The following is a 55,464-nucleotide window of genomic DNA, read 5'->3' on the forward strand; positions in this document are numbered from 1 at the left end:
GCACCGCTCATCGAAAAGACCTCGGCCTGCGAAAGGATGGCGGCGTCCTTGCTGAACACGTTGATCAGCGGCATGTCGTGACGCTTGCCGACGGCGTAGTCGTTGAAGTCATGAGCGGGCGTGATCTTGACGCAGCCCGAGCCCTTGTCCATTTCGGCGTGCTCATCGGCGACCACCGGAATGCGGCGGCCAACCAGCGGCAGCTCAATGAATGCACCCACAAGCGATGCGTAGCGCTCATCGGCGGGGTTGACCGCCACACAGGTATCCCCCAGCAGGGTTTCCGGGCGCGTGGTGGCCACCACCAGGTGGTCGGCGCCGTCTGCAGTGGTCACGCCGTCGGCGAGCGGGTAGCGGAAGTGCCAAAACTGGCCCTGCTGCTCCTTGTTCTCGACTTCCAGGTCGGAAATCGCGGTATGAAGGGTGGGGTCCCAGTTGACCAGGCGCTTGCCACGGTAGATCAGGTCGTCGTTGTAAAGCCGGATGAAGACTTCCTGCACTGCCTTGTAGAAGCCATCGTCCATGGTGAAGCGTTCGCGGGTCCAGTCGACGCTTGCGCCCATGCGACGAAGCTGGCGCGTGATGTGGCCACCGGACTCCTGCTTCCACTCCCAGATCTTGTCAGTGAACGCCTCGCGGCCCAGATCGTGTCGGCTCTGGCCGGTTTCGTGTTGAAGCTTGCGCTCCACCAGCATCTGGGTGGCGATGCCCGCGTGGTCGGTGCCTACCTGCCACAGGGTGTTGTTGCCCTGCATCCGCTTGAATCGAATCAGGGTGTCCATCAGGGTGTCCTGAAACGCATGACCCATGTGGAGGCTGCCGGTCACGTTGGGCGGCGGAATCATGATGGAGTACGGCGCACCGTGGCCGGCGGGAGAGAATCGCTGATCCGCTTCCCAGCGGTCGTACCAGCGGCGTTCGATCGATTCGGGTTGGTAGGTCTTGTCCATGTACTGACTCGGTAAACTGTATGGGTCGTGGGCGTGCCGCGAGGCGTGGGGCCTGAAAACGAGGCGAGAGTATAGCGCTTGAAGGGGGCAGGCGTCATGAGCCTGCCCACGCGGGGCCTTGCTTTTGATCTAGCCCTTGAGCTGATGGGCCTTGACCGGGTAGCCCCGCTCCTTGTAGGTCGACCAGCACGCGCGCTTGGCCACCAGCACCTCCTGGTGCTGGTTGATGATCTCGGCCACGCGCTCGAGGTGGGAAAACCAGTTCGGGATCTCCGGGTGCAGGTTCAAAAGCGCCTCGACCCCGGGTTCCGGCTCATGGTCCCAGCCGATGGTGACCGGCGTCTTGGGCGTAAGCGGCTCGGTCACCAGCGTGTGAGGGATGTAGCTTTCGGGCTTGAAGGTCCAGAGCCGCTCATCCATTTGCCGCGCCATGGCTTCATCTTCACAGTGCACGTGCAGCCGATACCCCTTCGAGAAGATGGTTTCGGCCAGGCGACAGGCGAAGTCGAAGCGCGCCTCGAGAGTGGTCTGCGGCAGAATGTAGAAGTCGATCTGGGTCATGGGTGCCTCAGACGCCGCCGTCGATGTCGAGTTTCGCACCGGTGGTGAATGAGGCGCCCTCGCTTGCAAGCCATAAAATGCCGCTGGCGATTTCACGCGCGTTGCCGGCGCGCCCGAGCGGGATGTTGGCCGAGGATGTTTCCGGCTTGTCCGGATTGCCACCGCTTGCGTGAATCTCGGTGTCGATCACGCCGGGGCGAACCGCGTTGACCCGGATGCCATCGCCGGCAAGCTCCTTGGCAAGCCCTTCGGTGAAGGTGTCGATGGCGCCCTTGGACGCGGCGTAATCGACGTACTCACCGCTGCCCCCTCGATGCGCGGCCGCCGAAGACACATTGATGATCGAGCCGCCGTTTCCGCCGTGTCGGGTCGACATGCGTTTGATCGCCTCGCGGGCACAGAGAAACGGCCCGGTCACGTTGATGCGCATCATTCGCTCGATGCGCTCGGCGCTCATGGCCTCGACGCGTGATACCTGATCGACAATGCCTGCGTTGTTGACCAGCACGTCCAGCCGCCCGAAGCGCTCATCGACCGCCTCGAACAGCCGTACGATGTCGGCTTCCGAAGCCATATCGGCCTGCACGGCGATGGCCTCGCCGCCCTTGGCTTCGATGGCCTCGACCACCGCGGAAGCGGCGTCGCGGTCGGTTCGGTAACTCAGCGCGACGGCGTAGCCGGCCTCAAAGGCAAGCTGTGCGGTGGCCGCACCGATGCCGCGACTGCCGCCGGTGATCAACATGACGTTATTCATGGTGCCCTCGTCTTTATTCAGGCCAGCTTGACCAGCCAGCCGTGAGTGTCTTCGGCCCGGCCATATTGAATGTCGAGCAGTTTCTTGCGAAGGGTCGAGGCGATGCGTGTCTCTTCGCCGCCCTTGATGCGCTCTTCCGGCGTGACCAGTTCTGCAATCGGGGTAATGACGGCGGCGGTACCGCAGGCGAAAACTTCAGCGATCTCGCCGCTTTTCACGCCCTCGCGCCACTCATCGATGCTGATGCGGCGCTCTTCCGGCGACAGGCCTTCTTCCCGGGCAAGCTCAAGGATGCTGTCGCGGGTCACGCCTTCCAAAATGGTACCGGTCAGTTCGGGGGTGACGATGCGGCCATCCTTGTAAACAAAGAACAGGTTCATGCCGCCGAGTTCTTCGATCCACTTGTTTTCGACCGCATCCAGAAACGCGACTTGAGCACAGCCATTGGCTTCGGCTTCCTGCTGGGCAACCAGCGAGGAGGCGTAGTTGCCGCCGCACTTGGCCGCACCGGTGCCACCTGGTGCCGCGCGATTGTAGTGCTGGGACAGCCATATGGAGACGGCGTTAAGGTCACCCTTGAAATACGACCCGGCCGGCGAGGCGATGACGTAGTAGTCCACCAGCTTGGCCGGTTTGACGCCGAGAAACTTCTCGCTTGCGATCATGAACGGGCGAATGTAAAGGCTGCATTCCTCGGTGTCGTCCTTGGGCGTGGGGACCCAGGCCTTGTCCTGCTCGACCAGGGCTTTAACCGAGCCAAGGAAGGTTTCGTCATCGAGCTCGGGCAGCGCGAGACGGCGCGCGGAGCGACGAAAGCGCTCGGCGTTCTTTTCAGGACGAAAGGTCCAGACGCTGCCGTCGGCGTGGCGGTAGGCCTTAATGCCTTCAAAGATTTCCTGGGCGTAGTGAAGCACGGATGCCGCCGGGTCAAGCGACAGCGGCCCATAGGGAATGACTTCGCCGCGCTCCCAGCCGGTGGCCTTGGTCCAGCGGACATGTGCCATGTGATCGGTAAAGTACGTGCCAAAACCGGGGTTGGCCAGAATGCCGTCACGAAGAGAGTCGGCGGTTGGGGTCGTGGTCGGGCGAACGTAAAAGCCGTCGGTGCTCACTGGGCATTCTCCATCTAGACGCATCGCGATAAACCTAAGGGTAAGGCCAGCCGTCAGGCTGTGCCGTTAAGCATGACATAAGCGCGCCTCGCCCGGAAAGGGCGGGCGCGCGGGGCCGGTCGGGCCTGGATCAATCGTTGCTGATCTGGACGATTTCGTCGGCGCGGTTGAACAGGTACTGGCTCAAAAGGCCAACCGGACGGCCTGTGGCGCCTTTCTTGCCATCCCAGGCGACGCCTGCGATGTCCAGGTGTGCCCACGGGTAGTTCTCTGCAAACCGGGACAGATAGCACGCCGCGGTAATGGTGCCGGCCTTTTTGCCGCCGATATTGGCAAGGTCTGCGTAGTTGGAATCGAGCTGGCTCTGGTACTCGTCCCACAGCGGCAGATGCCAGGCGCGGTCCCAGGCCTGTTCGCCGGCGTCGAGCAGATCAAGCGCGACGTCGTCATCGTTGGACAAAAGCCCGGCGGCGTGGTCGCCAAGTGCCACGATGCAGGCGCCGGTAAGTGTTGCGATGTCGATGACGGTTGCCGGGTTGTAGCGCTCGGCGTAGGCCAGGGCGTCACACATGACCAGACGGCCTTCGGCGTCGGTGTTGAGGATTTCGACGGTCAGGCCCTTCAGGGTCTTGATGATGTCGCCGGGCTTGAGCGCACGGCCATCGGGCATGTTCTCGGCGGCTGCAACGATGGCAACGACGTTGATGGCCGGTCGGGTTTCAAGCAGCGTCTTCATGGTACCGAACACGCTTGCCGCGCCGCCCATGTCGAATTTCATCTCGTCCATGTCGGCGCCGGGCTTGATCGAGATACCACCGGAATCGAAGGTGATGCCCTTGCCGACAAGGACGTAGGGCGCTTCGTTGTCGGCCGCCCCCTTGTATTCCATTACGATCATGCGCGGCGGCTCGGCGCTGCCCTTGCCAACGGCGAGCAGCGCGCCGGCACCGAGCTCCTCGAGCTGATGCTCATCGAAAATGGTGACCTCGAGCGCCGAGTCGCGGCCAAGCGCTTCGGCCTGTTCGGCCAGATAGCGCGGCGTGCAGACGTTGGCCGGCAGGTTGGCAAGCTGGCGGGTCAGGTTGATGCCACGGCCCACGGCCTGGCCCCGGGCAACGCCTGCTTCAGCCTCACTCTTGGCATTGGTGTCGCTCAGTAGAATGTTGAGCGTTTCAAGCGTATACGCGGCCTTCTTGGTGGTCTTGTAGTCGTCGAAGCGATAAAGGGCACGGATGCCGGCCTCGGCGATCATGCGGGCTTTCCAGGCGGTATCCACGTCCGGCACGTCGATGTCGGTAAACGCGATGGCGGCGTTGTCGACCTTGAGCGTGAGCAGATGCATAAGTGCGGCGTCGAGGGCCTTGCGGTAGTTTCCCTGGTTCATCTTGTCCGATGCGCCGCATCCCACCAGCAGCAGACGGTCCGTGCTCAGCCCGGGTGCGAAGGGAAGCAGCTGGGTCTTGCCAAGGCTTGGCTCGAAATCGCCGCGCTCGATCAACTGGTTGATCAGCCGCTCGCTTGCGTCATCGAGCTTCTCGGTGGCCGTCAGGAGTGGCGCGTCCGCCAGCACCGGAACGACGATACAATCCGTTTCCGTTTTGGCGGGGTTGATGGTGAGAACGGGAAATTCCATGGGGTCTCCACAAGACAAGGGTAAGGTGATTCGCGATAATGCAGGCCCATGATGCGTCTGAATGTGATCGCATGGCGCCAGACAGTGTCCATGTCAGTGTACGCAAAGGCCATCGCTATTGCATGGGCACAAATGCACCGAGCTGACCTGACTCATCGTCAAGGGTCATGCCCTGAAGGCTAGGGAGTCAACGTTTGATCGTTTTCCGATATTTGATCCGGCAGATTCTGGTGACCATGTCTGCCGTGGCGGGTGTGCTGCTGCTGGTCATCATGGGCAGCCGGTTCATTCGCTATTTTACCGATGCGGCTAATGGTGATATTCCAGCGCGGCTTCTGGGGTCGCTGATGCTCTTTCACATGCCGAGCTTTCTGGAACTGGTGCTGCCGCTGGCGCTGTTTCTCGGGGTGCTCCTGGCCTATGGGCAGCTTTACCTCAACAGTGAAATGACTGTGCTGACCGCCTGTGGCGTCAGTCGCAAGCGTCTTCTAAGAGTCACGCTCTGGCCTGGCGCACTGGTTGCGATGATGGTGGCGGCCTGCTCGTTGTGGCTAACGCCGATGGGCCTTGCCCAGAACGAGCGCCTGATTACCGCCCAACAGCAGCAGGCCGATTTCAGCGCGCTGACGCCGGGGCGGTTCCAGGAGATCGGTGATCGCACCATCTATACCGAGCGCGTCACTCGCAACAGCTCAAAGCTCGAGCACGTGTTCGTTGCTGAAACCCAAAAGCGCAATGGACAGGCGCCGGAGCAGATCGTCACGCGCGCCGACAGCGGCTATCAGACCAACGACCCCGACACCGGCAGCCGCTTTCTAGTGCTCTCAAATGGGGAGCGTTACGTTGTGACGCCCGGGCAGGCGGTCGGTGACCGGCTTCAGTTTGACACCTACGCCGTGCGACAGGAGCGTACGTCGGTTACCGGCGACATCGACGATGAGGAGATGCTGTCGACGCTTGCGCTCTGGCGCGATGGGTCGGACAAGGCGATGTCGGCACTTCAATGGCGCATCAGTCTGGTGGTGATGGTGCCGATCCTGATTCTGATGGCGCTGCCGCTGTCTCGGGTCAACCCCCGCAGCGGGCGCTTTGCCAAACTGGTTCCGGCGATCATCCTGCACATGAGCTATCTGAGCCTGTTGCTTGCGGCCCAGAACGCGCTGGCCAAGGGGCAGTTGCCGGCGTGGATTGGCATGTGGCCGATCCACGCGCTGTATCTTGTCATCGGAATTTTCCTGTTCAATCGCGGCCGGCCGAGGAGACGTCGTCATGTTTGATCGTCTGGATCGCTACATTGCCCGAAATGTGCTGAGCGCCATGCTGGTCGTTCAGCTACTGATTCTCGGGCTCGATTTCATCATTACCTACATCAATGACCTGGGCGACGTTCGAGGCGACTACGGCGCGTTTCAGGTGCTTTTGTATCTGTTGATTCGCCTGCCGTACCGGTTTTACGAGTACGCCCCGGTGGGCGTGCTGCTCGGGGCACTTTTGGGGCTTGGCACGATGGCCTCGAGCAACGAGTTGACCATCATGCGCTCGGCCGGTCGCTCGCTGGTGCGCATCATCTGGGGAGTAATGAAGCCACTTGGGCTGGTGATTCTGATCACCATGGCAATGGGCGAGCTGGTGGCGCCCCAGACCGAACAGTTCGCCTCGAGCTGGCGTGACCAGCTCAGGCAGGGCTCGGGCCACGTGGTCAGTGAGGACGGGGGCTGGCAGCGTGAAGGCGACAGCTTCTACAACTTCGGCTCGATCCGAGGGGACAACACTCTGATCAACGTCAACCGCTATCAGTTCGATGACAATCGGCTGGTGCTGGCCTCGCACGCCGATCGCGCCGTCTATGACGGCGACGCCTGGCGGCTTGAAAACCTGCGCGTGACGCACTTCACGGATAACCGCACCGAGGTCAGCACTAAGGCGAGCGCCGAATGGGACACGGATCTTCGGCCCGAGCTCTTAAAGCTGATCATTAATGACAAGGAAAGCCAGTCGATCGCGGATCTGTGGCGCTACGGGCGCTATCTGAACGATCAAGGGCTCGACGCGACCACAAGCTGGCTCTACTTCTGGCAAAAAGTACTGCAGCCCGTAGTGCTGGCAGGGCTTGTGCTGGTGGCGGCCTCATTCGTGTTCGGACCGCTTCGGACGGTGGCGGCGGGCACACGGGTTTTTTACGGCATCATCACGGGACTGGTGTTCAAGTACATGCAGGATCTATTGGCACCGGCCTCGACGCTCTTTGGGTTCTCTCCCATCTGGGCGGTGCTTCTGCCCTCGCTTTTATGTTTTGCCATCGGGTTTTTGATGCTTCGGCGAACGGGCTGAGCACGGTCCCATCGTCACGTGACATAGCGGCACGACAAGAGCACGGCGCAGGAAACGCGCCGTGCTCTTTTTTATCCGCCGGTCCATTCGGCCAAGGTGGAGTGGCAAAGCGCGGGATTCTTCCTAAGGTGAATTCTGGAGGCGGTGTGACCGCCGAAGACGTTTGCCAAGGAGTTCCCCCATGAAATATGCCCATCCCGGAAGCCCCGATGCGCTGGTGACCTTCAAGTCCCGTTATGACAATTTCATTGGCGGACAATGGGTTGCGCCCTCGTCCGGTGAATATCTGGACAATGTCACCCCCGTCACCGGCAAAGTGTTCTGTGAGGTGCCGCGCTCGAACGCCGATGACATCGAAAAGGCCGTACAGGCGGCGAAAAAGGCCTTTCCCGGCTGGAGCAAGACCGCACCGGCCGAACGGTCTAACGTGCTACTGCGCATCGCCGACCGGCTTGAGCAGAATCTGGAGCTGCTTGCCGTGGCGGAAACCTGGGACAACGGCAAATCGATTCGTGAGTGCCTGGCCGCCGATATCCCGCTGATGATCGACCACTACCGTTATTTCGCCGGCTGCATTCGCGCGCAGGAAGGCAGCATCAGTGAGATCGATGAGTATACCGTTGCGTATCACTTCCATGAGCCCTACGGCGTGGTCGGCCAGATCATCCCGTGGAATTTCCCGCTTCTGATGGCTGCCTGGAAAATCGCGCCGGCGCTGGCGGCGGGCAATACCGTTGTTTTGAAGCCGGCCGAGCAGACGCCGGCCTCGATCTGCGTGATGCTCGAATTGATCGAGGACCTGCTGCCGGAAGGCGTGCTCAACGTGGTGCACGGCCTTGGGGAAGAGGCGGGCGACGCGCTGTCGTCCAGTGAGGGCATCTCAAAACTTGCATTTACCGGTTCGACCCCGGTTGGCAGCATGATCATGGGCAAGGCCGCCGAGCGCATCATTCCGGTGACCCTCGAGCTTGGTGGTAAATCGCCTAACGTCTACTTCTCCGATGTGATGGATCATGGCGAAGACTTCATCAACAAGTGCGTCGAAGGCTTGATGATGACGTTTTTGAACCAGGGCGAGGTCTGCACCTGCCCATCGCGCGCGCTGATTCAGGAAGACATCTATGACGATCTGATGAATCGCGCCATCGAGCGTGCCAAGACCCTGAAGCAGGGCGACCCGCTCGATACCGAGACCGAGATGGGCGCGCAGGTATCCAAGGAGCAGTTCGAGCGGATCCTGTCCTACATGAAGATCGGCCGGGAAGAGCAGGCCGAGTTCATCGTTGGCGGCGACAAGTCAACGCTTGAGGGCGACCTTGCCGGCGGCTTCTACGTCCAGCCGACCATGCTCAAGGGCAACAACAGCATGCGGGTATTCCAGGAGGAGATCTTCGGGCCGGTGCTGTCGATCACTACGTTCAAGGACGAAGCCGAGGCGCTCGAGATTGCCAACGACACCGAGTTCGGCCTCGGGGCGGGGGTCTGGACTACCGACATCAACCGGGCCTATCGCATGGGACGTGCGATTCAGGCCGGGCGCGTGTGGACCAACTGCTATCACCAATACCCTGCGCACGCGGCCTTCGGCGGCTACAAGAAATCGGGTATTGGTCGCGAGACCCACAAGCAGATGCTCGATCATTACCAGCAGATCAAATGTCAGCTCATTTCCTATGACCGCAACCCGGCTGGACTCTACTGATAGAGCGCCTTATCGCGAATGGAAAATCGATTTATTGCAGATAGGGCGCTTTGTCACATCGTTTAAGTATCAGTTAAGTCGTATAAAAGAGGGGCACTTCGGTGCCCTTTTTCAATGACGCGAGAGGTGGATCATGGCGACCATGAAGGCAGCTGTCGTAACCGAGTTCAATAAACCACTGGAGATTCGCGAAGTACCGGTGCCGGAGGTCGGCCCCGGGCAGGTACGAATGAAGGTCGAAGCCTCAGGTGTGTGTCATACCGACCTGCACGCGGCCCAGGGCGACTGGCCGGTCAAGCCCAACCCACCCTTTATTCCGGGGCACGAGGGCGTCGGGTTCGTCGAAGCCGTAGGCGCCGGAGTTTCGCACCTGAAAGAGGGCGACCGCATCGGGGTGCCCTGGCTGTATTCGGCCTGTGGCCACTGTGAGCACTGCCTGGGCGGCTGGGAAACACTGTGTGAAGCGCAGGACAATACCGGCTACAGCGTCGATGGGGGCTACGCCGATTTTGTGCTGGCCGATGCCAACTACGTCGGGCATCTGCCCAAAGGCAGTGACTTTGTCGAGATCGCGCCGATTCTCTGCGCCGGCGTCACCGTCTACAAGGGGCTCAAGATGAGCGAGGTCAAGCCGGGGCAGTGGGTAGCGATTTCAGGCATCGGTGGGCTTGGTCACGTGGCGGTGCAGTACGCGCGGGCCATGGGCATGCACGTGGCGGCCATCGATGTCGCCGATGACAAGCTCGCGCTTGCGAAACGACTGGGCGCCGCGCTCACCATCAACGCCCGCAATGACGACCCCGGTACGGTGCTCAAGCGGGAGATCGGCGGTGCCCATGGGGCGCTGGTGACGGCCGTGTCCGAGACCGTGTTCACGCAAGCCATGACGATGGTTCGCCGCGGCGGCACCATCGCGCTCAACGGCTTGCCGCCGGGCGAGTTCTCGCTGTCGATCTTTGACATGGTGCTCAACGGCATCACGGTGCGCGGCTCGATTGTCGGTACGCGCCTTGATCTTCAGGAATCGCTTGATCTGGCGGGCGAGGGGTTGGTCAAGGCAACGGTCACCACCGACCGGCTCGAGAACATCAATGAGGTGTTCGATCGAATGAAGCAGGGGCACATCGAGGGCCGAGTTGTACTGGATATGCAGGGGCTGGATGTCTAGAGGGTAACAGGGAGCGTCGGCGTCGGGCCGCGGGCGTCGCTTGCGGTTCGCGTCTCAATGTCAGACATAATTGATAGGCATTCTCAACTGAAGGTGAAGTAGAACGAGTATAGAATCTATTTGCACGTGTCTATGCGAATTATTTACATTTGGCTTTCCACTTGGGAGGAAAGCCATGTTTGTATGTTTGTGCAAGGGCGTGAGCGACCGTCAACTTAAGCAGGCGGTAACAGACGGTGCCAATAGCTGGCGCGAAGTTCGCATCGAAACCGAGTGCGCCACCCAATGTGGAAAATGCGCCTGCATGGCCAAGGCGATCGTTGACGATGCGCTCGCTCAGAAGTTCGAAGACTTCGATCTGGCCTACGCGGTGTAAGCTGTTTTCAGCCTCACTACCCACTACGAATTGTTCGTATTTTCAGTTTTAAACCGAGGTTAAAAAAGTTTAAAAAAGTCTCGAAATTTCGGATTGGATCACTATACTGGCTGCATCGAACATCACAGGCCGCGTTCAAAGCGGTTTATGAACAATAACCAGTATGAGGAGAAGTCCATGAAGAGTGATCCCAAGGTCATCGAGCACCTGAACATCATCCTCGGCAACGAACTCGTCGCCATCAATCAGTACTTCCTGCACGCACGTATGTACCGCAACTGGGGCCTTCACGGTCTTGCCAAGTGGGAATACGAAGAGTCCATCGAAGAAATGAAGCACGCCGATCTCCTGATCGAGCGTATTCTGTTCCTGGACGGCGTTCCGAACCTGCAGGACCTTGGCAAGCTTGGCATCGGTGAAGACACCGAAGAAATGCTCAAGAGCGACCTGGCCGCCGAGTACAAGGGGCACAAGGACCTGCTGGAAGCGATCAAGTACTGCACCTCGGTCGAAGACTGGGTCAGCCATGATTTGCTCAAGCAAATTCTTGCCGAGGAAGAAGAGCACATCGACATCATCGAAACCGAGCTTGAGCTGATCAAGAAAGTCGGTCTCGAGAACTACCACGCCAAGCAGATGAATGCTGCCAACGAGCGTGAAGAAGGCGGCGAGTAACTGGATCGCCTTCTGTAGAAAAAGCCGCCTTCGGGCGGCTTTTTTTATGCCAGGTGGTTTTTAGCCGGAGGTTTTCAGGGCTTGGCTTAACCGTCTGAAAACGCGCGTGTTTGCTGAAAGCGCGGCACCGGCTCGCCCTGTACGTCCACGGTCTCGATGAACATGGTCAGTGGGCGCACGAACAGGGCGTAGTCACCGTACAGGGCGCGATAAACCACCAGCTCTTCCTCGGTTTCGCTGTGTCGGGCGATGCCGAGCACTTCGTAGAGGGCGCCCTTGTAATGCTGATAGATGCCGGGAGCGGGTCGTTTGGCACTCATGAGTCGGTCTCCTGGGTGGGTGCGTTGCGGTCGAGCAGTTCAAGCGCCAGTGCGGCGGCGGCAAAGCCAAAGCTTCCGGTCACGAAGGTAGCGGCGCCGAAGCCGGCCGCGCAGTCAAGCCGGGTACTGTCACCAAGCCCTGATTTGCTGGCACATGTTTCGCCCTGGCCGTCCGGGTAGCGGCGCTGCTCGTCGGAGTAGACGCAGCGCACACCGAAGCTTCGCTTGGGGTTACGGGTGAAGCCGTAGCTGCGGCGCAGTTGATAGCGCACCTTGGCCAGAAGCGGGTCATGTTCTGTGCGTGAAAGATCCGCGCGCTGCACTCGCGTGGGGTCGATCAACCCACCGGCGCCGCCGGTCACGACCAGTGGCCGCTTGCGGCGTTTGCAGTAATTGATCAGCGCACTCTTGGCCTCGACGTTGTCGATGGCGTCGATAATAACGTCGGCGTCGCCTGGCAGGCGCTGGTCAAGATTGTCGGCGGTGATGAAGCCGTGGCAGCAGGTCACCTCGATGCCGGGGTGAATAAGGCGTGCCCGTTCGGCCATGACCTCGATCTTGGGTTGGCCCACCGTGCCATCGAGGGCGTGAATCTGACGATTGATGTTTGAGGTGCAGACGTCGTCAAGGTCGATCAGGGTCAGCCGGCCAACGCCTGAGCGGGCCAGCGCCTCGACGCTCCAACTGCCGACCCCACCGATGCCGATCACCACGATGTGCCCCTGTTTGAACCGGGCGGTGGTGGTCTGGCCGTAAAGGCGTCTCACGCCGCCGAAGCGAAAGTCGTAATCCGTATCCATAGCTGCCTGAAAAAAGTGAATCGAGCCGAGTCCTGTCAGTGACGGGCGTATTGTTGCACATTGACGGCGCCGATGTGTTCCGCCCAGCCAAAGCGGGTCATCAGCCGGGCCATGTCGTCGGCAACCGGGCAGTCGATGGTGATGCGCCGGCCATCAAACGGATGGTCAAACGCCAGATGCGTGGCTGCGAGTAGAAGCCGTTGACAGCCAAGATGCTCGGCGACGTAGCGGTTGTAGATGCCCTTGCCGTGCTTGGCGTCGCCGATGATGGGGTGTCCTGCGTGGCTCAGGTGGCGTCGGATCTGGTGGCGTCGGCCGGTTACGGGCAGGGCTTCCATCAGGCTGAAGCGGCTGGTGTCGAAACGGTCGATCCGTGCAGGCCACTCGACACAGTCTCGGCGACAAATAAGCGTGCGGGCCGGCATGGCAGGGCATTCCTTTTTGGGGCGATGGCCGTCTTCTTCACGAAGCGCCCGGTCGATCATGGTCTCATCAGGGCCGAAGCCTCGCACGATGGCCAGATAACGTTTCTCGACGGTGTGTGCCTCGAACTGTCTGGCAAGCGTTCGAGCGTGGTCGCTTGAGAGCGCAAACAGCATGAGCCCCGAGGTGGGTCGATCCAGTCGGTGAACGGGATAGACCCACTGACCGAGCTGGTCTCGAAGCTCCTGCAGCATAATGTCGGTCACGTGTGGATCAAGCGCGCTTCTGTGCACGAAATGGCCGGAAGGCTTATGCGTGACGACAAGTGTATCGTCGCGATAGAGCAGAGGGTGTATTGGCATCGAACGGGCAGGGTCGTGAGTGGGGTAGGAAGCGATTTTGCCATAATTAATTAATCCAGGTTAACAAAACGGGCGAACTCCGGGGAAATGGGGTGCTCCGTCACAGGCTCATTTGCTCTGATCCCGCGCACGTTTTACTCTAGGCGCCTATTAGAGAGGCTAATGCGCTAGGGTCTCGGTAACTGTCGATTAGAAACGTTTCATGAAGTGAGCATGTCATGCCCCATGTGGTTGTTCTTACCGGTGCAGGGATCAGTGCCGAAAGCGGCATAAGTACGTTCAGAGACAGTCAGGGCCTCTGGGCGGATCACCGCATCGAAGACGTCGCGACCCCGGAAGGCTGGGAGCGTGACCCCGAGCGCGTGCTGGCTTTCTACAACGCACGTCGCGATGAGATCAGAGCCGCCGAGCCGAACGCCGCTCATCACGCACTGGCGCGGCTCGAGGAGAGCGGAGTGCGTGTCAGCATCATCACCCAGAACATCGATAACTTTCACGAACGGGCCGGTTCCCGGGACGTGTTGCATCTGCACGGTGATATCTTCAAGGCCCGTTCCTCGGTCGACAGCAAGATGCTTTATCGTCTACGTGGCGATGAGGACATTGAGCTTGGCGATCAGTGCGACAAGGGCTACCAGTTAAGGCCGCATGTTGTCTGGTTCGGCGAGCCGGTTCTGCTTTATGATACCGCCTGCCATATCATGGCTGATGCTGATTGGGTGCTGGTGGTTGGCACGTCGCTCAAGGTCATGCCGGCTGCGGCGTTGATCGATGAGGCTTCGGACATTACCTCGAAAGTGGTGATTGACCCGAACGCCGACGCGCTCGTGAAAGGCACCGGGGCGACGCCGATCGTCGGGCCTGCTGCTACTCATGTGCCCGAGCTGGTTGATCACTGGATCGACAGCAAGAGGCTGAGTCTGCCTTCTCGGTATCAGTGACCGTCAGGTGCCCCGCGCCTGCCATTTTCGGTTCTGGATACAGATCATGTTCACACGCTTTAACCGCCTTTTTCCGGTGTGGGCCATCGGCATCGCCGTCATCGCCGCATTTGCACCCAACGTGTTTGCCGAGGGCAAGCCCGCCATTCAGCCGCTTCTGGCATTGATCATGTTCGTGATGGGGCTGACGCTTTCGAAAGCCGATTTCGTACGGGTCTTCAAGGCGCCCTGGCCGATCGCGATCGGTATCGTGCTGCAATATACGCTCATGCCGCTGGCGGCCTTTCTCATTTCAACGCTTCTCGGGCTTTCTCCGATGCTGACGATCGGGATGGTGCTGGTAGGGGCGACTTCAGGCGGCACCGCCTCGAACGTGATGACCTGGCTTGCCGGCGGCAACGTGGCGCTGTCGGTCAGCATGACGATGGTCTCGACGTTGTTGTCGATCGTGATGACGCCGCTTCTGGTCTGGGCGTACATGGGCGAGAGCATTGCGGTCCCGGTCTCGGGCATGCTGTGGTCGATCGGAAAGCTCGTCGTCGTGCCGATCGTTGCCGGGGTGGTGATGCATCATGTGCTGGCCCGTCACATTCAGCGCATAGAGCCGATGCTTGCAAGCGTTGCGATGCTCGCCATCGTTTCGATCATCGCGATCGTCGTTGCGCTCAACGCGGACCGGCTGGCCTCCCTTGGGCCACTGGTGGCGCTGGCCGTGGTGCTTCATAACCTCACAGGCCTTGCCGGTGGCTATGGCATCGCCCGGCTCTTCCGGCTCGATGAGCGTACAGCGCGTACACTTGCCATCGAGGTCGGTATGCAGAACTCCGGCCTTGCAGTTGCGCTTGCCAGCCAGTTCTTCTCGGCAACGGCCGCGCTTCCCGGGGCACTCTTTTCGGTGTGGCACAACATTTCAGGGTCGCTTCTGGCCGGCTTCTGGAAACGGCGCAGTGACGACACGCGCGTAGGTGAAGCTAGAGGCGAGCGCGCCTCATGAGTGAGCCGGTTTCCTCAAGCGGCCATCCGCCCAAGCCCTTCAACGCTCGTGGCAGTTTCGTGGTGCGTTGCCCGACGTGCCGAATGCCCGAGCGCAACTGCCTGTGCCCCTATAAGGTCACAACCGAGAGCCGGGCAAGGTTCGTGCTCTTGACCCACCGGCTTGAGCACAACAAGCCAACCAATACCGGTCGCCTGATTCGCGACTGCCTGCCGGAAACGCCTGTATTTACCTGGTCGCGCACCGAGCATGACCCTGAGCTGTTGACGCTTTTGAACGACCCGGCGTATCTGCCTCTGATCATCTTTCCTGACGACCAGCCCGACTACGCCGAACGTGTGGTGGGCCCTGATGCGGTCGAGCGTGCGCTCGAGCAGACGCGGCGGCCGCTGTTCATCCTGCTCGATGGCACCTGGCGACAGGCGCGCAAGATGTTTCGAAAGAGTCCGTACCTTCAGGATTTGAAGGTGTTGCCGCTGTCGAGTACGCGTACCACGCGTTATCGCCTTAGAAAGTCGGCCTCTGAGGCGCACCTGTGCACGGCCGAGGTCGGGGCAGAGCTTCTGACGCTTGCCGGTGACGCGCGTGCCGCGCAGGTGCTCGATGACTACTTCGACATCTTCAATACCTGCTACGCCGAAAGTCGGCGCCATCACACGACCGAAACCTCGACGCCTGCGATGGAGCGCCAACTGGCCCGCAAGCACCAACGCTGATTACCCCGTAAGCATCAACGCTTATGTGCCATGACGTCCCCGTTCATGCAGTACCACTGCTAATGGGGGGATAGCAGCTTTCATGGCAGCGCTGCACCTGTCGTGGTCTGCTGACGGTTTTGTCAGGAGACGCGAAATGGGGCAGGCATTCATCGAAGGGGTGGTGCTCGGCTGGGGGCTGATCGTGGCCATCGGGCCGCAAAATGCACTGGTATTGCGTCAGGGGCTTGCCGGGGTGCACGCAAGGACAGCGGTCGTGTTCTGTGCGGTTACGGATGTGGGCCTGATTGCAATCGGAAGTCTTGGTCTTGGTCACTGGCTTTCCGGCATGACGCGAACGCTCTGGACCATCAAGGCGCTCGGGGCGGTGCTTTTAGTGCTCTACGCGCTTCATGCGTTGAGACGTGCGTTTGCCCCCGGCGCACTCATGGCCGCCCCCGCCTCGATGAAAGACCGGCGAGCGCTCTTGCTGACACTTGCCGGCGTGACCTTCTTGAACCCGCATGTCTATCTGGATACCTGGGTACTTCTGGCAGGGCTTGCCAGTCGCTATCCGGAATCGACACGTCTTATGTTCGTCGGTGGTACGATGCTTGCGTCGGTAAGCTGGTTTTGCCTACTCGGGTTTACAGCCCGCCTGAGCGCGGGTGTTCTCGCCTGCCCTCGGGCCTGGCAGATGATCGATCTTGCCATTGCGCTGATCCTTGCAGGGATCGGTCTGCAATTAGGGCATGAAGTGATCGATGAAAGTGTTCTACTATGGAACCGATAAGGCGCTGTTTTCAGGGAGGTGGGTATGAGTGTCATGGTGATTGCCACCATCGAGGCCGAAGAGCCTCACGAAAAGACGGTCGAAAAGGCGCTCAGAGATGTAGTGACGCCTTCCCGTGATGATGATGGGTGCGAAATGTACGTTCTGACCCGGGATGAGGACAATACGTCCCTGTTTCTTATGGTCGAGCGGTGGCGGGATGGTGCTGCACTTAAAGCCCATGAAAACACCCCTCACTACAAGGCACTGATGAACGCCGTCAAAGGCAAACTGGTCAGTCTCGACATTCAAAAGCTCGACGTGCGCATGTAATCGCCCGTCTCGATGCCAGCGGAGCACAGGTCTCCGCTGGAGCTCTTTCAAGGCGCTGCCACACTTCACATTGCTAGAAAAACGTAAGCCCCACCTGAAACAGACGCTCGACTTCCTTCATGCGCCGCTTGTCCACTACGAACAGAATCACGTGGTCATTGGACTCTACCACCAGGTCGTGATGAGCCACCAACACGCTCTTGCCACGCACGACCGCGCCGATGGTCACCCCTTCAGGCAGTTCGATATTTTCCACCGCCTTGCCGACCACTTTCGATGAGCGCTCGTCACCGTGCGCGATGGCCTCGATGGCCTCAGCTGCGCCGCGTCTGAGCGAGTGGACGTTGACGATGTCGCCGCGACGCACATGCGTGAGCAGGCTGCCGATGGTGGTCTGCTCCGGTGAGATCGCGATGTCGATTTCACCGCCCTGCACCAGATCGACGTAGGCTGCGTTATTGATCAGAGTCAGTACCTTCTTGGCCCCAAGCCGCTTGGCAAGCATCGATGACATGATGTTGACTTCATCGTCATTGGTCAGCGCGCAGAAAATGTCGCAGTCCTCGATGTTCTCCTCGACCATCAGCTGCTTGCTGGTCGCGCTGCCGTGAAGGACCACGGTGCGGTCGAGCGCCTCGGAAAGCGCGGTACAGCGCGATAGGTTCTGCTCGATGATCTTGACTTGGTAGTTGTGCTCAAGTGTTTCCGCGAGCCGCTCGCCGATGTGCCCGCCGCCGGCGATGATGACGCGTCGAAACTGACGTTCGAGTTTTCGAAGCTCTCCCATGACCGCGCGGATGTCCTTGCGCGCTGCGATGAAGAACACCTCATCATCGGCCTCGATCACCGTGTCCCCTCTGGGAATGATCGGCCGATTGCGTCGGTAAATTGCGGCCACGCGGGTATCGACATTTGGCATGTGTCGTCTTAGAAAGCGAAGCTCCTGACCGACCAGCGGCCCGCCATAGAACGCCTTGACTGCCACCAGCTGCGCCAGGCCATTGGCGAAGTCCAGCACCTGAAGCGCGCCCGGGTACTCGATCAGCCGCCGGATGTGATTCGTCACCACCTGCTCGGGGCTTATGAGGACATCGATTGGGATGGCGTCGTTCGAAAAGAGGCCCTTTCGGGTCAAATACGCGGTCGAGCGCACGCGCGCGATCTTGGTCGGTGTTCGAAAGAGGCTATGGGCGACCTGACAGGCGATCATGTTGACTTCATCGGAATTGGTCACCGCGATCAACATGTCGGCGTCCTCGCAGCCGGCCTGACGCAGGATCAGCGGATATGAGCACGGGCCGAGAATGGTTCGGATATCAAGCCGATTGTGAAGATCACGCAACCGATCGTTGTCGGTATCGATGACGGTGATGTCGTTGTTTTCGTGGGCTAGATGCTCGGCAAGCGTGCCGCCGACCTGGCCGGCGCCGAGGATAATGATTTTCATGGTGCGACGTGTCCCCTGAACGAGGGCTCATGGTAACGGGGCGGGGCGGGGCGAGCAACGAGGCGGGTGGTCGGTGAACCATCGGGGCGCTTGAGCGCCCCGATGGGAGGTGGCTTACTCGAGCGTGAAGCCAACCTTGATCGATACCTGCCAGTGGCCGACCTTGTTGTCGACGATGTGGCCACGCGTGGACGTGACTTCAAACCACTGCATGTTTTCGATGGTGCTGCTCGCTTTTTCAAGCGCGCGTTCGACCGCGTCTTCGATGCTGGTCGTGGACGATCCGGTCAATTCAACGGATTTGTAGACATTGTCACTCATGTGCGCTCCTTGCGTGGGTAGGGTCTTCCTCGATGAGGGTGATGCCGAGTGCCTCGAGGCGAGTACGAGTCGCCCCATCGGTCTCCGGCGTCACCGGTCGTGTTAATGACCATAGCACATGTGTTTCAAATCCCAAGTTCTGGCTGTCTTCCGCGCTCCAGAGCACGCACACATCGCGCGCAAGCCCACACAGATAGACGTGGGTGATGCCGGTGTCCAAAAGCCAGCCGGCAAGCCCGGTCGGCGTGCGCGTGCCCTCTGGGCCGATGTTGTTTTGAAAGGCGCTGTAGGAATCGATGGCCGGATGCGTGCCCTTTCGAAGAATCAGGTCGATTCGGTCGGTCTCAAGCGCCGGGGCGAGCGCGGCGCCACGGCTGCCCTGGACGCAGTGATCTGGCCACAGCGTATGGGGCACGCCGTGAAGAGACGCGGTGTCAAATGGCGCCGCCCCCGAGTGTTGGCTTGCGAAAGAGGCGTGGCCTGCCGGGTGCCAGTCCTGAGTGGCCACCACGCGCTCGAAGCGGCGCGCCTCAAGCAGCCGGTTGATGCCGGGCACAATGGTATCGCCCTCATGGCAGGCCAGGGGGCCGCCCGGCATGAAGTCGGGCTGGACGTCTACCACGATCAACGCGCTTCGTTTAATCATTACATCGCACCTCCCGTCGTGACCTAGGCACTCGATCGGCGCGGTTTAGGCCGCCGGCTTCGAGATCAGAGCGTAGAAAAAGCCGTCGTGGCCGTGTTCGGTCGGCAGTAGCTGCCGGCCATTGTCGGTGGCAAGGCCAAGCTCGAGCGGCAGCGGCAGACTGACCGCCTCGGGGGTCCGGCTCAGGAATTTTTCGATCTGGGCCTGATTCTCCTTCGGGATCACCGAGCAGGTGGCGTACAGCAGGACGCCACCCGGGGCCAGCAGGGTCCAGAGACTGTCCAGAAGCGCGGCCTGAGTAGCGGCAAGCGTGTCCAGATCCTCGGGCGTGCGAAGCCACTTGATGTCGGGGTGACGGCGAATGACGCCGGTGCCCGAGCACGGCGCGTCGCAGAGAATCGCCTGGAACGGTGTGCCGTCCCACCAGTCGGTACCGGTGCCATCGCCGTGTCTCAGCGTGGCGTCGAGCCCAAGGCGTGAAAGGGTCGCGTCCACACGGCCAAGCCGCGTTGAGTCACTGTCGAGCGCGGTAAGCTCAAGCGTCGAAACGCGCTCGAGCAGGTGCGCGGCCTTGCCGCCCGGTGCGCTGCACGCATCGAGCACGCGCGCGTTGTCAGCAAGGTAGGGCGCGAGCAATGGGGCGGCGAGCTGGGCGGCAGTATCCTGCACGCTGACGTCGCCCTCTACGAAGCCTGGCAGTTGCTCGACGTCGCACGGCGTTTCGAGCGTTAGCCCCATCTCGGTGCCGGCCACGGCGGTTGCACTCATGCCGGCGGCTTCCAGTCGCGCCAGATACGCCTCGCGGCTCTGGCGGCGGCCATTGACCCGAAGCGTCATCGGCCCCGGGGTGTTGTTGCCGGCAAGAATCGATGACCACTGCTCGGGCCAGGCGTGCTTGATGGCGTCGATCATCCAGCGCGGATGACGAAGCGCGGCTTCAGGCAGCGCATCGACCTTGGCCTGAAGTTCGACCCGCTCGCGCTCGGCGCGTCTCAGACAGCCGTTGAGCACGCGCGTCGCCCAGGGTTTCTTGAGGGTCTTTGCCGCACCTGCGGTTTCACCCACAGCGGCGTGGGCCGGCACGCGCATGTGGTAGAGCTGATAAAGCCCCAGCAGCAAGAGGGCCTGAATGTCCTGATCCTTGCGCTTGAAGGGCTGTCTCAGGAGCTCTTCTGCGAGCGCGTTCAGGCGCGGAAGCTCTCGGCAGACCCCAAAGCAGAGCGCCTTGTAAAAGCCATGATCGCGCGGCGGAAGGTTCTCCGGCGTCATGGTGGAGAGAGACCCCTGGTGGGTCAGTACCCGGGCCAGGGTGGTGGCCGCGAGGGCGCGTGCTTGGCTCATGAACAACGGCCTGTCAGTTGGGTGCCGGGGGCGAACAACGCCCCTTTGCTGTGGGTGAGCGCCTCGACCAGCAGCGGTTTACCGCCGGGAAGCTGCGCTTCGAGAATATCCAGTGCGCCATCGCCGCAGGCGATGCGCAGGGTGCCTTTGGGGCCGTCGAGTACGGTGCCGGGCGCCTCGTTTCCGTCATGGGCAATGGCGCGCGCGCGCCACAGGCGAAGTTTCTGGTCGCCAAGGCTTGTCCAGGCCACGGGCCACGGGTTGAACGCCTGAATACGGCGGGCAAGCTCCGGGGCCGGGCGCGAGAAGTCGAGCTCGGCTTCGGCCTTGGTCAGCTTGTGCGCGTAGGTTACGCCGGCCTCAGATTGAGGCGTGGCGGTCACCGCGGAAGACGCGAGCGCGTCGAGGGTATCAACCAGCGCGACCGCGCCCTGTGCGGCAAGCGTTGCATGCAGTGCGCCGCCGGTGGTAGCGGTGTCGATCTGAGCGTTCGTTTTTGCAAGCATGTCGCCGGTGTCGAGGCCTGCATCCATCTGCATGATGGTGACGCCCGTCTCGGCGTCTCCGGCCTCGATCGCGCGTTGGATCGGTGCCGCCCCACGCCAGCGCGGCAAGAGCGAGGCGTGCACGTTGATGGCGCCAAGGCGCGGGATGTCGAGCACGGCCTGTGGCAGCAGCAAGCCGTAGGCGACCACGACCAGCACGTCAGGGGCGAGGGCGCGAAGTGCCTCCTGGTCTTCCGTGTTTTTGAGCGAGACCGGCTGGTAGACCTCGACCTCTTGCTCCTGCGCGATCATCTTGACCGGGCTTGGGGTCATCCGCCGACCTCGGCCCGACGGCCGGTCGGGCTGTGTCCAGACACCGACGACGTCGTGGCGCGAGGACAGCAGGGCTTTAAGACTTTCAGCGGCAAATTCGGGAGTGCCTGCAAAGGCAACGCGAAGGGTGTCAGGCATGACAGTTCCTGTAAGGCGTCGGCGCCGCGGATCAACGCGGCGCGCAGTAGGGGTTCAGCTCATCTGCTTGTGGCGTTTTTGCATCTTCTTCTTGATGCGCTCGCGCTTGAGCGAGGAGAGATAATCCACGAACAGCACGCCTTCCAGGTGATCCAGCTCGTGCTGAATGCAGTGGGCCAGCAGGCCGTCGGCGTCCAGTTCATACGGCGTGCCGTGACGGTCAAGCGCGCGCAGATGCACCTGGAGATAACGCGGAACCTCGACGTAGGAGTCTGGAATGGAGAGGCAGCCTTCCTGCAGCGGTGCCATCTCATCGCCGATCGGGGTGTACTCGGGGTTGATGAGTACCCGCGGATCGGACTTGTCTTCACTGACGTCCATGACCACAAGGCGCCGGTGTTGGTCGACCTGAGTGGCGGCAAGCCCGATGCCGGGCGCCTCATACATGGTTTCGAGCATGTTGTCGATCAACGTCTGCAGCTCGTCATCGAAGGATTCGACGGACGCGGCCTTGGTGCGAAGGCGGGGATCGGGGTATTCAAGAATCTCTAATAAGGCCATGGGTCGGTCCCGGTTGGTCATTAACGCTTCAAGGCGGCATTGGCCCCGCCGTAAATGAAGAAAAGCAGGGGCAGGCGCTTTGAAGGGGTGCAATGCGCCTATTGTAGTGTGGGCGCGCGCGTAACGGAACCGGCGCCAGAGCGCAGGGGATTGAACTTGATGAGCGTATTACCGAAGCGATCACACCGGCAGGCATGGGCCAGGGCAGTCGGGTTGGGTGGCCTTCTTGTCGCCCACGGGGCGTGGGCCGTCACATTGATGCCGCAGGCGCCAAGCCATTGGATTGTGCCGGAGGGGGCGTCGTCGCGCTCGATTGTCGAGCGCTACGTAAGCGATGCGAGTCAGTGGCCCGAACTCTGGGCCAAAAACAAAGACGTGGCCGCCCCGCCGACCCTACACGCAGGGGATACGCTGAGTCTGGTCACCCTCGATGCGACGCCGACCCTGCTTCTCGAACGGGGCAGCCGAGTTGCCAGGCTTTCCCCGTCGGTGCGTGTGGCCACACAAGGGTCGACCGCTCTGATCGATGCACATGAGCCCTTCGGTGGTGCTTCGCGTTATCGCTTCGTAACCAAGACCGGGCTGGGCGCGTTTTCCGCACTGACCGGTCAGCAGGGCGAGCATCTGGTACTTGGCAAGGGCGCTATCGTATTCAGCGCCGGGCAGGCGACCATGGGGGCGCGGCTCGGACTCTACCGCGAGGTGGCAGGGGCGTCGGTACTGCCTGATGGCGTGCGGCTATTGAAGCGGGTCGGGGAGGCGCGCGTGCTCGAGCGTACCCAGGGGGTGACGCGGCTCGAGATTATCTCTGCCGATGAGCCAATCGACATGGCGACCCATCTTGGGCCGCTTGATGCGCCCACCGAACCGGATTTTCTCGAGCATGCAGCCCTTGGGGGGCCGGGCGGTATCGATGCGCGCATTCAATGGCTTGAAGGCGGGGCACTCTATACCGGGGCCGGGAGTCTGGTGCTTTTGAATCGCGGCTACCGCGATGGGCTTGAAGTGGGGCAACGGCTTCGGTTGTCGACGGTGGATCATGCCCGGCAGCCGGTCAGTGACGTCGGAAGGCTATCGCAGTCGGACGGGCACTTGAGTGTTGTTGCGATGAGCGCCTCGGCAAGCCTTGCGCGCATTCACCAAAGCGCGCGACCGGTGGCGGTCGGCGACACTGTCGTTAGTGAGCCGAGCTTATGACAGCGCCGCTTTTTTCCACGGGCCTTTTTCCCACGGGCCTTGTCTCCAAAGACCATGAGCCTGTCGAGCCGGTCACGCCCGAGGCGTGGGTTGCCTTGTCGCTGCTTCCGGGGGTGGGGCCGCGCACCGTCAAGGCACTTCGCGAGCAGGCACTTGCCTGGCCCGAGGCCTGGCTTTCCGCGCTTTCACCCAAGGCGCGCGTACCGTTACAGGCCTATCTGTGTGACCCTCTTGAAAGTCCGCTTGGCCTACGCGTATCGGCGTATCTTCGCTGGTGCGACGGTGAGGCCCGTTCGATAGTGACGCCCTCATGTGCGGCGTGGCCGAGCGTACTCGATGAGCTGCCTGACCCACCTATCGTCTTGTGGGCGCATGGCGCCTACTCAGCGCTTACGCTGCCCGGCTTTGCCATGGTCGGCACGCGCAAGCCGACCTCGGAAGGGGCGTTCAATGCGCGCCGGTTTTCACAGGCATTAGCGCAGCAGGGCCTTGCCGTGATCAGTGGTCTGGCGCTGGGTGTGGACGGCCTTTGTCATCAGGCCGCACTCGAGGCCGGTGCGCCGACGGTCGCCGTGCTTGGTTGTGGGATCGATGTGGTGTATCCGCGCCAGCATCAGCGCCTTCGCGAGCGCATCGTCGCCGAAGGAGGGCTGCTGCTCAGTGAGCATCCGCCCGGCGTTCAGGCCAGGCCCCAGTTCTTTCCCCGGCGTAATCGCCTGATCACGGGGCTTGCACTTGGCGTGCTGGTGGTTGAGGCGACGTTGAAAAGTGGGTCGCTGGTTAGCGCGCGGCTGGCGCTCGAGCAGAATCGAGAAGTGTTTGCACTGCCGGGAAGTCTTTCGAATCCGCAGGCGCGCGGGTGTCTGCACCTTATTCAGCAGCAGGGCGCCAAGCTCGTGATCGACGTCGACGATATTCTCGGCGAGTTGCTGTTGCCGGTATCTGAACAGGTTCTAGCCCGGCCAGCCGCTCCTGATCAGGCCGACGTGCCCGTGGCCGGGCTTGCCGCCTTTCTCGGCGCTGAGCCGGTCGCAATCGATGTGCTGGTCGAGCGCGCGGGAAAATCCATCGCCGAGTGCGCCTCGGAACTCATGATGCTGGAACTTGAAGGCGTCGTGCAGCAGGTCGCCGGCGGCTGGGTGCGCTGCCGATAAGGACGACGTATCATGGCCGCCACTTTTGCGTGGATGGCATGAACGTTCAGGAGCAGTTCTTCGATGGTTGAAACGGTCTCTCTCGACCAGGCGGCGGCCTGGCTTCACACCGGCAAGGTATTGGCGTACCCGACCGAGGCGGTTTGGGGGGTTGGGTGCGACCCCGATGACGTAAAGGCGCTCGAGGCGCTTTTAGCGCTTAAACAGCGTGACCCGGCCAAGGGCGTTATTCTGATCGCGGCGTCGATTGAGCAGTGCGCGCCTTATCTTGACGGTCTAACGTCGTCGCAGCGTGAGACGCTTGCAGCCCATTGGCCGGGGCCGACCACCTTTTTAGTGCCGGATAACGGCCGGGCCCATCCGCTGGTGGGCGGGGCGCACTCAAGCATCGCGCTTCGAGTGACCGACCACCCGCTGGTGATCGAGCTGTGCACCGCCTTTGGCGGCCCGCTGGTGTCGACGTCTGCCAATCAGGCCGGCGCCCCGCCGTGCATGAGCGCAGAGGATATTCACACGCATTTCCCCAGGGCCCATGACCTGGCGATATTGGATGGCGTGCTCGGCGGGCGAGCCGCGCCCAGCCGGATCATCGATCTCGACAGCGGGCGCGTTCTGCGTTGAGCCTGCGGCAATCTGTGCCGTGTGCTCGAGCACGCAGGGGTGTCGCTTATCGGCGCGATCACCGACAATACGCGCGTGATGCGATCCTCAAGCGATCGATATGTTCAATGACCGGCCATCTTTAAGGGGTTGCCCCATGTCCCATGCCTATCTCGACACCGTGAAATCCTTCCTGCTCGATTTTCAGGACCGACTCTGTGACGCCTTGGCCGAAGAAGACGGTGATGCCGAGTTCAAGGAGGATGCTTGGACGCGCGCAACAGGCGGCGGCGGGCGTACGCGTGTGCTTGAAAACGGGGCGCTGTTTGAAAAAGGCGGGGTCAATTTTTCTCACGTTTATGGTGAGGAGCTTCCGGCGTCGGCGACCGCGGCGCGGCCCGAGCTTGCCGGCCGCAGCTTTCACGCCACCGGCGTATCGTGGGTGCTTCATCCGCATAACCCGTTCGTGCCGACAACCCACGGCAACATCCGCTTTTTCATCGCTGAAAAAGAGGGCGAAGACCCGGTGTGGTGGTTTGGCGGTGGCATCGATCTGACGCCGTACTACCCGGTCTATGAGGACGTCATCCATTGGCACAAGACCTGCAAGGCGGTCTGCGACCCGTTCGGCCTTGATGTCTATCCGCGCTACAAGGCGTGGTGCGACGAGTACTTCTATCTGAAGCACCGCGATGAAACCCGGGGTGTGGGCGGGCTGTTCTTCGACGATCTGAACGAGTGGGATTTCGACACCTGCTTTGCCTTTCAAAAAAGTGTGGGAAACCACTTCGCCGAAGCGTTTTTGCCGATCGCATCGGCGCGCAAGAACACCCCCTATGGGCCAAGAGAGCGCGCGTTTCAGGCTTATCGCCGCGGGCGCTACGTCGAGTTCAATCTGGTGTATGACCGCGGCACGCTGTTCGGGCTTCAAAGCGGCGGACGCACCGAGTCGATTCTGATGTCGATGCCGCCGGTGGCGGAGTGGCGCTATCAGTGGACGCCGGAAGAAGCCTCCATCGAAGAGACGCTCTATCATGATTACCTTCACGCCCGTGACTGGCTTGGTGAGGCGGACACCGAGTAAGCGATGGCTGCATGTACGTCGGTCCCTTGAGGCCGTAACCGAAAAACGCCGGCGCTAGCGCCGGCGTTTTTTTGGCCGCAACAAGAGCGTGCTACAGTGCCCTGATTTCCAAATTATAGCGATGCCCACGTCATGAGCGATCTTTACTGCGTATTCGGCCACCCCATCAGCCATTCCCGATCTCCGGCGCTGCACGCGGCGTTTGCAGCGCAAACCGATCAGGCGCTTCATTACGAGGCGCGCGACCCAGGCGAGGCGTTCGAAAGCGCCTGGCATGCCTTTGTCGAGGAAGGCGGCCTTGGCGCCAACGTCACCGTGCCGTTCAAGGAGCGGGCCTATCGTCTGGCTGACCGGCTGACCGAGCGTGCGAGCCGCGCAGGCGCGGTCAATACCTTGATGGTGAACGCACAGGGACAAGCACTTGGTGATACGACCGATGGCGTGGGCCTATTGCGCGATCTTGTGCGGCTGCAGGCACGACTTGAGGGCGGTCGCATTCTGGTGCTGGGTGCTGGCGGCGCTGTGCGGGGGGTACTGGAGCCCTTGCTCGAGACTGCCCCGGCAACCGTCATGGTGGCCAATCGAACCGCGTCGAAAGCGAGTGCGCTTGCTGAGGCGTTTAAAGACCTTGGGCCAGTCGAGGGGGGGCATTTCGATGATGCAACCGGCCACTTCGATGTCATCATCAATGGCACCAGTGCAAGCCTTGGCAATGAGTTGCCGGCGCTTCCCAACGTAACGCTTGATGAGACAACCCTTGCCTACGACATGATGTACGCCGCGCGCCCGACGGTGTTCATGACGTGGGCCGAGGCATTGGGTGCCCGCACCTCTGATGGGCTGGGCATGCTGGTGGAGCAGGCCGCGGCGTCATTTGAACTCTGGCGCGGCGCAGTGCCGGAAACCGAGCCGGTTCGCCGCGCGGTACGTCAGGCCTTGACCGCGACCCTGCTTGATGAGGTGCCCTGACGCCATGATGTCGGCGCCGGGGCAGTCACACTATGGTTTCAGGCGGTTGCAGTTGGGTGTGCGTCCGGCCGACTTGGCACTGGTGTAGAGCGCCTCGGCCTCGCTCATGCGGCCTTGAAGATCGCCGATGCGACGGTCGTTGCCCGGGTGGGTCGACATCCATTCGGGCGGTTGGCCGCCGCCGGCGGCTTTCATGTTGTTCCAGAGCGCAATGCTTGCCTCGGGATCAAAGCCTGCCTTGGCCATCAAATCCAGCCCAAGTAGATCCGCTTCCGATTCCTGTTTGCGAGAAAAGGGCAGCAGTACGCCGTACTGAGCGCCCGCACCTAAGAGCGTTGCAAGCTGTTCGCCGCCGCCGCCGACGGCGCTGACCACGCTGAGTCCGGACTGGGTCACAGCCTGGGTCGAGACGCGCTCGTTGGCATGGTGCGCGAGAACGTGGGAGACTTCGTGACCGATCACGGCCGCGAGCTGGTCCTGATTCTCGGCCACATCCAAAAGACCGCTGTAGACGCCGATGTAGCCGCCAGGCAGAGCGAACGCATTGGCCTGATCACTTTTGAACACGGCCAGATTCCACTGTTTTGGGGCGCCTTCCTCTGTGACCTGGTCGGTGATCGCATCGGCGACGCATTGAACGTATTGGCGCGTCTTGCCCTGAACTTCCGGCAGTTTCTGCTGGTAGGTGGCAAAGCTTTTCTGCCCCATCTGCCCCAGCTCGTCGTCTGAATAGAGCGAGAGCTGAGAGCGGCCGAGAGGCGAGGTCGAACAGCCGCTCAGCACTGCGCCGAGCAGACCTAGAATAAGTGGGGTCTTCCATGAACGTCTTGCCATGCGGGTCATGCGCTCCTTGTGGCGGTCAAGTTCCCTTGGTTCGATGCCACCTTACAGCGCTCTGGCGTTAAGTTAAATGTGTAAAAGGATAAGGATCTGTCATGAACGAGGCACTGAGTACGCGCTTGATTCATTTACTGGATCGACTCGAGCCGTTTCTTCCGCCACAGCGCGACCCGATCGACTGGGCGCGGGATACGGCAGCGCTGTGGCAGCGCCATCCCCTGGGCGGCCAGTTGATCGCGGTCGAGCCCCGCGACAGCCTGACGCTGTCGGAGCTGGTGGGTATCGAGCGCCAGCGCGACGCCCTGGTGAGTAATACGCGCGCGTTTCTGGCCGGTCGGCCGGCCAATCATGCGTTGTTGTGGGGGGCACGCGGCTGCGGCAAGTCGTCTCTGGTGCGTGCGCTCATCAATGAGCTTGGCGTTGAAGGGCTTCGATTGATTCAGGTCGACCGGCTCGACCTGATCAGCCTGCCGACCCTTGTGAATGAGCTTCGCGATCAGCCTTATCGGTTCGTGGTCTACTGCGATGATCTCTCGTTTGAAGGCGGTGACGACGCCTACAAGGCACTCAAGAGCGTGCTCGATGGCACGTTGACCGGCCCGCCCGAGAACGTAGTGCTCTACGCCACCTCCAACCGACGGCACCTGCTGCCGGAATCCAGCCGAGACAATGAGCAGAGTCGCGTCGTCGGGCAGGAGCTTCATCATGGAGACGCCGTTGAGGAAAAGATCTCGCTGTCGGACCGATTCGGTCTATGGCTGAGCTTTTACCCGTTCGATCAGGCGACGTACCTGTCGGCCTGTGCGCATTGGCTTGATGTGCTGGGCGGTACCTGGGACGAGTCTGCCCGTGAGGCGGCGGTTCGGTTCGCAACCGCCCGCGGCGTTCGAAGCGGGCGCGCCGCGTGGCAGTTCGCGGCGCAGTGGGCGGGCAGCCAGCCAAAGTAAGTCTTCAAAAAGGAGGCTCCCGGTTGCCCGGGGCTACGCCGTTTAAATGCAAGGCGCTGTAAGGCGCCTTTTTTATTGCCTATTTCGTGGTTACCGAATTTTATAGGTGTATTACCGTTCACTTTAGCCGTTACTACTTTTACCCATTGTTAAGGCGTATGGCATGAACGGGACACTGTCGACTTTCAAGCATCCGAAATCGCTGACTGCGTTTGGTATCCTGCTGATCGTGATCTTTTTCAGCTATATGATGTCAGCGTCGTTGCGTCACTCCAATGAGGACTGGCACGAAAGCCTTCATAACGACACTGTTATTCATCAGCAGGCTCTGTCCAAGATGCTGGACTTTAGCGTTGACTCGATGAGACTGCAGGTCGAATTGATTGCCGCAAATACCGCCCTTGATGAGCTGGTAAAGCAGTGGTTGCGCGCCGAGGACAGTGCGGCGCGGGCGGCGCTCAAAAGACGTTTTGACGCGCAGATGGCGCCTTATCGTCGAGCCATCGAGACAAGCAATGCGGACTACCTCGCGATCTACGCCCCTGGCGAGGCATCGCCGTTGTTCGAATACGGCCAGCCGTTTGGCGTATTTGATCTACCTTTAGCCTCGCCCCGTGTCGATACAACGGACAGCGCATCACCGATAATCCACGAAGACCTGGGTGTCAATCAGCGCGTTACGGGGTATTTCGATGCGCCCGATGCCGCGCGCGCGCGCCTGGGGCGAATCGTGATCAGCGATTCGCTGATCGATAATTTCTACGCGCTTTCGAAGACGCTCGATCTTGTGGTTACCCCCGTCGTGGCGCCGTCCTCCTGGGTCGGCCAGTCTCTCGCCGGGTGGCGCGTGGCCGATGAGTCGAACGAACAGGCCCGAGCACTTCTGTCTCGGCTCGAGGGAGCGTCCGAGCGACAGGTTTCTCTTGGTGAGCGCACCTACTACGCGGCGGTGGTGCCGCTTGGCACCCCTGGCAATCTTCATGTCCTCGTTGCCGAGGACATTACCGCACGAGCTGAAATGCATCGGTGGCATTACCTGCAAAGCATCGGGCGCTGGTGCATCGGCATGCTGCTGGCGTCCTGCGGGCTCTTGATCCTGTTGGTTGCCCATGGCCGGTCGACGCGTCGTCAGATGAGTCAAACGCAGCAATCGCTCGAACGTCAGGTCAAGGCGCTGCGGGCGCTCAATGAAGTGTCCGCCAACCGAAAGCTCGAGCTCGATAAACGCATCTCGCATGCGCTTGCCATTGGCTGTGAGTTTCTGAATCTTCCGATCGGCATTGTCAGTCGCATCAACGGCGACGATTACATCGTTCGCTTCCAGTGCTCGCCAGAGGGCGCACTGAAGGGTGGTGAGCGGTTTTCGCTGAAAGATACCTATTGCGGTATCACGCTCGAACAGGATGGCATGTTGGCCTTTTCCGATGTCGAGCAAACGACTTATCTGGATCATCCGTGCCATCGCGTCATGCAGGTCAAGTCTTATATCGGCGTGCCGCTTTGGGTCGGCGGCATGCGCTACGGTACGGTCAACTTTTCAAGCCCGGCGGCGAGAGAGTTTGAAATGACCAGCTTGGACGAGGAGTTTTTGCTGGCGCTGTCGCGTTGGGTTGGTACCGTCATTCACGTCGCCCATGAAGAGCAGCAGCGTAACGAGTTGATGGCACGCATGGGCAAGGTCAGCCAGCACCTGCCTGGCATGATTTATCAGTTCCGCGAAGATGTGGATGGCCATACCTCCTTCCCTTATGTCAGCGATGGCATCAAGGACGTTTACGGCGTTACCCCAGAGGGTGTGCGGTTTGACGCTTCAGCCGCCTTTGCCCCCATTCATGAAGAAGATCTCGCCGCCGTGGTCGACTCCATCACCCGCTCGCGGGAGCAACTGGTGCCCTGGAGTATCGATTACCGTATCCGGGGTGATGCCGGGGAGGTGCGCTGGATGCGCGGCAGTTCCACGCCTGAGCGCGAACCCGACAACGCCACCACCTGGTACGGGTTCATTTACGATGTGACCGATCAGAAGCTGGCGGAAGAGGCGTTATTGCAGTCAAGTCAGCGACTGGAGGCGCTGATCGAGGCGTCGATCAGTGTTGCCTTCATTGCCATGGATCTTGACGAAAACATCACCCTGTTCAATTCGGGCGCTCAGAACCTGTTTGGTTACCGGGAAGATGAGGCGCTCGGTCGATCAGCGCAGTCACTGTTACTGCTGTCCAACGAGGTGGATGCCTACCATGAGAAACTGTGTGACGAGCTGAAAACCTCTGTGAGTAAGCAGCACGTTCTGGTCGAGAAGGCGCGCAGGGACGGTGAAGAAACACGTGAATGGAACTGTCGCACCCGTACCGGTAGCGATATCACGGTGTCGCTGGTTTTGACCTCCATCAAGGATCAGCAGGGGCAGCCGGTGGGCTATCTGGCCATTGGCCAGGACATCAGTGAGCGCAAGCGCATCGAGCGCATGAAGAGCGAATTCGTCTCAACCATTAGCCATGAACTTCGAACGCCTCTGACGTCCATTTCGGGCTCGCTTGGACTAGTGACCGGTGGCGCCTTGGGTGAGCTTCCGGAGCAAACCAAGAGCATGCTCGACATCGCGCACAAGAACGCCAAGCGCTTGAACGTTCTTATCAATGACCTGCTGGATATGGATAAGCTGGTGGCCGGCAAGATGCGTTTCGACATCGAAGTGCAGCCATTGGCGCCGCTGCTTGAGCAGGCGCTTCTCACAAACGAGGCCTACGCGACCCAGTTTGGAGTAACGCTCGATCTGGAGCTGAATGAGCCTTGCCATGTCGCGGTCGATGCCGACCGTTTCCAGCAGATCATGGCCAACTTTCTGTCCAATGCCATCAAGTTCTCTCCTGAGGGTGATCGGATCATCGTTCGTGCACGGCCTTCAAGCCTTGGGGTTCGCGTCGAAATCGAAGACCATGGGCCAGGAATCTCCGAGTCGTTCAAATCAAAGATTTTCGATAAGTTTTCCCAGGCCGACTCTTCGGATACCAAGAAAAAGGGCGGTACCGGTCTTGGGCTTGCGATCAGCCGTGAACTGGCGTATCGAATGAATGGACAGGTCGGGTTCGACTCCGAGGAAGGCGCGGGCAGTGTCTTTTATATCGACTTGCCTCGAGTCGAGTCATCGAGCGCTCATGATGTGGTCGAGGATGCGGGTGATCTGCGGCCTTCGGTGCTTATCGTTGAGGACGATACCGATGTGGCCGGGCTGCTGTCGGATCTGATTGAGCGATGGGGGTATCGCACGACGGTTGCCCATACGGGCAAGGCGGCGCTCGAGATGCTTAAGCACCAACAGTTCGACGCCATGACGCTTGACATGATCTTGCCCGATTTTACTGGTACCGACCTCATGCAGCGCCTGCGCGCGGATGAGCGCTATCATGACTTACCGGTCATCGTGATTTCGGCGCACATGGCCAACGGTTCATTGCAGCTGACGCGCGGCGTCAAGGCGCTTGACTGGTTGAACAAGCCCCTGGATGAAACCCGGTTGTTGAGCGTACTGCGCAAGGCAATGGGCACCGGAACGCACCGAGGGCGCATTCTTCATGTCGAGGATGACAGTGATCTCCACCATGTCATCGCGACCATGTGCCGACGCGTCGCCGACCTTGATGCCGCACCGGACCTGGCCACGGCGCGGACCCTGCTGTCCGAGCATGACTATGACCTGGTGCTGCTTGATCTTGGTCTACCTGACGGGTCCGGGTGGGAGCTGATGCCGCTGATTCAACAAAAGGCCAACGTGCCGCCGGTGCTGGTGCTTTCAGGCAGTGAAGTAACGGCCGAACAGCAGAGCCGGGTGTATGGTGCGGTGGCTAAATCACGTATTTCCAACGAAGCGTTTGTCACTGTTCTTCGCAAGGCGTTGAACGAGGGCCAGGCAGGGGGTAGTTTAAATGACTGAACTCAAGAGTATTTTGCATGTGGAAGACGACCCCTCGATTCAGGCGGTCGCACGTGTGGCGTTGGAGACGGTCGGGGGGTTCGAGGTGACAGGCTGTGATGACGGCCAGCACGCCCTGGAAACGCTTGCCGGATTCAAGCCGGATCTGATCCTGATGGATGTGATGATGCCCAACCTCGATGGCCCCAGTACGCTCAAGAGGCTTCAAGCAGACCCCGAGCTTTCCCGCATTCCCGTCGTGTTCATGACCGCGAAGATACAGCCGGCCGAGGTGGAGGAGTATCGGGCAATCGGTGCAGCAGACGTACTTGAAAAGCCGTTCGATCCGATGACGCTCGCCGATCGTCTCAAGCGAATCTGGGAGGATGTCCATGTCGACCCCTGAAGAGGTTCAGGAACAGCTCGCGGCACTGAGGGCCAATTACCAGATCCGGTTGAACTCCGATCTTGCCGATCTTCATCAAACGGCGCTTGAGCTCAGTGAGTCTCTCGATGACCACGTTCGTCTCAAGACGCTGCGCGATGGGTTGCACCGCATCGCGGGCTCGGCCGGCTCGTTCGGGTGCGCATCGATCGGGCTTCGCTGCCGTGATTATGAGCAGCGCACACAGATGTGGCTGGATTCATCGGCCACGCCTGAGGCCGTGCGCATGCTTGAGCTGTGTCAGGGGCTGAGCGTGCTCAAAAGTGAACTCGAGCAGATGACCAAGGGGGGGGAAGAGGCCTCAGCGGCCGATGTCGATGTTCCGGCACTCGACTCACCAGTGCGCATCAGTCTAGTCGGTAGTGAGTCATCGGAGCATCGCGGTATCGCCGATGCGCTCGAGGGCTTTGGGTACGCGGTGACGCTTGATTCCAACCCGAAGGCGCTGGCCCAGGGGGGCGCACGTCCTGACGTGGTGATCGCCGGCTATCAGTCACTTGATCCTGAACTCAGTGCGCTGTTTGAGCCCAAGGGGGCGCCGGCGCTGATTCTTCTGGATCGTACCGACTCCTTTGACCGCCGGCTTGAAGCCGTGCGCCATCACGCGAAGGGGTACTTCGTGTATCCCATCGATATCCCTCGCCTGGAAGCGCGCATTCGGCGCCTGGCGAGCCGTCATACTCAGGATCCGTACCGGGTGGTCATCGTTGACGATGATGTTGAGCTTTCCGAACATTTTCGGCTGGTGCTCGAGGGTGCCGGCATCGACAGCCGGGTCGTGAACGAGCCGTCGCACATTGTCGCTGCTCTGCGGGACCACTTGCCCGACATTTTGATCGTCGACATCAATATGCCTGGATGCAGCGGGCCGGAGCTTGCTCAAGTCCTAAGACTTGATGATGACTGGCTCAAGGTCCCCATTATTTATCTGTCGGCTGAAACCGATCAGGATCGGCGGGCCCTTGCGATGCGCCAGGCCGGTGACGATTTTCTGGCCAAGCCGATCGGCGACGGCGAACTGGTCAGTGCGATCAAGGTGCGCGCGCAGCGCTCCCGGCAGTTAAGCGAGGCACTCGAGCGCGACGGTTTGACTGGGCTGATGAAACATGCGGCCCTGAAGGAACAGCTTGAGATCGAAGTGTCACGCGCCCAGCGCATGGACGCTCCGGCGAGTGTGGTCATGATCGACATTGACCGCTTCAAATCGATCAACGATACCTACGGTCACGCCACTGGCGATTACGTCATCCGGCTTCTGGCCAACCTGCTGCGTCGGCGCCTTAGAAAGCTGGATACGGTTGGGCGCTATGGGGGAGAGGAGTTTGTCGCCATCTTGCCGAACTGTTCACTCAAGGACGCCGAGCGTATTTTCAATGAAATTCGGCTCAATTTCAGTCAGCTCGATTGCGTGGCCGGAAAGGAAAGTTTTCGAGTGTCGTTCAGTGCAGGCATTGCCCCCATCGGCCCATCGAGCCATGGGGAGCAAGTGCTGGAAGCCGCCGATCAGGCCATGTATGAGGCCAAGACCGGCGGGCGCAATCAGGTGCGTCTTGCAGGCAGTGCGGACTAACGGCGGCTCCGACGCGCTTCCTTGGTGCGCGCCAGCTGGCGTGCCTTGGCCTTTTCGCGATCCGTTGCCCCCTGATTCGAGTCATAGGGGTTGTCGTTGGCGCGAAATTCGAAGCGAATCGGGGTGCCGCGAACCTTCAGTACCTTGCGAAACGTATTGATCAGGAACCGTTTATAGGCGTCCGGCAGGGCATCAACCTGATTGCCGTGCACCACAATGATGGGTGGGTTACTGCCGCCCTGGTGGGCCATTCGCAGCTTGATGCGACGACCGCGCACCAACGGTGGCTGGTGTTCGCCGACCGCGTCCTGAAGCAGTGTGGTCAGGCGGTTGGTCGACCAGCGTGCGGTCGCGCTCTTGAAGGCGCGTGTGATCGAAGGGTAAAGATCGCCAACGCCGGTTCCGTGCAGCGCTGAAATGAAATGCATGTCGGCGTAGTCGGCAAAGCCGAGCCGTCGCTTCAATTCCGAGCGCATCTTCTCCTTGGCTTCGCTTTCAAGCCCATCCCATTTGTTAACCGCCAGCACCAGGGCGCGACCAGTGCTTAGTACGTAGTCGAGCAGGTGAAGATCCTGTTCGACAAGGCCGGTGCGGGCATCGAGCACCACAATGGCGACGTTACACTGTTTGATGGCGTCGAGGGTCTTGATGATCGAGAACTTTTCCGCCGCTTCGGTGACATTTTTTCGGCGTCGAATCCCTGCCGTATCGACCAGAACGTAGGGTTTTCCGCGTCGCTCGAAGGGAATCTCGATCGCGTCCCGGGTCGTACCGGCCTGGTCGAAGACCACGACACGCTCTTCGCCGAGCATGCGATTGACAAGCGTTGACTTGCCGACGTTGGGTCGGCCGACCACACCGATTCGAATGCCCTGATCGTTGTCGAGCTCCGGATGAAGCAGGTCCTCCTGCTCAGGGTAGGGCTCGAGCACGTGCTCGATCAGCTGCGAGACGTTACGGCCGTGTTCTGCGGCAATGGCAATCGGGTCGCCAAGGCCCAGCGTCCAGAAGTCCGAGGTGGCAATTTCTTCCTGCATACCATCGCTTTTGTTGACCACAAGCCAGGTCTTTTTCTGGTTCATGCGCAGGTGATTGGCGATGGCTTCGTCGGCCGGCATCAATCCCGCGCGCGCATCGACCATGAAAAAGACGATGTCGGCTTCATCGATGGCCAGCAGTGACTGCTCGGCCATGACAGCGTCGATGCCCTGTTCGTCACCGCTGATTCCGCCGGTGTCGATCACGGTAAAGGGCTTGCTGCCAAGCTCGCCATTGCCGTAATGACGGTCGCGGGTGAGGCCTGAGTAATCGGCAACGAGCGCGTCGCGAGAGCGGGTCAGGCGATTGAATAGAGTGGATTTGCCGACGTTGGGGCGGCCGACTAGTGCGATAACGGGATTCATGAGGCCTCGGCGTGACACGTGACTGCTTGAAGCGGATAGGGATTGACGCGCAATGGATGATTGCAGGGCGCCTATGATAGCGCATATTGCTCGAACGGGGAAAAGAGACGGCCTGCATGCGTTGAACAGGCCGTCAGGGCGTGTATCAGGGCGTCTTCTTGGGTTTGAAAGACACCACGTCGCCGTCGTTGGTTAGGGCGAACAGGGATTGGCCGTCACTTTGCAGTCCAACACTGATACCATTGCCGCCAAGCCCGGTACGTCCAAGCAGCGCGCCGTTACGCGCGTCGAGGGCGTGTACGTAGCCTTCAAAATCACCGACATAGAGTCGCCCGCTCAAGATGGCAGGTGCGCTGAGCTTGCGGCCCTCGAGATCGTCGTTTTGCCAGATAAGCTGCCCGGAGCCTGCATCGATGGCCAGCACGTCGCTTTTGGCGTTAACGGTGAACAGGTAGTCACCGGCCAGTATCGGCGTCTGGTAGCTCGATTCATCCCGCTGCCAGATAACCTGGCCATTGCGAGCGTTGAGGGCCATCAGCTTACCGTTGTAGCTGGTCACGAATAGGCGACCGTCCTGGCTCAGTACCGGCTGACCGTTCAGGTCGACCAGCTGATCAACTTCGGTTCGCCCCTTGGGTACAGCGACCTGGCGACCCCAGAGTGGCGCACCGTTGCGATTGTCGAACGCCATCAGACGGCCATTGGCAAAGCCTGCGAACGTGACGGGTTCGATGGTCTTGGGTGTGCCGCTGCCTCTGAGCGTGAGCGAGGGCTGTGATGCGGTATAAAGCCATTTTTGTTCGCCGGTAAAACGGTCAAGTGCGGTCAATGACCCATCGATGCCTTGAACGATTACCAGACCGCTGTTGAGCTGCGGCGGCGCGAGTACTTCACTCGATACGTTCTGATTCCAAGCCACCTTGCCGCTGTCGCCATCGATGGCCAGTACGTGACCATCCTGCGTGCCGACATACAGACGCCCGGCGTCATAGGTCAAGCCGCTTGAAAGCGCGTAATCGAGATCCACGCTCCAGTTGATCTTGCCGGTATCGTTATCGATGGCCTCGATGTGGCCCTCGGCGCTTGCCGCGTAGAGTGTGTCGGACCCAAGCGCCGGCGTGATCGGATAGCGGGCACGCCCGAGGCTGCCGACACCTTCCGACCATTGCTCGTTGAATGAGATCTTGGGTGTAAGATCGGTCAGTGGCTTAGGCGGATTGGCAGGCGGATTGCCGGCGCAACCGGCCAGTAAGCCCACCAGCGCAGCTGGGGCAATCAGGCGGAACATGCTCATGGCGTCTCCTCGGGCGCGAGATCGTCGATTTTAAGTTGAAGGCCGAAAATCGGCAGATCGGATTGTTGGGCGTGTTGCTGGGCGGCTTTATACGCCTTGAGTGCCTGCTGGTCTTGACCGAGCGCCTGATGGGCATCGCCTCGAACGGCCTCGGCGTAGCCTGAGAGCGGGCCATCGGACAGTGATGACAGTGTCGACAGCGCGTCTTTCGGTGCGCCCTCACCGAGCTGCAGTCGAGCCAGATTGATGCGCGCGACACGCTCGATGTAGGCGTCTTGGTTACGCTCGATCAATCCCGACAGGATGTTGCGTGCACTGTCCATCGACCCGTCCTGTACGGCAAGACGCGCCTGAATGAGCGTGGCCAAGTTGGCGTAGAGCGTATCACCGTCCTTTTGCTCGATGGTGTCGATCAGCTCATTGACCTGGGTGCGAGTTTGACCGTCGATTGTCTGATTTTGGCTGACCAGCTGAATCAGCTGCTGGTAGCGGCTGGAGGCCTCGGCCGCCTGGCGCTCCTGATGATCCTGCCAGTATTTCCAGCCGAACACGGCGATGCCAGCCAGTACGGCGCCCACGAGGATCGAGCTGCCGGAGGATTTCCACCAGCGCTTAATGGCGTCTACCTGGTCTTCTTCACTTCTCAATTCGTCTGCCACAAGGCACTCCTAAATGACCTGTTCGTCAGCGGGCGTTGGGAAAGCGCTCGGCCAGCAACGGCGCAAGTTCTGATACGTCGAGCGTCTGCTGCTCGAGCGACTCGCGCATGTACTTGAGGCTGACCTTTTGATCGCGAAGCTCGTCTTCGCCCAGTATGAGCGCAATGTCAGCGCCGCTGCGGTCGGCCTTTTTCATCTGGCTCTTGAAACTGCCACCCCCACAGTGCACCTGAAGGCGAAGCCCTGGCAGCGCATCTCGAAGTGACTCGCCCAAAAGCATTGCCTGACGTTCGGCGGTCTCGCCAAAGGCCATGAGGTAGACATCGACCTGTTGATGCAGATCGCCCGGGACCAGGCCCAGCGTATCGAGCAGCAGCACCAGACGTTCGACGCCCATGGCAAACCCGACCGCAGGCACAGACTTGCCGCCGAGCTGTTCGACCAGGCCATCGTAGCGCCCGCCGGCGCACACCGTGCCCTGACTTCCGAGGGCGGTGGTGGTCCACTCGAATACGGTACGGTTGTAGTAATCGAGTCCGCGCACCAACCGCGGGTTGACGACGTAGGGGACACCGGCGCTATCGAGCAGGCTTTTCAGCGTCTCGAAATGCGTGCGGGAATCGTCGTCCAGGTGATCCAGCAGTTGAGGCGCCTGCTCGATGATGTTTTGCATCTCCGGCGTCTTGCTGTCGAGGATGCGAAGCGGGTTGGTATGCAGGCGGCGCTTGGCATCCTCATCAAGGGCATCCATATGCGCGCTGAAATACTCGATCAGACGCTCACGATACGCCGCGCGGGCTTCGTTGGAGCCGAGTGAGTTGAGCTCGAGGGTCACGTGCTCGGTAAGGCCGAGCTGTTTCCAGAGGCGGGCGGTCAGAAGGATGGCTTCGACATCGATGTCCGGGCCGTCAAGGCCAAAAATCTCGGCACCGACCTGATGAAACTGGCGATAGCGGCCTTTCTGGGGGCGCTCGTAGCGAAACATCGGGCCCGTGTACCAAAGCCGTTGCGTTTGATTGTGCAGGAGACCACTTTCGATCGCGGCGCGAACGACGGACGCCGTGCCTTCAGGGCGCATCGTGAGGCTTTCACCGTTGCGGTCGTCGAAGGTGTACATTTCCTTTTCGACGATGTCGGTGACTTCGCCGATCGAGCGCTTGAAGAGGTGAGTCTGCTCGAGAATCGGGGTCCGAATTTCCTGATAGCCATAGCGGCTCATCAAACTGCGAATGTGGCCTTCAAAATATTGCCAGAGCGGTGACTGCTCCGGCAAAAGGTCGTTCATGCCACGAATGGCTTGTATCTTGCTCAAAATCAACTCCTGAACCAGAGCCGGCCATGGTTGCCGGCTCGCGCATTATTATCGACCGTCGCTGATGATCAGCTGGTCACGGGCGGCTTCCTTGGCGGCCGCCTTTTCACGAATCAGACGCTCTAGATCATCGACCAGATGATCGTTTCGAAGCTTGCTGGCCGGTTTGCCATCGATGTACACGAGGTTATTCGGACTACCGCCGGTCAGGCCTAGATCGACCTCCTTGGCTTCGCCGGGACCGTTGACCACGCAACCGATAACCGCTACATCGATGGGGGTCATGACGTCCTCGAGCCGTTCTTCGAGCGCGTTCATGGTGCTGATGACGTCGAAATTCTGGCGTGAGCAGCTCGGGCAGGCAATGAAGTTGATGCCACGAGAGCGAAGCTTCAGGCTCTTTAGAATGTCGAAACCGACCTTGATTTCCTCGACCGGGTCGGCGGCCAGCGAAATGCGAAGGGTATCGCCGATGCCTTCCATGAGCAGCATGCCGAGGCCGACCGACGACTTGACCGTGCCCGAACGGAGCCCGCCGGCTTCGGTGATGCCCAGGTGCAGCGGCTGTTCGATCTTGTCCGCAATCAGCCGGTAGGCCTCGACTGCCATGAACACATCGCTTGCCTTAAGCGAGACCTTGAAGTCATGGAAATCGAGCCGGTCAAGATAATCGATGTGGCGCATGGCGGATTCGACCAGCGCCGCCGGTGTGGGTTCACCGTATTTTTTCTGAAGGTCTTTTTCGAGTGAGCCCGCGTTGACGCCGATACGAATCGGAATGCCGTGATCGCGTGCGGATTCGACCACCGCCTTGACTCGATCTTCACGTCCAATATTGCCCGGATTGATGCGCAGGCAATCGGCGCCGAGCTCGGCCACTCTAAGCGCGATGCGGTAATCAAAATGAATGTCGGTGACCAGTGGGACGCTGACGCGTTTCTTGATTTCGCCAAACGCCTCGGCACAGTCCATGTCGGGAACGCTGACGCGGACGATGTCACCACCGGCGTCAGCGATCTTGTTGATCTGCGCAACGGTTGCATCGACGTCCAGAGTATTGGTGTTGGTCATGCTCTGAACCGTAATCGGCGCATCGCCGCCGATCGGAACCGAGCCGACATAAATTTTGCGTGAAACCCGCCGGGTGATCGGTGATTGGCTGTTCATGGCTATCTACTGATTCAGAGTGAATTTGGCAACATTATTGCTTCGCGTGTGTGACGCAAGGTTTACATCGGTGCCGTTGAGCGTAAGGGTAACATGGCTTGCATTACCGATGGTCAGCTTGAACGGTGGGGTCCCCTTGGCGCTTGCTGATGTGCCTGCTTTCTGAAGCCCGGTCAATACCGTGGCGCCGGTGTTATCGGTGATGCGGACCCAGGAGTCCTCGGCGAACTCGAGCGCAAGTGTCGGCGTCGCCTGCGTGGCGCTGTCGGCGCTCGAGTCGTTACTGGCGGCGCGTTCATTGTTGTCCGACCCGCTTTGCACATCGCTTTGCGCCATGCTGGCGCCGTCACGACCGTCTTGCGCTGCTACTTGAAGGCGATCGTTGGTGTCGGTAGTGGCCTCGGCCGAGTCGGACGCGCGCTCGTTCTCTGTCTCAGGTGCTGAAGGGGGGAGTGATGACGCGTCGCTGGGTTCGATGCTGTCGACGGGCGCCGAATCGGCCGTGTCGGTGTCAATCGCTTCTGAAGTTGGTGTATCACCCAGCGAGTCGGTGTCGCTCATGCCGGGAGTGTTGTCCCGGCTTTGCCACCAGGTCAGCGTGAGTGCGACCAATGCGGCAATCACGATCAGCGTGACGATCGGAAACAGGATCTTGCCCCACTTGCTGGGCGGCTTGATGGTGTTGACCGGTGCAATGCGCGTGGTGGTCTGATCATCACGGCCGAATTCACGGTCATGGGCATCGACGATCACTTTTTCGTCCATGCCAAGCAGCCGCGCATAGGCGCGCAAGTACCCACGGCGGTAGGCGCCAACGGACACCTGGTCAAACTGATTCTGCTCGAAGGCACTGACCAGCGACGGGCGAAGGTTCAAACGCTCGGCAACGCTATCAAGGCTCAAGCCTTGGCGCTCACGCTCCTGCTTCAAGAGGGTTCCAGCGGGCTGCTGAGGCGAAGAAGGCGCGGTGTCGTAGCGTTCCGTCATTCGATCGTATCCTTGTTATCTTCAGGCTTGGGCGCGACGTTTTCGGGAGCGCGAACAGGCAGTTTGTCGAGTTGATTCAACAGCGCCTGGCTTTGGGCATCCGCACCCGAGAGTCTCTGATAATAGCGTATCGCATGGCGGGCTTGCACAGGATCGCCTTGCTGGATGTATAAACGCGCTTCGATCAGATACGTCCGGGCGTAACGAGGATCGATGGTTTTTGCACGCTCAAGGCTTTGCAGTGCGGCTTGGGTATCGCCGAGTGCGATCCGGCATTGGCCGAGATTACTGTAGAGTTGAGCGCGACGAGGGTAGTTGGTGTCTTCGACGGCGCGTTCGAGCTGTTGGCAGGCGGGCTCATAGCGCTTTTGAGAAAAAAGAAACGTGGCGTAGTTGTTGCGCGCTTGGGTGAACTCCGGCGCCTGGTCGAGCGCGCGCTGATAATAGCGCTCGGCCAAGGTGTTATCCTGCTGGCGCTGGGCCAGAAGGGCCATGCCCTGCAGGGCGTGCGGGTTTTGGTTATCAAGTCGAAGCGCGCGATTGAGTGCCTGCTGAGCGCGAGGAAGGTCATCGCGCTGCAGGTAAGCCAGCCCCAGTTCCGTGTAGGCGCCTGCCGGCGACTGGTCGAGCGTCTCGGTGGCGGGTCGAGTCGCTGTTTGCGCGCAGCCTGTAAGTATCATCGCGCCGATCACCACCGCAATGATTGAGGGCATCCAACGTAGGTGGTGCGTCATGGTGCGCTCACCCTAGAGTCGCTCGACTGTGAAAAAAGAACCTGGCCCATCAAAGCGTTACCTGACCATCAAGTCAAGGCATCAATCGGCGTCAATGGACAGTGCCTGAATGTAGCGTTCCTGGCGCCGGGTACGATCCTTGACGCGCCCGACAAGCTGACCGCAGGCCGCGTCAATGTCATCGCCTCGGGTCATGCGTACCGGTGCATTGTAACCACGTTCAAACAGCCATTGCTGGAAGCGCATGACCTGATTGCGCGAAGGCTTCTCGTACCCGGAATTGGGGAACGGATTGAAGGGAATCAGATTGATCTTGCAGGGCAGCTCATCGAGCAGCGTTGCAAGGGCCTCCGCGTGCGCCTGCTGATCATTGATGTCTTTCATCAAGGTATATTCGATCGTAATGGCGTGGATGCTGGGGCACTTTTCAAGGTAGCGCTTGCAGGCGTCCAGAAGGGTTCGAATGTTGTACTTGCGGTTGAGCGGAACGAGGGTGTTTCGAAGCTCATCGTTTGGCGCATGCAGTGAGATCGCGAGGCTGACTTCGATGTCGTCGCCAAGCTTGTCGATCATCGGCACCACGCCGGACGTGGACAGAGTCACGCGACGCTTGGACAGCCCGTAGGCGTTGTCATCGAGCATCAGGTGCATGGCGCTGACGACGTTGTCGTAATTGAGCAGGGGCTCACCCATGCCCATCATCACCACGTTGGTGACCGGGCGCTGTCTGGAGTCCTTGAGACCACCACCGCGTTTGGTGGCGACCCACACCTGACCGATGATTTCGGCGCTGGTGAGGTTTCGCTGGTAGCCCTGTTTGCCGGTGGAGCAGAAGCTGCAGTCCAGCGAGCAGCCGACCTGTGAGGACACGCACAGCGTACGGCGCTGACCGTTGTCAGAGGGGATCAGTACGGTTTCGACGTAGCTGCCATCCTCGACCTCGAGCACCCATTTGCGGGTGCCGTCCTTGGACTCGCCTTCATAGACGATACCCGGCGGACGTATTTCGGCCACGCGCGCCAGTTTTTCGCGCAGGGCCTTTGAAAGATTGGTCATGTCTTCAAATCGGTCACACCCTTCGGCATGAATCCACTTCATGACCTGGGTGGCGCGAAACTTTTTCTCTCCCTGCTCGACGAAGAAGGTCTCCATTTGGCGACGAGTCAAGCCAAGCAGATTGACAAGGGCGGTATCGGGGGTAGGCGTCGTCATGGGCATCGGTCGTTGGTCGGGAGAAAAGGGCGTGGCGGCAAGGGCGCCGCCACTGGAAGAACGTGCCGGCACTTAGCCGCGCGGGCAAAGCTCGCTGTCTTCGAAGAAGAATGCGATTTCGCGGCTGGCGGACTCCGGTGCGTCGGAGCCGTGAACGGCGTTGGCATCGACCGAGGTCGCGTAGTCGGCGCGGATGGTGCCAGCGTCGGCTTTCTGCGGGTCGGTTGCACCCATCAGTTCACGGTTCTTGGCGATGGCGTTGTCGCCTTCGAGGGCCTGAACCATGACCGGGCCGGAGGTCATGAAGCTGACCAGGTCGTTGAAGAACGGGCGTTCCTTATGTTCAGCGTAGAAGCCTTCAGCTTGCTCCTGGCTGAGCTGCATCATTTTCGCAGCAACGATGCTCAGGCCGTTCTTTTCGAAACGTGCGTAGATTTCGCCGATCACGTTTTTGGAAACGGCATCCGGCTTGATGATGGAAAGCGTGCGTTCCAACGCCATGGGTAACTCCTTTGGATAACTAAAATGACAGACACGCCCGTATGGCGTGCTGTGTTGCAAGCGCGAGGTCGTCGCAAGGCGCGGCATTATAGCGGCTAGACCGCGGCCATGCACGACCGGTTGCGCGATTAAACGCTGAAGCTTTCGCCGCAGCCGCACTCATCTTTAACGTTTGGATTGTTGAACTTGAAAAAGCGGTTCAACCCTTCCTTGACGTAGTCCACTTCGGTACCGTCGAGCACACCGAGCGCCTCGTTGTCCACGATGACCTTGACGTCGTGCTCTTCGAATACGTTGTCATCGTCGGTTACTGAGTCGGCGAAATCCAGTACATAGCTGTAGCCTGAACACCCGCTCGGTTTAACGGTAACTCGAAGGCCGAGGCCTTCGCCACGCTCGGAAAGAACGGTCTTGATCTGGTCGGCAGCGGCCGGTGTGATACCTATCCGGGGCATTGTTCTCACCTCCCGGTGAAATCTTGAATATCGAGGTCTGATTATGCGCGCAATGTTGTCAAAGCGTGCTTGAGTTCGGCAAGGGCGAGGTCGATGTCGTCATCGCGGGTAAATCGCCCGAAGCTGAAGCGAATCGAGGCCAGCGCCTCCTCTCTGGGAACGCCGATTTCCGTCAAAACGTAGGACGGGTCGACGCTTGCTGAATTACAGGCAGAGCCTGTGGAAATTGCCAGTTTGCGCAGGGCCATGATCAAGGACTCACCTTCGACGCCGTCGAAGCCGACGTTGACGATGTTGGGCACGCTGCCCATCAGCGGCGAATGGATGTGGACGCCTTCGAGGGCGACCACGCCGTCTCGAAACCGGCTGTTGAGAATGTGCAGGCGGTCCTTGTCCTTTGCGTGATCCTCGAGCACCAGTCGGAAGGCCTCGCCCATGCCGACGATCTGATGGGTCGGAAGCGTGCCCGAGCGCATGCCTCGCTCATGTCCACCGCCGTGAATCAGCGGGACGATCTGAAGGCCTCGACGCACGAAGAGGGCGCCAACGCCTTTCGGGCCATAGGCCTTGTGCGCCGACAGCGACATCAAATCCACCGGTAGATGCTGAAGGTCGAGCGGAATCTTGCCGACGGCCTGCGCGGCATCGACGTGAAAGGCGGCGCCATGGGCATGCACGACCCGGCCAATGGCTTGCAGGTCGTTTTCGGTGCCAAGCTCATTGTTGACCGCCATCACCGACACAAGCGTTGTATCGCTTCGAAGCGCACTCTTGATGGCATCCGGTGTGATCCGGCCCTGGCTGTCCGGCTTGACCCAGCTGACCTCGAACCCTTCCGCCTCGAGTGCGAGGGCCGTGTCGATCACGGCCTTGTGCTCGATGGTCGAGGTGACCAAGTGATGACCGCGGTCGCGGTGGGCTCTCATGTAACCGATCAAGGCAAGGTTGTCGGCCTCGGTGGCGCCCGAGGTCCAGACGATTTCACGTGGGTCGGCGCCAATGGTGTCGGCCACCTGGCGCCGAGCCCCTTCGACGGCCTGCTCGGCCAGCCAGCCGGCCATGTGACTGCGTGATGCCGGGTTGGCGAAGGTGCCGTCCTCGGTCAGGTAGTCGGCCATTAGGCGAGCGACGCGCGGGTCGACCGGTGTCGTTGCCGCGTTGTCCAGATAGATGAGAGACGCGTTCATGAGAACCCTTCAGTGACCGGTAGCGTGGGGAAGCGTTAAAGGTTGAAGCTCTTCATCGGCCCTTTGTGTCTGTCGTTGAGCGATGGCCTGCACCTCACGGCGTCTCAATAGCTCGCCGAGCGTGATGCCGCTCAGAAAATCATGAATCGCATCGGAAAGATCGCACCACAGATGGTGGGTCAGACAGGTCTCACCGTGCGTGCAATCCCCTGCGCGTTGGCATCGGGTCGCATCGATCGATTCATTGACCGCATCGATAATGGCCGATACGGCAATGTCATCGGCGTCCTTGTTCAGAAGATAGCCCCCACCGGGGCCACGCACGCTCTTGACCAGGTTCTGGCGGCGCAGCTTGGCAAAAAGCTGCTCCAGATAGGACAGCGATATCTCCTGGCGCTTTGAGATGTCGGCCAGGCTCAACGGCCCTTCCGGTTGACGAATGGCCAGATCGAGCATCGCGGTGACGGCGTATCGACCCTTGGTCGTGAGGCGCATGATGATTCCTGTTCAAAGACCCTACAAGCTGTACGTATTTTCGAAAACCTGAGTGAAATAATCAACTATTTTCGGGGCGGCGTATCGTGGTCGTCTGTCGCATCGCGTTTATCCGCTGCATCGTGGCGCGGTGAGCAGGGGTAATCGAGTTCATCGAGCGCGGCGATGAAGTCGTCACGATCAAGCGAGGGCAGGTCGTGCGTTCGAAAGGTGTCATCGATCTTTCGAAGCGCAAGACACATTCGATCGATCCGGTCGTCGACGCTTTGAATATGATCGAGCACGGCGTGCAGTGAGCGCGCCATGGGATCGGGCATCTCCTCGCCCATGCCATAGGCATCGAAGCCGAGCTTGTCACGCATGGCCGCACGCTCGGGGCGGTCGCTCACCGCGTCGTTTGACGCGTCCTTGCGTTGCTTCACGACCTTGCCCGGGATGCCGACCGCGGTTGCACCTTCGGGCACGTCCTTGGTGATGACCGCGTTCGAGCCGACACGCGCCTGGTCGCCGAGGGTAATCGGGCCAAGAATCTTGGCGCCTGCGCCCACAATGACGCCATTACCGAGTGTGGGATGGCGTTTGCCCTTGTTCCAGGTTGTGCCGCCAAGCGTGACGCCATGATAGAGCGTGACGTCATCGCCGACTTCGGCGGTTTCACCGATCACAACGCCCATGCCGTGGTCGATGAAAAACCGCCGACCGATTTGGGCGCCGGGGTGAATCTCGATGCCGGTCAACCAGCGGGCCAGCGTCGAATTGAATCGGGCCAGCCATTTGAGATTGCGCGTCCAGAGTCGGTGCGAGATGCGGTGCGCCATGACGGCGTGCAGACCGGGGTAGGTGGTCAGTACCTCGAAGGTGGTGCGTGCGGCCGGGTCGCGGTCGAATACGCTTCGAATGTCTTCTTTAATCAACTCAAGCATGGCTCGCTCTCGGCTTAGTCGTTAGGCGTGTGCTTGTCGAACTCGGTCAGCATGCCCCGAAGGATATTGACCTCGACCGTGTCGAGTCGCGCCCGTAGGTAAAGTCGGCGCAGCCGGGCCATGAGCTGGCGTGGGTTATCGGGTCGGTGGAAGCCGGAGCGAATCAGGCTGGTTTCCAGGTGCGTGAAAAAGCGTTCGAGGTCGTCGTGGCTTGCCAGCGGGTGGTCCCACGTTACGCCGAACGGCGTTTCCTCGTGCGCGGCCTCTGACCCTTTCGCTTTTTCCAGCGCTGTCTCGTCGAGGGCGACGTTGCCGGAGTCACTTTCGGCCTCAAGCCAACCCTGGCGGCACTCATAGCAAAGAACTTGAACCGCGGCCGCCAGATTGAGTGAGCTGTAACCGGGGTTGGCCTGAATGTGCACGTGCTGATTGCAGCGCTGCAGCTCGTCATTGCTGAGCCCTGAGTCTTCGCGCCCGAACACGATGGCGACCTTGCCGGGGGCGTCTCCGCGGCCTTTAAGCTCACTCGGCAGGCGCCGGGAAAGCTCCCGCGGGGAGATCATCGGCCAGGGCAGGGTGCGTGAGCGGGCGCTGCAACCGACCACCAGGGTGCAATCGTGGACGGCCTGATCGAGGCTTTCGAACATCCCGGCGCTATTTAAAATATCTTCCGCGCCCGAGGCGCGCGCCTGAGCTTCTTCATCGAACGGGTCACAGCGGGGGGTGACGAACGCGAGATGGCCAAGGCCCATGGTTTTCATGGCCCGGGCCGTCGCGCCACAGTTGCCCGGATGGCCGGTGCCGATTAACACGATGCGTATGCGGTCAAGCATGAGGGGAGGCTACTCTCTTAAATGCGACAAGCGCGCTATCCTAGCACGTCGAGCCGGATATGCGGTGCGACGGCCTCGCAGCGCGCCGCGTTTTTTGATATCATCGCGCGGTTCTTTAACAGCCCCATTTTCACCGCTCAAGGCCCGATCATGCATCCTATGGTCCAATTTGCGCTGCGTGCTCTACGCGGCGCCTCCGAACAGCTCAATCGAGTCCGCGATCGTCTGGACATCGCTCGAGAAACCCAATCTCAGGACGCGCTCTTGGTCGACACCGCGCGTTATATCGAGGAAAACATCGCGCGGCAGTTTGCCAAGGGCTACCCGCTTCACGGCATCAGCGGCCGTTACCTGCCCTTCAAGGAAGGCAGTGGCGAAGGCGCGGATTACCACTGGAAAATCGAGCTGTTTCACGGCTACCAGAACCTCGCCATCAATGCCAACGGCTGTGCCCTGTCGCTGGTGTGCATGTTCAAGGGCCGTGCCGAGCACGCCGTTGTGCTGAGCCCGTTCACCGACGATGAGTACCTCGCCAGTCGTGGGCGCGGTGCGCATTACAACGATAAGCGAATGCGCGTCAGTGGGCACATCACCGAAGACGAAGTTCGCCTCGCCATGGGCGTGCCCGAGATGCACGTGCGCTCGCGCTATTTCCCGGATTACCTGAGCGTGCTGCAGCGCATCGGTGTGCAGTCAAGCGTGGTTCGAACGCTGGGTTGTCCGGTGCTCGAGCTTGCTGAGTTCGCCTCGGGGCGTGTCGATGCAGCCTTCGTGTTCGGTATTGAAGAGCAGGATCTGGCCATCGCCCAGCTGATGCTGAAAGAAGCCGGTGCGCTGATCGGTACGCCGAGCGGACAGCCGCAGGTCGACCCCGACGGTGCGTTGATGGCCGCCAATCCGCGACTCTACAAGCAGCTGGTGAAACTGGTGAAACCGAGCCTGGTCAACGCCTGATCACTCGGTCTGACGCGTTTGCGTCGCTACCTACAAAAAAGCCCGGTTTTTTAACCGGGCTTTTTTATGTCCTGCATTTCCCTGTGTCGATGTTTAGGCCCTGCATCGATGCAGGGCCGCTCAACCAGGTGGCTGGAGGTTAGGGCAGCTCGTCCTCGACGTCTTCTTTCTTGGTCGGGATAAGATCCTCGCGCTTTAGCTTGACCACCAGCAGCAGCGCCGAGGCGACATAAACCGATGAGAATGTCCCCAGAACGACCCCGATGATCAGCGCCAGCGAGAAGTTGTGGATCATGTCTCCGCCAAGGAAGTACAGAGCCAAGAGCACCAGCAGCGTAGTGCCCGAGGTGGACAGCGTTCGAGCAAGCGTCTGATTGATCGCATCGTTGAAAATCTTGGCAAGGTCGTTTGTCTGAGACTTGCGGATGTTCTCTCTGATGCGGTCATAGACGATGATGGTGTCGTTGAGCGAGTACCCGATAACGGCAAGCACGGCGGCCAGCACGGTCAGATCGAAGTCGATCTGAAAGAACGCGAAGATACCAAGCAGAATGATGACGTCGTGGCCGAGCGAGAGCAGGGCGCCAAGCGCAAACTTGTACTGAAAGCGAATGGCGACATAAAGCGCCACCACGCCGAGTGCAATCAGCATGCCGAGCCCGCTCTGGTCGCGAAGCTGATCGCCGACCTGGGCGCCGACGAATTCAGCACGCACCAGCTGCACCGAGCTTTCCTTGCTCGAAAGGGCGTTGGTTACGCTTTCGCCCACGCTTTGATCGAACTGCTGTTGCAGTCGAACCAGAATGTCGTTGGCTTCTCCGAAGGTCTGTACGGAAAAGTCGCGATAGCCAGCCTCGGAAAGCTGCTGACGAACATCGTCGAGTTCTGGTGCGTTCTGGTACTGAACTTCCACCAGCGTGCCGCCGGTGAAATCCAGCCCCAGATTGAGGTTTTGGATCGCGAGCGCGCCAATGGCTGCAAGCGTCAACACGATAGAGACGACAAACGCTGCCGTCTTTTTACTCATGAAGTCAAAATTGGTCATGATCGGCCCCTTAGATCCAGAGTTTCTTCAGCGCTTTTCCGCCGATCGTGAGATTGGTAATGGCGCGACTGACCATCAGGCCTGTGAACATCGACGTCAGGATGCCGAGCGACAGTGTGACGGCGAAGCCCTTGACCGGCCCGGTGCCGATCGAGAACAAAATCAGGGCCACCAGTAGGGTCGTGATGTTGGCGTCCAAAATCGAGGTGAAGGCACGCTCATAGCCCGTATGAATGGCCTGGTGCGGACTGAGGCCGCGCCTGATTTCCTCTCTGATGCGCTCGTAAATCAAGACGTTGGCGTCCACCGCCATCCCGAGTGTCAGTACGATACCGGCAATGCCTGGAAGCGTCAGCGTGGCGCCCAGCATCGACATCGCCGCAATCAAAAGCGCGAGGTTGATGGTGAGCGAGGCGTTGGCGATCAGGCCGAACGCCTTGTAGCGCAGCAGCATGAACAGCACCACAAGCACCAGACCGATTTGAACCGAGAGAACGCCGCGGTCGATGTTCTGCTGACCAAGGCTTGGCCCAATGGTGCGTTCCTGAGCGAAGTAGATCGGTGCGGCCAGTGACCCTGAGCGCAGTAGCAGTGCAAGCTCAGAGGCTTCCGTGGGCGAATCGAGTCCGGTAATGCGGAATCGGTTGCCCAGTGCGCTTTGGATGGTCGCAAGGCTGATGATGCCTTTTTCGGTGTAGGGGATGCGCTTTTCGACTTCCTTGCCATCCTGCATCACCGTACGGGTGCGGCTCTTGTGCTCGATGTAAAGCACCGCCATGTTGCGCCCGATGTTGGCCCGTGTCGCACGGTTCATCTTGGAGCCGCCGGGGCCGTCCAGATTGATGTTGACCTGAGGCTGACCGTTTTGATCGAAGCTCTGGCTGGCACTCGAAACGCTGTCACCGGTAATGATCACGTCGCGTTGGAGCGCTGCCTTGCGTGAAGGATCGTTTCGAAACCCAAAGGTCTCGGTCTGATCGGCGCCGCTGTTGTTGGAGGCTTCAAGTCGGAACTCGAGGTTGGCTGTCGCGCCGACAACGCGCTTGGCAGCGGCGGTGTCCTGAACGCCTGGAAGCTCGACCACGATGCGGCTTGGACCCTGGCGCTGCACCAGTGGTTCGGAAACCCCAAGTTCGTTGACGCGGTTTCGGATCGTGGTCAGGTTCTGTTTGACCGCGTAATCCTGAATGTCGGTAACCGCCTGATCTGTCAGTGTCATGACGAGCTGACGCTCGCGACCCTGTTCACGGGTGGTGAAGTCGAACTGGTTGTACTGGGTGCTCAACTCGCTCTGGGCCTTTTCGAGCTCATTTTCATCGAGGAAGCTGAACACGATGGCGCGGTCATTGACCTCATTGCCGCGGTAGCGAATGCGCTCATCACGAAGCGTTTCACGCATGGCGCTGGCGTTGACGTTGAGTCGCTGCTTGACGGCTGCGTCCATGTCGACTTCCAGCAGGAAGTGCACGCCGCCGCGAAGGTCGAGCCCGAGCTTCATTGGCTTGGCCCCGATGGCGCGCAGCCAGTCCGGGGTTGCCTCGGCCAGGTTCAGCGCAACCACGAAGCCCTGTCCGAGGGTCTGGTTGATGATGGTACGCGCGCGCAGCTGATCATCGGCGTGATCGAGTCGAATCAGTGCGCTGCCTTGCGTGAGTTCGGTGGCCTTGACGTCGATGCCAGCCTGATCAAGGGCATCGGTTGCTTGAGTGATCTGCTGCTGGCTGATCGATTTGACGCCGCGGTCGCCACTGATCTGTATGGCCGGGTCTTCGGGATAGAGGTTGGGCAGTGCGTAGAGAACGCCCACGACGATCACGACAAGAACGATCAGGTACTTCCAGATGGGGTAACGGTTGAGCATCGGGGCTCTGTCCTGGGTTGCTGACAATCAAAAGAGGGCCGGGGAGACCGGCCCTTCAGGCTTACAGAGACTTGAGGGTGCCTTTGGGAAGGACGGTGGCGACGGCATTTTTCTGCACGTTGACTTCAACGCCATCAGAGACCTCGAGTGTGAGGAACTCTTCGCCCACCTTGTTGACACGACCGACCATGCCTCCGCCGATAACGACCTCATCGCCTGTCGAAAGTTCGGAAATCAGCTTCTTGTGCTGCTTGGCCCGCTTGGACTGCGGACGCCAAAGCAGGAAGTAGAAAATCAGCACGAAGCCGACCAGCATTACGATCTGGCCGATGGCGCCCGCGCCGCCGGCACCGGCCGCGCCGTCGGCTGCCTGAGCAGATGAGATCAGAAAGTCCAGCATGAACAGTCCTCTTGAAGGGCTTGAATGAAACGGGTGATCGCCTCGAGGCGGTGGTCGGCACCGACGCGAGGCGATGATGCCAGAGGCATCGCTTACGTCGCGAGCTCAGGCGTTTCCTGGCCGCGTCGCGTGTAAAACTCGTTTACGAAGTGGGTCAATGTACCCGCTTCGATGGCGCCGCGCAAACCTGCCATAAGGCGCTGGTAATAGCGCAGATTATGGATGGTGTTGAGCTCGGCGCCGAGCATTTCACCGCAGCGGTCGAGGTGGTGTAGATAGCTTCTCGAGAAGTGCTCGCAGGTATAGCAATCACAGTCCGCCTCAAGCGGTGCGGTGTCGTATCGGTGGCGTGCATTTCGAATCTTGACCGTGCCGTCGGCAGTGAACAGGTGGCCGTTTCGAGCGTTACGGGTCGGCATCACGCAGTCGAACATATCGACGCCGCGGCGTACGCCCTCGACCAGGTCTTCCGGCTTGCCAACGCCCATCAGATAGCGCGGCTTGTCAGCCGGCATTATCTCGGGCAGATAGTCGAGGACCTTGAGCATCTCTTCCTTGGGCTCACCGACCGAGAGGCCACCGATGGCCAGGCCGTCGAAGTCGAGTTCGTTCAAGCCTTCAAGTGAGCGCTTTCGGAGTTCGGGGTACATGCTGCCCTGAACAATGCCAAACAGCGCCGCCGAGGAGTCGCCGTGAGCCTCTTTCGACCGCTTGGCCCAGCGCAGCGACAGCTCCATCGAGCGCTTGGCTTCCTCAAACGTCGCCGGGTAGGGCGTGCATTCATCGAAGATCATGACGATGTCGGAGCCGAGCGAGCGCTGGATCGACATCGACTCTTCCGGCCCCATGAACACCTTGGCGCCATCGACCGGCGAGCGGAAATGCACGCCCTGTTCGGTGATCTTTCGCATGTCGCCGAGTGAAAACACCTGGAAACCGCCGGAATCGGTCAGGATCGGTTTGTCCCATTGCGCGAAATCGTGCAGATCGCCGTGGGCTTCTATGACTTCGGTGCCGGGTCTGAGCCATAGGTGAAAGGTGTTGCCGAGAATGATCTCGGCGCCGATGGCCTTGATGCGTTCAGGCGACATGCCCTTGACGGTGCCGTACGTGCCAACGGGCATGAACGCCGGAGTTTCGACGGTGCCCCGGGGAAACGTCAGGCGGCCCCGGCGAGTGCGGCCATCGGTTGCGGTGGTTTCGAACTGCATGCGGCAGGTATCACGCATGGGGGGACTCTCCCTGCTTGGGCGCGCGGGTCAGGAACATGGCGTCGCCATAGCTGAAAAAACGATACCCTTCATCGACGGCGGCCTGATAGGCGTGTTTGACGTGCTCAAGGCCTGAGAACGCACTGACCAGCATCAAGAGCGTCGATTCGGGGAGGTGGAAGTTGGTGATCAGTGCATCGACGCAGCGCCAGCGATAGCCCGGATAGATGAAAATATCAGTCTCACCTTCGTAGGGGCGGATCTCACCGTCCGCGCTTGCGCTTTCCAGGCAGCGCACGCTGGTCGTGCCCACCGCGATCACGCGGTTACCGCGCGCCTTTGCGCCGCGAACCGCCTCGCAGGTGGCCTGGTCGACCTTGAGCCATTCGCTGTGCATCTGGTGCGTTTCGATATCATCGACCCGAACGGGCTGAAAGGTACCGGCACCGACGTGCAGCGTGACATAGGAAAGAGTCACACCCTTGGCGGTAAGCGCATCGAGCATTTCCTGATCGAAGTGCAGGCCCGCAGTGGGTGCAGCGACGGCGCCCTCGTGGCGTGCATACACGGTTTGATAGCGCTCTCGGTCATCCAGCTCGTCCTCCCGCTCGATGTAGGGCGGAAGCGGCATGTGGCCGTGCTGATTGAGCAGCTCGATCAAGGGCGTCTCGCCGAGAAAGCGCAGCTCGAACAGAGCGTCGTGACGCGCCTCGACCACGGCCTCGATGCCGCCTTCGAAGCTCAGCCGAGTGCCGGGCTTGGGCGACTTGCTGGAACGAAGGTGCGCAAGGCCTCTGTGCGCGTCCAGCGGACGCTCCAGGAGCATCTCAACCTTGCCGCCACTGGCTTTCTGGCCGAACAGCCGGGCAGGGATGACGCGGGTGTCGTTGAATACCAGCACGTCGCCCGGGTTCAGGGCGTCCAGAATGTAGTTGAATCGGCGGTGCTCGATGGCTCCGCGTTCACCGTCGAGGCAGAGCAAACGGCAGTCGGTGCGGTGTTCGCTTGGGTAACGAGCGATCAGCTCGTCGGGCAGATCGAAATGGAAATCGGCGCGCTGCATGAGTCAAAGAAGGCACTGGTCTGTGAAAAGGGCGCCATGATACCCAAGGCGTGGCTTGAAGTCATTGACGTGCGCGCAATGGCCCGTATAATACGCCTCGTCCTTCCGTGCCGGAGTGGCGAAATTGGTAGACGCAGGGGATTCAAAATCCCCCGGGCTAATCCCCCGTGTCGGTTCGAGTCCGACCTCCGGTACCACGCATTCCTACATGCGCTCTTTTCTTGACGATCCAAGCCTAATCCTTTTGGCCTTTTCTGTTCTCCAGTGACCAGCATCCGATGCCGGAACAACGAGAACGTCACATTTTGTCGTGTGTTTTCCCCTCGCCTGCGCCCTCGGTCTTTGATGACCTGGTGTCGTGCGTCGATGTTGCCTGTCTGACTTTTTCCTTGTCACTTCATGTGTTGCCTTCCATGGGCGCTTGTCGCCATACGCCCTGATCGCCTGTTGCGAGGGGATATCACGCCCTTAAGTTTATCTTGTTGCTATCGAATGGCATTCCCCTGAGTGGTCTACCTTTTTATAAGTTAAGTATTCTTAGATGTAAGACTGTTCGAGCCTCCTTAGGCGTGGTGTGAGGTCCCTCATGCCCTTATCACGCAACAAGATGCAGGAGGCGTCGATGTCTTTTATCGAGACAGCAGAAGATGTGTTGAATTTCAGGGAGCGATTCAGTGCCGATCATCGCAATGCACTGCATTGGGATACCGGTTGGTGTGGGCAAGGGCGCCTGAAGGGGGCCCGTGCCGGGCTTGCGGCGTTTCATCATCCAACGCTTGCGCTTAACCGGTTGAGTGATGCAGCAGTGATCGAAATTTATGAGCGTGAATACATAAGGCCCATGGCGCTCGAGCGTCTTTCGCGGTCGGTAGCTGCGT

56 protein-coding genes and 1 tRNA gene (2 of these 57 cut by a window edge) are annotated in these 55,464 nt (G+C 60.2%); 23 read left to right on the top strand and 34 right to left on the bottom strand.

Annotation, left to right across the window (positions count from 1 at the left end):
* The 5 genes from NAT23_RS06830 to NAT23_RS06850 form a co-directional block, all read right to left on the bottom strand.
* On the bottom strand, positions 1 to 950 hold the 5' portion of the coding sequence (locus NAT23_RS06830; RefSeq protein ID WP_251926670.1) for a valine--tRNA ligase. 1,888 nt of this gene lie to the left of the window's left edge; the window shows 950 of its 2,838 coding nt (coding positions 1-950); the start codon lies at positions 948 to 950; its stop codon lies off the left edge, out of view.
* 129 nt (positions 951 to 1,079) lie between these two features.
* A complete protein-coding gene (locus NAT23_RS06835; RefSeq protein ID WP_251926672.1) occupies positions 1,080 to 1,511 on the bottom strand; it encodes a DNA polymerase III subunit chi in 432 nt (143 codons plus the stop codon).
* A gap of 7 nt (positions 1,512 to 1,518) precedes the next feature.
* Entirely contained in the window at positions 1,519 to 2,265 is a 747-nt protein-coding gene (locus NAT23_RS06840; protein WP_251926674.1) for a glucose 1-dehydrogenase, read from the bottom strand.
* Positions 2,266 to 2,282: 17 nt separating this feature from the next.
* Positions 2,283 to 3,377, bottom strand: coding sequence for a branched-chain amino acid aminotransferase (locus NAT23_RS06845; RefSeq protein WP_251926676.1), 1,095 nt, complete (start codon positions 3,375 to 3,377; stop codon positions 2,283 to 2,285).
* 130 nt (positions 3,378 to 3,507) lie between these two features.
* On the bottom strand, positions 3,508 to 5,010 hold the full coding sequence (locus tag NAT23_RS06850) for a leucyl aminopeptidase (protein WP_251926677.1): 1,503 nt from the start codon (positions 5,008 to 5,010) through the stop codon (positions 3,508 to 3,510).
* 194 nt (positions 5,011 to 5,204) lie between these two features.
* On the opposite strand from NAT23_RS06850, the gene lptF reads away from it, so the two are divergent.
* The 6 genes from lptF to bfr all read left to right on the top strand — a co-directional run bounded on the left by lptF (position 5,205) and on the right by bfr (position 11,262).
* Positions 5,205 to 6,287 carry an LPS export ABC transporter permease LptF gene (gene lptF / locus NAT23_RS06855; RefSeq protein ID WP_251926678.1) on the top strand — a complete coding sequence of 361 codons (1,083 nt, stop codon included), beginning with the start codon at positions 5,205 to 5,207 and terminating at the stop codon, positions 6,285 to 6,287.
* Positions 6,280 to 7,341 carry an LPS export ABC transporter permease LptG gene (gene lptG / locus NAT23_RS06860; protein WP_251926680.1) on the top strand — a complete coding sequence of 354 codons (1,062 nt, stop codon included), beginning with the start codon at positions 6,280 to 6,282 and terminating at the stop codon, positions 7,339 to 7,341. Before lptF ends, lptG begins: the two co-directional genes overlap by 8 nt.
* A gap of 181 nt (positions 7,342 to 7,522) precedes the next feature.
* A complete protein-coding gene (gene exaC, locus NAT23_RS06865) occupies positions 7,523 to 9,043 on the top strand; it encodes an acetaldehyde dehydrogenase ExaC (protein ID WP_251926682.1) in 1,521 nt (506 codons plus the stop codon).
* A 142-nt stretch (positions 9,044 to 9,185) separates the two neighbouring features.
* Complete coding sequence (adhP, locus tag NAT23_RS06870) at positions 9,186 to 10,211, top strand: alcohol dehydrogenase AdhP (protein WP_286009978.1); 1,026 nt, start codon at positions 9,186 to 9,188, stop codon at positions 10,209 to 10,211.
* A 175-nt stretch (positions 10,212 to 10,386) separates the two neighbouring features.
* Positions 10,387 to 10,587, top strand: a complete 201-nt coding sequence (locus NAT23_RS06875) for a (2Fe-2S)-binding protein (RefSeq protein WP_251592222.1) — start codon at positions 10,387 to 10,389, stop codon at positions 10,585 to 10,587.
* A gap of 177 nt (positions 10,588 to 10,764) precedes the next feature.
* Positions 10,765 to 11,262: a bacterioferritin gene (gene bfr / locus NAT23_RS06880; protein ID WP_251592215.1), complete on the top strand. Its 498-nt coding sequence runs from the start codon at positions 10,765 to 10,767 to the stop codon at positions 11,260 to 11,262.
* An 86-nt stretch (positions 11,263 to 11,348) separates the two neighbouring features.
* Here the strand turns inward: bfr and NAT23_RS06885 are convergent, their stop codons facing one another.
* Genes NAT23_RS06885 through NAT23_RS06895 form a run of 3 tightly spaced genes read right to left on the bottom strand, consistent with a single transcriptional unit; the run spans position 11,349 to position 13,167 of the window.
* Entirely contained in the window at positions 11,349 to 11,582 is a 234-nt protein-coding gene (locus tag NAT23_RS06885; protein ID WP_251592213.1) for a DUF1653 domain-containing protein, read from the bottom strand.
* Positions 11,579 to 12,382, bottom strand: a complete 804-nt coding sequence (tcdA, locus tag NAT23_RS06890) for a tRNA cyclic N6-threonylcarbamoyladenosine(37) synthase TcdA (RefSeq protein WP_251926684.1) — start codon at positions 12,380 to 12,382, stop codon at positions 11,579 to 11,581. The genes NAT23_RS06885 and tcdA overlap by 4 nt, the downstream gene beginning before the upstream one ends.
* Positions 12,383 to 12,417: 35 nt before the next feature.
* Positions 12,418 to 13,167 (bottom strand): pseudouridine synthase, encoded by a 750-nt coding sequence (locus NAT23_RS06895; RefSeq protein WP_251926685.1) that lies wholly within the window; start codon positions 13,165 to 13,167, stop codon positions 12,418 to 12,420.
* A gap of 218 nt (positions 13,168 to 13,385) precedes the next feature.
* Here NAT23_RS06895 and NAT23_RS06900 point away from each other — a divergent pair, with 218 nt between their 5' ends.
* The 5 genes from NAT23_RS06900 (at position 13,386) to NAT23_RS06920 (ending at position 16,902) form a co-directional block, all read left to right on the top strand.
* A complete protein-coding gene (locus NAT23_RS06900; RefSeq protein ID WP_251926687.1) occupies positions 13,386 to 14,108 on the top strand; it encodes an SIR2 family NAD-dependent protein deacylase in 723 nt (240 codons plus the stop codon).
* Between the two features lie 46 nt (positions 14,109 to 14,154).
* Positions 14,155 to 15,102 (top strand): bile acid:sodium symporter family protein, encoded by a 948-nt coding sequence (locus NAT23_RS06905; protein WP_251926688.1) that lies wholly within the window; start codon positions 14,155 to 14,157, stop codon positions 15,100 to 15,102.
* Entirely contained in the window at positions 15,099 to 15,818 is a 720-nt protein-coding gene (locus NAT23_RS06910; RefSeq protein ID WP_251926689.1) for a tRNA-uridine aminocarboxypropyltransferase, read from the top strand. Before NAT23_RS06905 ends, NAT23_RS06910 begins: the two co-directional genes overlap by 4 nt.
* A gap of 136 nt (positions 15,819 to 15,954) precedes the next feature.
* Positions 15,955 to 16,590: a LysE/ArgO family amino acid transporter gene (locus NAT23_RS06915; protein WP_251926690.1), complete on the top strand. Its 636-nt coding sequence runs from the start codon at positions 15,955 to 15,957 to the stop codon at positions 16,588 to 16,590.
* A gap of 24 nt (positions 16,591 to 16,614) precedes the next feature.
* Entirely contained in the window at positions 16,615 to 16,902 is a 288-nt protein-coding gene (locus NAT23_RS06920; RefSeq protein ID WP_251926691.1) for a putative quinol monooxygenase, read from the top strand.
* Between the two features lie 73 nt (positions 16,903 to 16,975).
* Here the strand turns inward: NAT23_RS06920 and trkA are convergent, their stop codons facing one another.
* The 6 genes from trkA to def form a co-directional block, all read right to left on the bottom strand.
* Positions 16,976 to 18,349 (bottom strand): Trk system potassium transporter TrkA, encoded by a 1,374-nt coding sequence (trkA, locus tag NAT23_RS06925; RefSeq protein WP_251926692.1) that lies wholly within the window; start codon positions 18,347 to 18,349, stop codon positions 16,976 to 16,978.
* A 114-nt stretch (positions 18,350 to 18,463) separates the two neighbouring features.
* Positions 18,464 to 18,670 (bottom strand): dodecin, encoded by a 207-nt coding sequence (locus tag NAT23_RS06930; protein WP_251926693.1) that lies wholly within the window; start codon positions 18,668 to 18,670, stop codon positions 18,464 to 18,466.
* Positions 18,663 to 19,316 carry a bifunctional nicotinamidase/pyrazinamidase gene (gene pncA / locus NAT23_RS06935; protein ID WP_251926694.1) on the bottom strand — a complete coding sequence of 218 codons (654 nt, stop codon included), beginning with the start codon at positions 19,314 to 19,316 and terminating at the stop codon, positions 18,663 to 18,665. The genes NAT23_RS06930 and pncA overlap by 8 nt, the downstream gene beginning before the upstream one ends.
* 45 nt (positions 19,317 to 19,361) lie before the next feature.
* Positions 19,362 to 20,657 carry a 16S rRNA (cytosine(967)-C(5))-methyltransferase RsmB gene (gene rsmB / locus NAT23_RS06940; RefSeq protein ID WP_251926695.1) on the bottom strand — a complete coding sequence of 432 codons (1,296 nt, stop codon included), beginning with the start codon at positions 20,655 to 20,657 and terminating at the stop codon, positions 19,362 to 19,364.
* Positions 20,654 to 21,613: a methionyl-tRNA formyltransferase gene (gene fmt / locus NAT23_RS06945; protein WP_251926696.1), complete on the bottom strand. Its 960-nt coding sequence runs from the start codon at positions 21,611 to 21,613 to the stop codon at positions 20,654 to 20,656. Before fmt ends, rsmB begins: the two co-directional genes overlap by 4 nt.
* 54 nt (positions 21,614 to 21,667) lie before the next feature.
* Positions 21,668 to 22,174, bottom strand: coding sequence for a peptide deformylase (def, locus tag NAT23_RS06950; RefSeq protein WP_251926697.1), 507 nt, complete (start codon positions 22,172 to 22,174; stop codon positions 21,668 to 21,670).
* Between the two features lie 159 nt (positions 22,175 to 22,333).
* Here def and NAT23_RS06955 point away from each other — a divergent pair, with 159 nt between their 5' ends.
* The 5 genes from NAT23_RS06955 (at position 22,334) to aroE (ending at position 27,178) form a co-directional block, all read left to right on the top strand.
* Positions 22,334 to 23,371, top strand: coding sequence for a hypothetical protein (locus NAT23_RS06955; protein ID WP_251926699.1), 1,038 nt, complete (start codon positions 22,334 to 22,336; stop codon positions 23,369 to 23,371).
* Complete coding sequence (gene dprA / locus NAT23_RS06960; RefSeq protein WP_251926700.1) at positions 23,368 to 24,525, top strand: DNA-processing protein DprA; 1,158 nt, start codon at positions 23,368 to 23,370, stop codon at positions 24,523 to 24,525. The genes NAT23_RS06955 and dprA overlap by 4 nt, the downstream gene beginning before the upstream one ends.
* Before the next feature lie 63 nt (positions 24,526 to 24,588).
* The gene (gene tsaC, locus NAT23_RS06965; protein ID WP_251926701.1) at positions 24,589 to 25,146 is read left to right on the top strand and encodes an L-threonylcarbamoyladenylate synthase type 1 TsaC; all 558 of its coding nucleotides are present in this window, start codon (positions 24,589 to 24,591) and stop codon (positions 25,144 to 25,146) included.
* A 136-nt stretch (positions 25,147 to 25,282) separates the two neighbouring features.
* Positions 25,283 to 26,209, top strand: a complete 927-nt coding sequence (hemF, locus tag NAT23_RS06970) for an oxygen-dependent coproporphyrinogen oxidase (RefSeq protein ID WP_251926702.1) — start codon at positions 25,283 to 25,285, stop codon at positions 26,207 to 26,209.
* A 132-nt stretch (positions 26,210 to 26,341) separates the two neighbouring features.
* Positions 26,342 to 27,178 (top strand): shikimate dehydrogenase, encoded by an 837-nt coding sequence (aroE, locus tag NAT23_RS06975; RefSeq protein ID WP_251926703.1) that lies wholly within the window; start codon positions 26,342 to 26,344, stop codon positions 27,176 to 27,178.
* 30 nt (positions 27,179 to 27,208) lie between these two features.
* Here the strand turns inward: aroE and NAT23_RS06980 are convergent, their stop codons facing one another.
* Positions 27,209 to 28,021, bottom strand: coding sequence for a M48 family metallopeptidase (locus NAT23_RS06980; protein ID WP_433962195.1), 813 nt, complete (start codon positions 28,019 to 28,021; stop codon positions 27,209 to 27,211).
* Between the two features lie 92 nt (positions 28,022 to 28,113).
* Between NAT23_RS06980 and NAT23_RS06985 the strand changes: the two genes are divergently transcribed.
* From NAT23_RS06985 to NAT23_RS07000, 4 genes are all read left to right on the top strand, one after another.
* The gene (locus NAT23_RS06985; protein ID WP_251926705.1) at positions 28,114 to 28,965 is read left to right on the top strand and encodes an ATP-binding protein; all 852 of its coding nucleotides are present in this window, start codon (positions 28,114 to 28,116) and stop codon (positions 28,963 to 28,965) included.
* A 163-nt stretch (positions 28,966 to 29,128) separates the two neighbouring features.
* Positions 29,129 to 32,896: a response regulator gene (locus NAT23_RS06990; protein WP_251926707.1), complete on the top strand. Its 3,768-nt coding sequence runs from the start codon at positions 29,129 to 29,131 to the stop codon at positions 32,894 to 32,896.
* Complete coding sequence (locus NAT23_RS06995; protein ID WP_251592122.1) at positions 32,889 to 33,281, top strand: response regulator; 393 nt, start codon at positions 32,889 to 32,891, stop codon at positions 33,279 to 33,281. The genes NAT23_RS06990 and NAT23_RS06995 overlap by 8 nt, the downstream gene beginning before the upstream one ends.
* Positions 33,268 to 34,890 (top strand): diguanylate cyclase, encoded by a 1,623-nt coding sequence (locus tag NAT23_RS07000; protein ID WP_251926709.1) that lies wholly within the window; start codon positions 33,268 to 33,270, stop codon positions 34,888 to 34,890. Before NAT23_RS06995 ends, NAT23_RS07000 begins: the two co-directional genes overlap by 14 nt.
* On the opposite strand, the gene der is transcribed toward NAT23_RS07000, so the two are convergent.
* The 14 genes from der to NAT23_RS07070 all read right to left on the bottom strand — a co-directional run bounded on the left by der (position 34,887) and on the right by NAT23_RS07070 (position 48,052).
* The gene (der, locus tag NAT23_RS07005) at positions 34,887 to 36,293 is read right to left on the bottom strand and encodes a ribosome biogenesis GTPase Der (protein WP_251926711.1); all 1,407 of its coding nucleotides are present in this window, start codon (positions 36,291 to 36,293) and stop codon (positions 34,887 to 34,889) included. The genes NAT23_RS07000 and der overlap by 4 nt on opposite strands.
* 145 nt (positions 36,294 to 36,438) lie before the next feature.
* On the bottom strand, positions 36,439 to 37,587 hold the full coding sequence (gene bamB / locus NAT23_RS07010) for an outer membrane protein assembly factor BamB (RefSeq protein ID WP_251926714.1): 1,149 nt from the start codon (positions 37,585 to 37,587) through the stop codon (positions 36,439 to 36,441).
* Positions 37,584 to 38,246, bottom strand: coding sequence for a YfgM family protein (locus tag NAT23_RS07015; protein ID WP_251926716.1), 663 nt, complete (start codon positions 38,244 to 38,246; stop codon positions 37,584 to 37,586). The genes bamB and NAT23_RS07015 overlap by 4 nt, the downstream gene beginning before the upstream one ends.
* 25 nt (positions 38,247 to 38,271) lie before the next feature.
* The gene (gene hisS / locus NAT23_RS07020; RefSeq protein ID WP_251926789.1) at positions 38,272 to 39,561 is read right to left on the bottom strand and encodes a histidine--tRNA ligase; all 1,290 of its coding nucleotides are present in this window, start codon (positions 39,559 to 39,561) and stop codon (positions 38,272 to 38,274) included.
* 45 nt (positions 39,562 to 39,606) lie between these two features.
* Positions 39,607 to 40,725 carry a flavodoxin-dependent (E)-4-hydroxy-3-methylbut-2-enyl-diphosphate synthase gene (gene ispG, locus NAT23_RS07025; RefSeq protein ID WP_251926718.1) on the bottom strand — a complete coding sequence of 373 codons (1,119 nt, stop codon included), beginning with the start codon at positions 40,723 to 40,725 and terminating at the stop codon, positions 39,607 to 39,609.
* 6 nt (positions 40,726 to 40,731) lie between these two features.
* A complete protein-coding gene (locus NAT23_RS07030) occupies positions 40,732 to 41,712 on the bottom strand; it encodes a RodZ domain-containing protein (protein ID WP_251926719.1) in 981 nt (326 codons plus the stop codon).
* A complete protein-coding gene (pilW, locus tag NAT23_RS07035; protein WP_251926722.1) occupies positions 41,709 to 42,446 on the bottom strand; it encodes a type IV pilus biogenesis/stability protein PilW in 738 nt (245 codons plus the stop codon). Before pilW ends, NAT23_RS07030 begins: the two co-directional genes overlap by 4 nt.
* Positions 42,447 to 42,527: 81 nt before the next feature.
* Positions 42,528 to 43,664, bottom strand: a complete 1,137-nt coding sequence (rlmN, locus tag NAT23_RS07040) for a dual-specificity RNA methyltransferase RlmN (RefSeq protein WP_251926791.1) — start codon at positions 43,662 to 43,664, stop codon at positions 42,528 to 42,530.
* Positions 43,665 to 43,730: 66 nt separating this feature from the next.
* Entirely contained in the window at positions 43,731 to 44,159 is a 429-nt protein-coding gene (gene ndk / locus NAT23_RS07045; RefSeq protein ID WP_251926724.1) for a nucleoside-diphosphate kinase, read from the bottom strand.
* Between the two features lie 128 nt (positions 44,160 to 44,287).
* On the bottom strand, positions 44,288 to 44,614 hold the full coding sequence (locus NAT23_RS07050; protein WP_251926726.1) for a HesB/IscA family protein: 327 nt from the start codon (positions 44,612 to 44,614) through the stop codon (positions 44,288 to 44,290).
* A 41-nt stretch (positions 44,615 to 44,655) separates the two neighbouring features.
* Positions 44,656 to 45,801, bottom strand: a complete 1,146-nt coding sequence (locus NAT23_RS07055) for a cysteine desulfurase family protein (RefSeq protein ID WP_251926727.1) — start codon at positions 45,799 to 45,801, stop codon at positions 44,656 to 44,658.
* 9 nt (positions 45,802 to 45,810) lie between these two features.
* The gene (gene iscR / locus NAT23_RS07060; RefSeq protein ID WP_251926728.1) at positions 45,811 to 46,296 is read right to left on the bottom strand and encodes a Fe-S cluster assembly transcriptional regulator IscR; all 486 of its coding nucleotides are present in this window, start codon (positions 46,294 to 46,296) and stop codon (positions 45,811 to 45,813) included.
* A gap of 65 nt (positions 46,297 to 46,361) precedes the next feature.
* Positions 46,362 to 47,219 carry a serine O-acetyltransferase gene (gene cysE / locus NAT23_RS07065; RefSeq protein ID WP_251926729.1) on the bottom strand — a complete coding sequence of 286 codons (858 nt, stop codon included), beginning with the start codon at positions 47,217 to 47,219 and terminating at the stop codon, positions 46,362 to 46,364.
* Positions 47,220 to 47,233: 14 nt separating this feature from the next.
* Positions 47,234 to 48,052, bottom strand: coding sequence for an RNA methyltransferase (locus tag NAT23_RS07070; protein ID WP_251926730.1), 819 nt, complete (start codon positions 48,050 to 48,052; stop codon positions 47,234 to 47,236).
* Positions 48,053 to 48,202: 150 nt separating this feature from the next.
* Here NAT23_RS07070 and NAT23_RS07075 point away from each other — a divergent pair, with 150 nt between their 5' ends.
* A complete protein-coding gene (locus tag NAT23_RS07075) occupies positions 48,203 to 49,006 on the top strand; it encodes an inositol monophosphatase family protein (RefSeq protein ID WP_251926731.1) in 804 nt (267 codons plus the stop codon).
* A gap of 139 nt (positions 49,007 to 49,145) precedes the next feature.
* Here the strand turns inward: NAT23_RS07075 and secF are convergent, their stop codons facing one another.
* The 5 genes from secF to queA form a co-directional block, all read right to left on the bottom strand.
* The gene (secF, locus tag NAT23_RS07080) at positions 49,146 to 50,051 is read right to left on the bottom strand and encodes a protein translocase subunit SecF (protein ID WP_251926732.1); all 906 of its coding nucleotides are present in this window, start codon (positions 50,049 to 50,051) and stop codon (positions 49,146 to 49,148) included.
* Between the two features lie 10 nt (positions 50,052 to 50,061).
* Positions 50,062 to 51,912 carry a protein translocase subunit SecD gene (secD, locus tag NAT23_RS07085; protein ID WP_251926733.1) on the bottom strand — a complete coding sequence of 617 codons (1,851 nt, stop codon included), beginning with the start codon at positions 51,910 to 51,912 and terminating at the stop codon, positions 50,062 to 50,064.
* Positions 51,913 to 51,973: 61 nt separating this feature from the next.
* Positions 51,974 to 52,312 carry a preprotein translocase subunit YajC gene (gene yajC / locus NAT23_RS07090; RefSeq protein WP_251592057.1) on the bottom strand — a complete coding sequence of 113 codons (339 nt, stop codon included), beginning with the start codon at positions 52,310 to 52,312 and terminating at the stop codon, positions 51,974 to 51,976.
* Positions 52,313 to 52,404: 92 nt separating this feature from the next.
* On the bottom strand, positions 52,405 to 53,523 hold the full coding sequence (gene tgt, locus NAT23_RS07095) for a tRNA guanosine(34) transglycosylase Tgt (RefSeq protein ID WP_433962196.1): 1,119 nt from the start codon (positions 53,521 to 53,523) through the stop codon (positions 52,405 to 52,407).
* 10 nt (positions 53,524 to 53,533) lie between these two features.
* Positions 53,534 to 54,586: a tRNA preQ1(34) S-adenosylmethionine ribosyltransferase-isomerase QueA gene (queA, locus tag NAT23_RS07100; protein ID WP_251926737.1), complete on the bottom strand. Its 1,053-nt coding sequence runs from the start codon at positions 54,584 to 54,586 to the stop codon at positions 53,534 to 53,536.
* Positions 54,587 to 54,695: 109 nt separating this feature from the next.
* On the opposite strand from queA, the gene NAT23_RS07105 reads away from it, so the two are divergent.
* Positions 54,696 to 54,783 (top strand) — tRNA-Leu (locus NAT23_RS07105).
* 425 nt (positions 54,784 to 55,208) lie between these two features.
* A protein-coding gene (locus NAT23_RS07110; protein ID WP_251926738.1) for a glycosyl hydrolase 108 family protein crosses the window boundary here: on the top strand, positions 55,209 to 55,464 show its 5' portion. It continues 248 nt past the right edge of the window; 256 of the gene's 504 nt are visible here — the first part of the coding sequence; its start codon is at positions 55,209 to 55,211; the stop codon falls past the right edge of the window.

The organism is Larsenimonas salina (assembly GCF_023736155.1).
GTDB lineage: Bacteria > Pseudomonadota > Gammaproteobacteria > Pseudomonadales > Halomonadaceae > Larsenimonas > Larsenimonas salina.

Excerpts from the sequence above, each read along its gene's own strand:
- lptG (WP_251926680.1), top strand. The coding sequence starts at position 6,280 with ATGTTTGATCGTCTGGATCGCTACATTGCCCGAAATGTGCTGAGCGCC.
- bamB (WP_251926714.1), bottom strand. The coding sequence starts at position 37,587 with ATGAGCATGTTCCGCCTGATTGCCCCAGCTGCGCTGGTGGGCTTACTG.
- NAT23_RS06885 (WP_251592213.1), bottom strand. The coding sequence starts at position 11,582 with ATGAGTGCCAAACGACCCGCTCCCGGCATCTATCAGCATTACAAGGGC.
- tsaC (WP_251926701.1), top strand. The coding sequence starts at position 24,589 with ATGGTTGAAACGGTCTCTCTCGACCAGGCGGCGGCCTGGCTTCACACC.
- NAT23_RS06910 (WP_251926689.1), top strand. The coding sequence starts at position 15,099 with ATGAGTGAGCCGGTTTCCTCAAGCGGCCATCCGCCCAAGCCCTTCAAC.
- NAT23_RS07075 (WP_251926731.1), top strand. The coding sequence starts at position 48,203 with ATGCATCCTATGGTCCAATTTGCGCTGCGTGCTCTACGCGGCGCCTCC.
- cysE (WP_251926729.1), bottom strand. The coding sequence starts at position 47,219 with ATGCTTGAGTTGATTAAAGAAGACATTCGAAGCGTATTCGACCGCGAC.
- NAT23_RS06915 (WP_251926690.1), top strand. The coding sequence starts at position 15,955 with ATGGGGCAGGCATTCATCGAAGGGGTGGTGCTCGGCTGGGGGCTGATC.
- adhP (WP_286009978.1), top strand. The coding sequence starts at position 9,186 with ATGAAGGCAGCTGTCGTAACCGAGTTCAATAAACCACTGGAGATTCGC.
- NAT23_RS07055 (WP_251926727.1), bottom strand. The coding sequence starts at position 45,801 with ATGAACGCGTCTCTCATCTATCTGGACAACGCGGCAACGACACCGGTC.
- NAT23_RS07070 (WP_251926730.1), bottom strand. The coding sequence starts at position 48,052 with ATGCTTGACCGCATACGCATCGTGTTAATCGGCACCGGCCATCCGGGC.
- fmt (WP_251926696.1), bottom strand. The coding sequence starts at position 21,613 with ATGCCTGACACCCTTCGCGTTGCCTTTGCAGGCACTCCCGAATTTGCC.
- NAT23_RS06985 (WP_251926705.1), top strand. The coding sequence starts at position 28,114 with ATGAACGAGGCACTGAGTACGCGCTTGATTCATTTACTGGATCGACTC.
- NAT23_RS06850 (WP_251926677.1), bottom strand. The coding sequence starts at position 5,010 with ATGGAATTTCCCGTTCTCACCATCAACCCCGCCAAAACGGAAACGGAT.
- NAT23_RS06980 (WP_433962195.1), bottom strand. The coding sequence starts at position 28,021 with ATGACCCGCATGGCAAGACGTTCATGGAAGACCCCACTTATTCTAGGT.
- secD (WP_251926733.1), bottom strand. The coding sequence starts at position 51,912 with ATGCTCAACCGTTACCCCATCTGGAAGTACCTGATCGTTCTTGTCGTG.
- dprA (WP_251926700.1), top strand. The coding sequence starts at position 23,368 with ATGACAGCGCCGCTTTTTTCCACGGGCCTTTTTCCCACGGGCCTTGTC.
- iscR (WP_251926728.1), bottom strand. The coding sequence starts at position 46,296 with ATGCGCCTCACGACCAAGGGTCGATACGCCGTCACCGCGATGCTCGAT.
- NAT23_RS06905 (WP_251926688.1), top strand. The coding sequence starts at position 14,155 with ATGTTCACACGCTTTAACCGCCTTTTTCCGGTGTGGGCCATCGGCATC.
- tgt (WP_433962196.1), bottom strand. The coding sequence starts at position 53,523 with ATGCAGTTCGAAACCACCGCAACCGATGGCCGCACTCGCCGGGGCCGC.
- bfr (WP_251592215.1), top strand. The coding sequence starts at position 10,765 with ATGAAGAGTGATCCCAAGGTCATCGAGCACCTGAACATCATCCTCGGC.
- NAT23_RS06930 (WP_251926693.1), bottom strand. The coding sequence starts at position 18,670 with ATGAGTGACAATGTCTACAAATCCGTTGAATTGACCGGATCGTCCACG.
- hemF (WP_251926702.1), top strand. The coding sequence starts at position 25,283 with ATGTCCCATGCCTATCTCGACACCGTGAAATCCTTCCTGCTCGATTTT.
- ndk (WP_251926724.1), bottom strand. The coding sequence starts at position 44,159 with ATGGCGTTGGAACGCACGCTTTCCATCATCAAGCCGGATGCCGTTTCC.
- exaC (WP_251926682.1), top strand. The coding sequence starts at position 7,523 with ATGAAATATGCCCATCCCGGAAGCCCCGATGCGCTGGTGACCTTCAAG.
- def (WP_251926697.1), bottom strand. The coding sequence starts at position 22,174 with ATGGCCTTATTAGAGATTCTTGAATACCCCGATCCCCGCCTTCGCACC.
- trkA (WP_251926692.1), bottom strand. The coding sequence starts at position 18,349 with ATGAAAATCATTATCCTCGGCGCCGGCCAGGTCGGCGGCACGCTTGCC.
- NAT23_RS06955 (WP_251926699.1), top strand. The coding sequence starts at position 22,334 with ATGAGCGTATTACCGAAGCGATCACACCGGCAGGCATGGGCCAGGGCA.
- secF (WP_251926732.1), bottom strand. The coding sequence starts at position 50,051 with ATGACCAATTTTGACTTCATGAGTAAAAAGACGGCAGCGTTTGTCGTC.
- der (WP_251926711.1), bottom strand. The coding sequence starts at position 36,293 with ATGAATCCCGTTATCGCACTAGTCGGCCGCCCCAACGTCGGCAAATCC.
- pncA (WP_251926694.1), bottom strand. The coding sequence starts at position 19,316 with ATGATTAAACGAAGCGCGTTGATCGTGGTAGACGTCCAGCCCGACTTC.
- yajC (WP_251592057.1), bottom strand. The coding sequence starts at position 52,312 with ATGCTGGACTTTCTGATCTCATCTGCTCAGGCAGCCGACGGCGCGGCC.
- aroE (WP_251926703.1), top strand. The coding sequence starts at position 26,342 with ATGAGCGATCTTTACTGCGTATTCGGCCACCCCATCAGCCATTCCCGA.
- rlmN (WP_251926791.1), bottom strand. The coding sequence starts at position 43,664 with ATGCCCATGACGACGCCTACCCCCGATACCGCCCTTGTCAATCTGCTT.
- ispG (WP_251926718.1), bottom strand. The coding sequence starts at position 40,725 with ATGAACAGCCAATCACCGATCACCCGGCGGGTTTCACGCAAAATTTAT.
- NAT23_RS06840 (WP_251926674.1), bottom strand. The coding sequence starts at position 2,265 with ATGAATAACGTCATGTTGATCACCGGCGGCAGTCGCGGCATCGGTGCG.
- NAT23_RS06835 (WP_251926672.1), bottom strand. The coding sequence starts at position 1,511 with ATGACCCAGATCGACTTCTACATTCTGCCGCAGACCACTCTCGAGGCG.
- rsmB (WP_251926695.1), bottom strand. The coding sequence starts at position 20,657 with ATGAGCCAAGCACGCGCCCTCGCGGCCACCACCCTGGCCCGGGTACTG.
- NAT23_RS07050 (WP_251926726.1), bottom strand. The coding sequence starts at position 44,614 with ATGCCCCGGATAGGTATCACACCGGCCGCTGCCGACCAGATCAAGACC.
- NAT23_RS06990 (WP_251926707.1), top strand. The coding sequence starts at position 29,129 with ATGAACGGGACACTGTCGACTTTCAAGCATCCGAAATCGCTGACTGCG.
- NAT23_RS06920 (WP_251926691.1), top strand. The coding sequence starts at position 16,615 with ATGAGTGTCATGGTGATTGCCACCATCGAGGCCGAAGAGCCTCACGAA.
- NAT23_RS06900 (WP_251926687.1), top strand. The coding sequence starts at position 13,386 with ATGCCCCATGTGGTTGTTCTTACCGGTGCAGGGATCAGTGCCGAAAGC.
- NAT23_RS07030 (WP_251926719.1), bottom strand. The coding sequence starts at position 41,712 with ATGACGGAACGCTACGACACCGCGCCTTCTTCGCCTCAGCAGCCCGCT.
- tcdA (WP_251926684.1), bottom strand. The coding sequence starts at position 12,382 with ATGGATACGGATTACGACTTTCGCTTCGGCGGCGTGAGACGCCTTTAC.
- pilW (WP_251926722.1), bottom strand. The coding sequence starts at position 42,446 with ATGACGCACCACCTACGTTGGATGCCCTCAATCATTGCGGTGGTGATC.
- NAT23_RS06995 (WP_251592122.1), top strand. The coding sequence starts at position 32,889 with ATGACTGAACTCAAGAGTATTTTGCATGTGGAAGACGACCCCTCGATT.
- NAT23_RS06895 (WP_251926685.1), bottom strand. The coding sequence starts at position 13,167 with ATGCCAATACACCCTCTGCTCTATCGCGACGATACACTTGTCGTCACG.
- queA (WP_251926737.1), bottom strand. The coding sequence starts at position 54,586 with ATGCAGCGCGCCGATTTCCATTTCGATCTGCCCGACGAGCTGATCGCT.
- NAT23_RS07000 (WP_251926709.1), top strand. The coding sequence starts at position 33,268 with ATGTCGACCCCTGAAGAGGTTCAGGAACAGCTCGCGGCACTGAGGGCC.
- NAT23_RS06875 (WP_251592222.1), top strand. The coding sequence starts at position 10,387 with ATGTTTGTATGTTTGTGCAAGGGCGTGAGCGACCGTCAACTTAAGCAG.